Source organism: Amycolatopsis palatopharyngis, assembly GCF_003385185.1.
GTDB lineage: Bacteria > Actinomycetota > Actinomycetes > Mycobacteriales > Pseudonocardiaceae > Amycolatopsis > Amycolatopsis palatopharyngis.
Map to the genome: position 1 here is coordinate 1 of NZ_PQHZ01000047.1, position 47,993 is coordinate 47,993.

Sequence of the window (47,993 nt, forward strand, 5' to 3'; positions counted from 1 at the left end):
CACCGGCACTGTCCACCCAGGACCCTCAACTCGACCCGCCGACTCGCACACCACGAGCAGGAATTCGCCCGATCGGTGGGGCCCGATAGCGGTGCCGAACCGGGGCCAAATCACGATGCCACGGCCACTGCCTGGTACCGGCAAGACGACGGTGCCCGAAAGGTCTCCACAGACCTACGCGCCGCTCCGATTCGGATCGACGGCATCGACACCCGGCCGCTTCGCGCGTGCTGCCGTCGGCAAGTGAATACTGAGCAGGGCGCGGCAACCGAGATTTGCAGCGTGAGTTCGAGGAGATGGAGCAGATCCTGCGCGCCGCACTCACCGACGCGAAAAAACTGTTGTAGAACCTCCCAGACTGGGAACTCCCGCCGGTCGGGAGTGATCTACTGACGGAGGTGATTGTGGACGCCCGGCAGCTCGAATACTTCCTTGCTGTGGTCGACCACTACGGAATGCACAAGGCTGCGAACGCCCTGCACGTCGCCCAGCCTTCGCTTTCGCAGACGATCCGCGTTCTGGAGCGCGACCTCGGCACGGCGTTGTTTCATCGGTTCGGCAGGCGGCTTGTGCTCACCCAGGCGGGGCACGCGTTGATCGAGCCGGCGCGACAGATCGTACGCGGACTCGCCGCGATGCCCTCGCAGGCCATCGAGCCACTCGGCGCTACCGTTCCCGCCCGAACCGCTGCGCTGAATCGGGGTCCAGCTCACCAAAGCCTCGCTCGCCCGCGCGGACCGCCGCGACGGCCGTCGCAACCTCTGGCTCAAGGCCATGGATCGCGTCGGCTTCGGTTTCGACAGCTGATCGCGGTTGCTCGAGGTTCAATGATCGGCTCGCGCTGATTCCGGGAAACTCATCAAGGCGTTCCCACGGGCCAAGCCAGTCCGTCACGCCCCGACCGGCTCACCACCCACCAAGCCCATCTCGGAGTCCGCTACCTCATCTGGCAGGGCCAATACTGGTCAGCCGAGAATCTGGCCTGGACGCCCTACACCTCCAGCGCCTACAACTGCCCCAACCCCGCCAACCTCACCGGCTGCCAGTACGACCACGTGCACATCTCGATTTATTGAAACTGATCGAACGCATCGCAGCGGCTGGTAAATGTCGAGAGTTCGGATGCTGGTTCCTATAGGCTGACCAGATGGCTCTCAGGCTGGACAACGTCGGCATCGTCGTCGAGGACCTCGCGGTGGCTATCGAGTTCTTCCGCGAACTCGGCCTCGAGCTCGAAGGGCAAGCCATGGTGGAAGGGGAATGGGCAGGGCGCGTCACTGGCCTCGGCGATCAACGCGTCGAGATCGCCATGATGTCCACCCCGGACGGACACGGTCGGCTCGAACTCTCGCGTTTTCTCGCGCCCGAGGTGGTCGCCGATCACCGGAACGCCCCCGTGAACGCTCTGGGCTACCTTCGCGTCATGTTTGCGGTGGACGACGTCGACGAGACGCTCGCTCGGCTCCGCAAGCACGGTGCGGAGCTCGTCAGCAGTGAGGTTGTCCAGTACGAAGACGCAAATCGGCTCTGCTATGTCCGCGGGCCTGAAGGCATTCTCATCGGGCTCGCCCAAGAACTCCACTGAGCCTCAAGCCACCGTTCTTGCGGTGAAGGTGAGCCCGGGCAGCATGTCCTGGTAGATGCGTTCCGCTTCGTCTGGTCCAACCCCTTACCCAGGTGTCGGGGGTTCACAACCGTGGCGACCACATCCAACGACCACAACGCTCAGCCTGACTGATCCGGAGTCACCGTTCTGCTTGACAAGCGAACCGGGTAAGTAGAAACTTACCGTTAGTGGAAACTTACGAGCTTGATGGATGGGGAGTGCTCGGCGATCGCACTCGTCGCACGATCTTCGAGCGCATCGCCGAGCGCGCACAGACTGTCGGAGAGCTTGCCGCCACGATGCCGGTAAGCCGACCGGCTGTCTCCCAGCACGTAAAGGTGCTTAAGGATGCTGGACTAGTTGTGGACCAGCCCGTAGGTAACCGCCGTATCTACCGGGTCGACCCCGAGGGGCTGGCCGCATTCCGAGCACAGCTCGACAGCTTCTGGACAAAAACGTTGGCGGTCTACAAGCAGTCCGCCGACCAGGACGACACGGGAGAGACCTGATGACCACACAAACGGAACCGGCAACGGTCAAGACCCAGACCATCGTGGAGGTGTCGACCGAGCGCGCGTTCGCAGTCTTCACCGAGCGGCTTGGGGACTTCAAACCGCCCGAGCACAACATACTTGGCGTCGAACTGGCGGAAACGGTCTTCGAACCTCGTGTGGGCGGCCACATTTATGACCGAGCGATTGACGGCAGTGAGTGCCGCTGGGCGCGGGTGCTGGTCTACGAACCGCCACAGCGGCTCGTCTTCAGTTGGGATATTGGCCCGAACTGGCAGATCGAGTCCGATCCGGACCGAACCAGCGAGGTCGAGGTGCGCTTCATCGCCGAGACTCCGCAGCGCACCCGGGTTGAGCTGGAGCACCGGCACATCGACCGGCACGGAGACGGCTGGCAGAACATCAGTAGCGGCGTCGCTGATGAGGGCGGCTGGCCGCTGTACCTGCGCCGCTTCGCCGGACTATTCGACAAGCAGGCGCGATGATCAGACCGGCCTGGCAACACTAGATCGCCATGGCAGGCGGACGTTTCTCGTGTTTCAACCCCGCATCGTTCATGCCCCACAGTCCAGGTGCGAGGCGCATGTGGTCTGTCGTCTGCCGCGTCTTTCGTCTTTGCGTTTGTCGTTGGGCGATGCAGAGGTGAGTGGATGAGCTATAACAATCTGAAAGCCGCGCCGTATAGGGCATTATACACCTGGATACGCCGCGGCGTGGAGCTCAATCAGGTGTTGCGCGTGATGGGCGTGCGAATCGTCGTCACCGACGCACGTCCCCGCGCCACTGACTGAGCACGTCAGCGGCTCCGCTCCCCCGCACCGGCGATCGGCCGGGCCAGATCGTGCTCCTCCTTGATCGCACGCAGGTGTGCCCACGACTCGACAGTCCGAACGCCGGACAGGCCTCGGAGGTGCTCCAGTGTGGCGAACACGCCTTCCTGCGATCCGGCACGGATGGTGCCGATGCCGTTGCACCATCCGATGCCGGTGGCGAAGCAGTCCACCTCGTCCAGCTCGACCACCTTGCGCGCGACGGGTTCGGTCGCGCCGCTGAGGGTGAGTGCGAAACCGACCGTGTGCGTGCGGCTCAATGGATTGAGCCGCACGAGTGCACCGACATGCACCACCCTGGTCTCCAGCAGACGCAGCACCCGGGCGCGGGTCGCCCCGGGAGACAGGCCGCTCACGCTGGCGAGATCGGCGAACGACGCGCGGCCGTCAACCCGCAGATGCTCAAGCAGTGCGTGGTCGGACGGGTCGAGGTCGGCCTCCGTGAGTGCGTCACCGCTTTCCAGGGGGCCGGGAGGAAAGTACGGGTCCTTCCAGATCTGCAGATAGGTGATGGCCTGAACGGCGCGAACCCCGGCACTGGCCTGCACGCGGGCGAGCCCGTGGGAGAACGCCTCCATGTCCCTGGTCCGAAGCTCCGCGGTCACGGCGAAGCGGCCCGCGGTGGTGGTGACGAACGAGATCTCGTCGAGTTCCGCGACCCGCTCGGCGACCGGCCGTGCCGGACCTTCCGCCTCGATGATGACGTGCCCTAGTTGGTGGAGGCCGAGGGCCGCAGGATGGATGGCGCCGATCAGGCGGAGACCCCCGTCGTCGATCAGCCGTCGCACCCGGGCCTTCGTGGTCGACCGTGCGAGCCCGACCAGCTTGGCCAACGCCTCGTAGGAAGCGCGTCCGTCGCGTTGCAGCGCGCGCACGAGCTGCTCGTCGACGTCGTCCAGATCCACGCGCATCCCCTTCGTCTGAGCCTCCATCGGCGCCAACCTATCGCACACACAGACCGAACCACGGACGCTCGACGGCCAGCTCCCTCGCACGACATCATACGACTGATACGGCCGAGTTTGGGCGATTTCACCGCCGAATCGTCTCTTGTATGCCGCCTTACACAGTTGTATCGTCTGCGCTCATCGATACGGTCGCCCGCGTCATCGCGGGTCGCCGGTCCACAGGTCACCTCGGAGGTGTTGGCATGGGTCTGCGGAGAACGTCACCCGCATTGGGAAGTGCATCGGACCGGGCGTTCTTCGGGCACCCACGTGGTCTGGTGGGTCTGTTCTTCACCGAAGCGTGGGAGCGGTTCTCCTACTACGGCATGCGCGCGTTGTTGCTGTACTACATGTACGACCAGGTGAGCAACGGCGGCCTCGGCATTCCCGCCGACACGGCACGGTCGCTCGTCGCGGTCTACGGTTCGGCCACCTACATGGCTGCGATTCTCGGCGGCTGGGTCAGCGACCGCCTGCTCGGCGACCGGCGGGCGACGCTGCTGGGTGGCGTACTGCTCATGTTCGGGCACGGCTGTCTCGCCCTTCCCGCTGGGGCGGGAGCACTGTTCGCGTCGATGGTGCTCATCGCGACCGGCACCGGCCTGCTGAAGCCGACGATCTCCTCGTCCGTCGGGGACCTGTACGCCAAGAACGATCCGCGGCGGGATTCCGGCTTCAGCATCTACTACATGGGGATCAGCGTCGGCGCCGTGGCAGCACCGCTCGTCGTCGGCACGCTGGGCCAGACCTACGACTACCACCTCGGTTTCGGCCTCGCCGCCGTCGGCATGGGCCTTGGCCTCGTGGTCTATCTGTGGACGCAACGTCATCTCAGCACTGCGAGCAGCAGGCCGAAGAACCCGTTGCGGCTCAGCGAGGTCTCCCGGCCGAAGGCGGCCTGCCTCGCTGGTGCGATCACCTGTCTCATCGGGCTGGTCGCGGTGTTCGCCGCAACCGGAATCCTGACCGTCGGGGCCGTAGTGAACACCATCAGCGTGCTGGCGATCGCTCTACCTGTCGCCTACTTCACCGTCATGCTGCGCAGCCCGCGCACGACCTCCATCGAGCGTGCACGGGTACGGGGGTATATCCCGCTGTTCATCGCCGCGGTCTTCTTCTGGGTCATCCAGGAGCAGGGCGCGACCGTCATCGCGCAGTACGCCGATCAGAGCACCGATCTCGACGCGTTCGGCTTCGCCCTGCCCGCTTCGTGGTTCCAGTCGGTCGGGTCGTTCGTGCTGATCATCCTGACCCCGATGTTCGCCCTGATGTGGCTCAGGATGGACCGCTCGGCCCGGCCGCCTTCGACGGCACACAAGTTCAGTTTCGCGCTGGTGATCGCCGGCATGTCGTACCTCCTGCTCGTACTCCCCGCACTGCAGGGTGGCCTGAGCAGTCCACTGTGGCTGATCGGCAGCCTGGCACTGGTCACGATCGGCGAGATGTGCCTCTCCCCGATCGGGCTGTCCGCGACCGCGAGGCTGGCCCCCGCCGCGTTCGCCACCCAGACGATGGGGCTCTGGCTCGCGTCCGGGGCCGCAGGTCAGGGAATCGCGGCGCAGCTCGTCAAGTTCTACGACGCCGACTCGGCCGGCATCTACTTCGGCGCCATCGGAGCGGGAACGGTGGTCCTCGGCCTTGTCCTGCTCGCCTGCGGTCCGCTCATCCGGCGGCAGACCGCAACCGCGGACCGGGCAGCGGCTCGGCTGGCCGAAGAGGACGAGGCGGGCGGCCAGGTCACGACCGCTGCCGGCGCGCACCTCCGATGAGGACAGTGCCCACCCTGGATCTACCCGGAAAACTCAACCACCGGACGAACACGGAGACATCCTTGAAACGCACCGTATTTCGAAACGGAACGCTCTACGACGCGGTGTCCCGCACTGCCGACTCCGCCGACATCGCGGTGGAGGACGGCTGGATCGTCGACGTGGCAGCCGGTCTGGACGGCGACGAGGAGGTCGACTGCACCGGTTGCGGTGTCCTGCCCGGCCTGTTCGACTGCCACGTACACCTGACGATGAGCGGGACGGACCTCTTCGAAAGCACGCAGCAGCCGTTCTCCCTGCAGTTCTACGAGGGCGCACTGAACATGGCCAGAACACTGGCCTGCGGCATCACGACCGTCCGCGATGCGGCAGGTGCCGATCTCGGGATGCGGGTCGCACAGGAGCGCGGCATGATTCCGGGGCCCCGCATGCAGGTGTCGCTCAACATGCTCAGCCAGACAGGCGGCCACGGCGATCCTTGGTGGCCGTCCACCTGCGTCATGGATCTCCTGCCGGCGCACCCTGGCCGGCCGCCGGTCGTCGTCGACGGCCCGGAAGAGATCCGGCGCAAGATCAGGGAACTGGTCCGTGCGGGCGCCGACGTCATCAAAGTCGCGACCAGTGGTGGTCTCGTATCCAGTGGAGCCGGGCCGAAGATCCCCCACTTCCGTGACGACGAGATCTCGATGATGGTCCGCGAGGCGGAGGCCGCCGGCCTGCACGTAATGGCGCACGCTCACGGCGAGGGCGCGAAGGCGGCGGTGCGCAACGGTGCGCGTTCCATCGAACACGGTAATCACCTCGATGACGAGACATTGGAGCTGATGGCCCAACGTGGCGCGTGGCTCGTCCCGACGCTCAGCGCGGGCGTGGGCCTGCGCGAGTCCATCGAATCGGGAGTTCCGTACCCGAGCCACATCCTGGCGAAGGTCGAGGAGTCCCACGGCGACCAGACCGTCCGGCGGGCGGTTGAGGCAGGCGTACGGATCGCCATGGGCACAGATGCCCCCTTGTATCCCCACGGCCAGAACCTCCTGGAACTCGAACTGCTCGTGGAACGGGGCCTCAGCCCGGCCGATGCACTGCATTCCGCCACCCTGTCGGCGGCCGAACTGATGGGCCTGGACCGCACCCTCGGCTCGCTCCAGCCCGGCAAGCGCGCGGACATCGTCGTGATCGAGGGCAACCCACTGGACGTCAAGAACCTCGGCGAGCGAATCCGTGCCGTGTATCAGGACGGACGCGTCGTGCCCAATGGCGGCTCACCCGGCACGTCCGTCCTATCGGGATCGTCCACGATCCCCGCACGACACTAGTGCCTCGGCAGATAATGCTGGCCGGGCGACCTCCCTTTGGGATGTGGTGAGGTAGCGTCATCGGGCGCGAACCGCTTAGATCCCGCTGGCGGAGGTGCGTTCGGCTGCGCGAGTGCTCTTCGCAAAGCGACGGCGGCCGAGCACAAGGGTTCTCTTACTGTCTACCGTTTGCGGTCTTCGGCCGTTCCTGGGATGACCTCGACGATCTCGTTGATGACGGCGACGTTGTCGCTCACCCGACAGTGCGACTGAGTTGGTGTCGTGAGCGGATCACCTGCTCCGCCAGACATGCGGAGTCGGTCTCCGGGCCTCGCGAAAAGGCGCCGCGATTGGTCCATTAGGCCGAGCGGTTCCCGCTGGACTGTCACACCTGGAATTTGCCAGCGCACCGAGATTCGTTGCACATTGCCTGGCTCTCCGTCTTCTAACCAAAGACAACCGGTCTCGGGATCACCGCCTAAACGCGACACAATAAGCGCCTGCATTCCTACATCCATCGGGGAACTCCTGACTGCGGTCGGTTCTGATCGTGTCGTCGGTTGACGCGAAGTCTCATCGCCCTCGGCCCAGAGTCGCCGGGTCCGCTAGCCCAACCCGCGCATGCGATGGGGAGCAAGCACGGGCCGAGCGTCAACAGAGCGGCGATACGAACCCAGCCCAATCTCCGGCACAGCGTGGCTTGTGCGCGCTGCAGACCGACCAGATTCATTAGCATCCTTCACCACGCGGACAGATGTACAAGCTTGCCCTGGCGTACCTAGGTGATTATTAGTGTCCGACCCTTCGCCGGCAAGGGCTCCGGATCACCGTCGGTATCCGCGAGGAGAACGACCAACTCCGAACATTCGTCGCGCGGCAGTGTGGAAGCGACTGAAGGACGCTCGTGGGGTGGCTGGGCGGTGGCCAGCGGTCGTCGTCAACGCTGGCAGTGCGATCGTGCTGTCCGTCGATTCACCGAATCCCATTTCAGTGGGTACCCATGAATGTGCTAGCGACGATCACAAGATCGTGGTGGGCTACTGCCGCAATCGAGGTCGGGTGGGAACGGCCGCTGCATCAAAGCGGCGTCGCCTCGGGCCTGGCTGTGACGAGTAACCACATTGTCGTTCACGAACGCAACACTAGGCCTGTCAGCCTTGACCCGACCCGCCGCCGGATCAGTGGTGGTAGCTCGGCATGGGCTGGCCGACGCCGGTGGTGATCAGCTGCGGCAGGCTCTTGGCGATATAGAAGGTCCAGCCGGCCGAGCACGCTTCGAAGCAGGCGGATTCTGCCGAGGTGAGACCCTCATGTGTGAAATGCACCGTCGTGCCCTGATCCGTGACCCCGATGTCGAAGACGACGGTGGTGCCAGTCCACTCGTCGGGGTCGTCGACGAAGGTGAGCAGGGAGTCCACGCAGTGCCAGACCATCCGCCTGCCTGGCACGACCTCGGTGAGCTGGAACCGGGCGAACCGAATGCCCTTCTTGGCTCGGGCGGTTTCACCGGCATATTCGCAGTCGTCGGTGAAGACGAACTCATCGTGCAGGGCGGCCGAATGGCCGATGAGGTTCTCGCTCCACCATCCACGCACGTCGGTGACGGCCTCGAAGACCTCCTCCGGCGTCCGGTCAACGGTCATGGTGGCGGTCAGGTACTCGGTGTTCGACATGGGTTCTCACTTCTCTCCGTTCGGCGGATTTTGCCCACCGACGAAGGAGAACGCCCAGGATCGACATCGACCCTGAAGAATTTTGAGAAAGACCTACGACAGACGTGACGACGGTGGTCAGAGGCTGGAAAGACGTGCCTTCAGGTAACGACGCTCGGCGTCGGTCGGCGCCAGCTCCAGCGCCTCCTCGTAAGCCGTGGCTGCCTCGGTGAAGCGGCCATCCCTGCGGAGGAGATCGGCCCTGGTGGCAGGCAGGAGATAGTAGCCGTCGAGTCTGCCGGACTCGGCGAGTTCGTCGACGAGCGCGAGCCCCGTGGAGACGCCCTCGGCCATCGCTATCGCCACGGCGCGATTGAGGTCCACGACGGGAGACGGCGCCAGCCGCGCGAGCTCGGCATAAAGTGCGGCGATCTGGGGCCAGTCGGTGGCATCCGCATCCGCAGTGGTGGTGTGACAGGCGGCTATCGCGGCCTGCACCTGGTACGGCCCGAAGCGCCGCATGGCGAGCGCTTCGTCGAGAGTCGCGACACCCTCGGCGATCAGCGCTTGATCCCACCGGGACCGGTCCTGGTTTTCCAGCGTGACCAGGACGCCGTCGACGGTGCGACTCGCGCGACGGGCCTCCAGCAGCAACATCAACGCCAGCAGGCCGCGCACCTCGGGCTCGCCGGGCATCAGCCGGACGAGCGTCCGCGCCAGGTGGATCCCCTCCGCGGCCAGCGCCCTGCGCCCGTCCTGCTCGTCGTAGCCCTCGTTGAAGATCAGGTACAGCACCGCGAGGACAGCGGTCAGCCGCTGCGGCAGGAGCTCCGTGGGCGGAACCCGATACGGGATCCCTGCCTCGACGATCTTGCGCTTGGCACGCACCAGGCGTTGCGCCATCGTCGGCTCGGCGGTCAGGAACGCCTTGGCGATCTCATCCGTGCTCAATCCCGCCAGCGTGCGCAACGTGAGGGCGACGCGGGCCTGGAACGGCAGCGCGGGATGACAACACGTGAAGATCAGCCGCAGCCGCTCGTCCGGAATCTCCTCCGACGCGGGCTCGATCGGCACCCGCTCCAGCACAGCGAGCTGCCGCACCTTCGCCGCGCCCTTCGTGTCCCGCCGCAGCTGGTCGAGCGCCCGGTGCCGGGCCGCGGTGGTGAGCCACGCACCCGGACGGGACGGAACGCCGTCGCGCGTCCACGTCGCCAACGCGGCGGCGAACGCCTCCTGCGCGCAGTCCTCAGCCAGGTCCCAGTTCCCGGTCAGCCCGATCAGCGTGGCGACCACCTGGCCCCACTCGTCCCGGTAAGCCGCGTCGACCGCGGCAAGAACCGTTTCCGGCGCGGTCACTCCCATACGGGACGGACCTCGATACAACCCCGGCTCGCGTAGGGGTGCAGCGCCGCGAGCGCGAGGGCGTCGTCGAGATCGGCACACTCGACAATGTCGATTCCGCCGACGAAGTCCTTCGTCTCCGCGAACGGGCCATCGGACACCATCGTCTCGCCGTCCCGGACGCGGACCGTCGTCGCGGCCGCCACCGGCCGCAGCCGCGCGCCGCCGAGGCTGCCTCCCCGCCGGTCCACCTCCGCGTCGTACGCCTGGAACGCCGGGTCCGCCCTTATCTCCTCCATGGACGGCGACGTCTGCTCGTCGTCACAGATCAGGAACACGTACTTCATGGCTCACATGATGCCCGAACCAGCAAGTCCCTTTCGGATACAGAAACGCGGCGTGGCTCCGCCCCTGACACACACCGATCCACGATGCATGCAAGGAATCCGCATCCGGACGTGAATCGTTCCGGCGCCGCACTGTCGGTCTCGAGGACGGCGGGAGCGCTGAGGCTAGTTGAGGGTCCGCCGGGCGACTCGGCGGAGTTTCAGCGCAGTATGCAGCTCCAACCGGATCATCCCGTCAGAAAGGTCGGCCTGGAGCAGACGGGAAAGGCGGTCCAGGCGGTAGTAGAGGCTGCTGCGGTGCAGGGACAGCCGAGCTGCGACTTTCTGCACGTCGCCTGCCAGGTCCAAGTACGTTTCCAAGGTCGTCAGCAGCATCGGCGCCGACGGGCCGGCCTCGTCGACCGGTTTGAGTACGTCGCCGATGCGGTCCCGGGTGTCGAACAGCATCCGGTAGATGCCGATCTCGCTCCACCACGCACGCCGGTCCAGCTTGGGGTCCAGCACCGCCAGTTCGGCCGCGGTGAGCGCCTGCGTACGGGCATCGCGGGCCGAGCGCGGACCGAGCGAGATCCCGTCGCTGATCCCGATCGTGAACCGGGTTCCATCGACGAGGCATCGGGACACCACAAGATCGATCTCGTCCAGTGTCTGCCGAAGATTTTCGCCGCAGTCTCCCTGATGTACCGCCAGCAGCGCGTACTTTCGGGACACAAAGGCCCCGACCAAGCCATCAAGGCGTCGGAGGTCTGCGCTCAACGAGCCGTTCAGTGTGCTGAACTCCGTGGGGCGCAACGGCCGGACCGCACCGTCGTTGTCCGAGACGACGATCGCGACTACCCGAACCACCCTGTCCACGATGCCCGGCACCGAGACCACGATCTGGTCGTAGGCCTCGACCTGGCCGTCCTCCAAGAGTCGCCGGACCAGCCGGTCGAGGTCCGGGCCAGGAGGCCTGGGCCGGACCTCGACGTCGGTCGCCCCCCTGAGGAGTCCTGCCAGTGTGTCGGCGCCACGCAGCAGCGCCGCCCGCTCGTCGGATCCGAGTCCATCACGGGTGCCAACCATCCACAGATAGCCGAGCGTGCGACCGTTGCGACGCAGGGGCACGCAGAGGCGTGCGGACATGCCGATCCCGGGATTCGCCGGCAGCGCGAACGGCTCGCTTGCCGCATGCCGCAGCTCCCACTCGCGGACCTCGGGGGCAACGTGTCGCGTCAGGATCGAGGAGATCCGTACCTGGTCGGCGTCGTCACGCTGCGCACTGTAGGCCAGCAGGTCGCCGCTGACGCTATCGATGGTCAACCCGCGCCGCAGCTCCACCGCCAGGGCGTCGAGCTGCTCCTGAAGCTGCTGTTCCGACACGGCCCTCCCCTTCGCGTTCTCCTACAAGTGTAGGAAAGACCGCTCACAAGTCCGGGCGTTCTGCGGGTGTTCCGGCAACCAGCCGATACCTACGGTTAGCGAAAGCACTGGCCAGGAGAGGAGAACCGGACATGACCGCACTCGTCCACCGCCCGTGGGTGCCCGAGCACGCCGAGAACCGGGTCCGCACTGTTGCCGGTGCCGCCGCGGCCATGACACCGGCCAGTCTGCTGGCCGAACTCGACCGGCTGGCCGAGGAGAACAGACGCATCCACGATGTCGAGTCGGTCAACCTCAATCCGGCCACCAATGTCATGAACCCTCGGGCCGAGGCGATGCTGTCGGCGAACCTGAGCTCGCGCCCATCGCTGGGTTACCCCGGAGACAAGTACGAGATGGGCCTCGAAGCGATCGAGCAGATCGAGGTCATCGCCGCCGAACTCGTTGCCGAGGTCTTCGGCGCCCGCTACGCCGAGATCCGCGTGGCTTCCGGTGCACTCGCCAACCTGTACGCATTCATGGCCACCTGCGAACCGGGCGACACGATCATCGCGCCGCCCGCCGCCATCGGTGGCCACGTCACCCACCACGCCGGCGGTTCAGCCGGGATGTACCGGCTGAACACCGTCCCCGCACCGGTCTCGCCCGACGGGTACACCGTCGATATCGGGACGCTACGCACCCTGGCGCACGAGGTGCGGCCGAAGCTCATCACCATCGGCTCCAGCCTGAACCTGTACGCGCATCCGGTCGGATCGATCCGCGAAATCGCCGACGAGGTCGGAGCCCGGGTCCTCTTCGACGCCGCCCACCTGTGCGGACTGATCGCCGGCAAGGCTTGGCAGCAACCCCTGGCCGAGGGTGCCGACCTGATCAGCTTCAGCACCTACAAGAGCCTCGGTGGCCCGGCCGGCGGTGCGATCGTCACCAACGACCCGGAGCTCGCCGAGCGCATCGACAGAATCGCGTTCCCCGGTCTGACCGCGAATTTCGACGCGGCCAAGGCTGCCGCACTCGCCGTCACGATGCTCGATTGGCAGGTCGCGGGTGAGGCGTACGCGGCCGCGATGGTGGAAACCGCCGCCCGGCTCGCCGCCGAACTGGAGGCGGTAGGGCTACCCCTGTTCGCAGGCGCCCACGGCGCGACCCGCTCGCACCAGTTCGCAATCCGCGCGTACCAGTGGGGCGGCGGCCAGGCCGCCGCGAAGCACCTTCGCAAAGCGAACCTGCTCGCCTGTGGGATCGGTTTACCGGAGAGCCCGATCGAGGGTGATGTCAACGGCCTGCGGATGGGGACGCCCGAGCTCGTCCGGCTCGGTATGAAACCCGGTGACATGGCCGACCTGGCCCAACTGATCGCCCGCGGTCTGGACCGCGATGGCGATCCTACGACGGTCGCACCGGACGTCGCTGTCTGGCGCAAACAGTTCTCCGGCGTGCACTACACGGCGGACCAGCCAGACTGACCGGCCGGGCGAGCGGCCCAACCCTCGACCTCCGAAGGTTCGAGCGTCCACCGGGCAGGATGAGTGTTCTTTCTCGTGACCCGTGCGCCTACCGCTCCAGGACCGCGTAGGTCAGGTGGGTCACCCGCTGCGTCGGTTCCGCGCGGACGGGCTCCAGGGCCACGCGGCCCGCGTCCACGCCCTCGAACAGGCGGATTCCCGAACCGAAGAGCACGGGTGAGAGAGCGATCGAGAACTCGTCGATCAGCCCGGCGTTCAAGTACTCCAGGATCGTCGCGCCACCGCCTGCGATGCGGACGTCTCGGTCGCCAGCGGCCTCGCGGGCCTGGTCGAGCGCCGCCTGGATGCCGTCGTTGACGAAGTGGAACGTGGTTCCGCCCGGCCGCTCCCAGGGGTCACGTTTCTCGTGCGTCACGACGAAGACCGGCGTGTGGAACGGCGCCTCCTCGGGCCATGCGTGCTCGCCGGCGTCGAACATTCGCTTGCCCATGACGCTCGCGCCGGTGCGCAGATGCGTCTCCCGCACGATGTCGTTGTCGCGCCCTTCCTCGCCCCCCTCGCCGAGTTTGAGATTCTCCCGCATGAACCGCGTCGGGAAGATCCACTGCTGCAGTTCCATCCACTGCGGCCCCATCAAGTCCTTTGGGGACTCGGGTGCGATGAAACCGTCCAGCGACATCGAAACGCTGAAGAACACCTTCCCGGCCATCAGCCCTCAGCCCCTTTCCCGGCGTTCTCCGTGAGGTAGGTAGCCAGATTGCTCAGGGTCTGCCGGCCACCCTCGATCGCGTGGTACTTCTCGACCGCCTCGTCACGCAGCTCCTTGGAGGGGAACACCGTGCGCATCTCGATCCGGGTCGCCGCTCCGTCGGGCTCGAACGTGAGGACAGACTCGAAGGCGTTCGGGTCGCCCCGGTACTCACCGTGCAGTAGCGCGATCGCCGCCGGCGGTTCGATCTCGGTCCAGGTGATCCATTCCTGGTAGTCCGTCCCGTCCGGACCGTGCATCACGAAGTCCCATTCCCCGCCGACCCGGAACTCGAAAGACCGCGTGGTGGTGGTGAACCCCTCCGGCCCCCACCACCGCGACAGGTGCCGCACCTCGGTGAACGCCTCGAACACCAGCTCCCGTGGGGCGTCGATGACCCGCGAGATCGCAACCTCGCGGTCCGCCGTCGCGGACTGAGCCGGTGCTCCTCGTCCCGTCGCGCTCATCAGCTACTCCTTATGCCTTGCCTGCTTGAGGTCCTGCACGTACTCGTCCAGCCGGTCGAAGCTCTCGTTCCAGAACCGCTCGAACCCGCCGGTCCACTCGTGAATCGGTCGCAACCCGCGGGCGTCCAGGCCGTACAGGCGCAGCTTGCCTGCCTTGCGGTCCCGCACCAGCCCGACCTCCCGGAGCACCCGCAGGTGTTTGGACGCCCCCGGCTGGGACATCCCCAGTTCCCGGGACAACTCGGTCACCGGCCGCTCCCCCGCCCGCAACAGCACCAGGATCTCCCGGCGCTGCGGCTCGGCGATCGCGTTGAAGACGTCCGAGGTCGTCGCTGCTCGTGCCATGGCAGCGATCATATGCCCATATCGGCATGCGTCAAGTCGAGACGATCGGGCGGGCCTTTTCGAATGAGGATCGTGGCCCTTGTCCCTGAAGTGCCGGTAAAGCCACGGCTGCTGCGAGCATTCGTGGTGCGGTGTTGTCATTCAGCGATCCCAGCGCCCGCACCCTCGAGCGCCGATTACCCAGCGAGGACTGGTGCCATGGCCCACCCGCAGCCTCGGAACCCGTTCAGGGCACCGGCGCTGCGCCTCGCCGGGCATTGCGGCGGCTTCCGTTGACGAAATCGTTGAAGCGGTCGACAGCCCAGATTGTGCGAAGCCCCAGCCGGCCCATCATCATCGGGCGTGGGAACTTCGGCTTTTTCATCCACAGTCCCTCCAAGTCCTCGTGTCGTTCACCGTCAACGAGAAGATCGGCGATGAGGGACCCGACGTAGGGCGCCTGGGCCAGGCCGTGGCCGTTGCAGGCGATCGAGTAGAAGAGGTTGTCGTCGATCTGCCCGGCGAGCGGAAGCCAGGACGAGGTGATCGCGATCCATCCGCCCCACGCACGATCGATCGCGACGTCGGACAGGGCCGGAAACCGCGTCGCGAAGGCTGCCGCGAGTTCTTCGACGAGTGCTGGGTCCGGCTCCCTCCGCGGGAGCGGATAGGTCCTGCCGCGCTCGAGCCGCCGGACGCCGAAAACGATGGTGCCACGCGATGTCAGGCGGTAGTTCTCCATGATGTTGTGCTGGGTGACGAGTCCCGACCTACTGGTCCACCCCAGCGCCGCCAGCCGGGCGGGATCGATCGGCTCTGTCTCCACCTCGATGACCCAGATGGGCACGGAGAGCCGCGGCGGAGTGACCTCCCATTCTCCCGCGTACGCGTTCGTCGCCAGAACCACTTTGTTCGCCCGCACCTCCCCCTGAGGAGTTGTGATGGCTACCTGACCCCGGCCATGCCTGATGTCGGTGACCTTCGTCTGCTCGAATACTCGCGCGGGCGTGCAGAGAAGCGCTTGGCGCACTCCCGAGGTGAATCTGCCGGGATTCATGATTCCCCCGACAGTCTCGCGCATTCCGCCGAGGAACCCGCGGGGTATTCCGAGTTCTTCGCTCGTGCCCAGTTCCACGTGGCCGCCCGCGCGCTGAAGGATCTTGACCACCCGGCGCACTCGGCCCATCTGTCCACGAGACACCGCCGCGAAGACGTTGCCCGTCTGTTCGTAGTCGCAGTCGATGTCGTGCTTCTTGATGAGGTCCTCGACGTGGTACGCGGCGTGCTCGGCAAGCCGGATCATGCCCGGCATCTTCTTGCGGAAGAACAGGTTGAGGAGCTGGATGTCCCCGCCCGGAGCACCCGCCAGTTGCCCGGCGTTGCGGGAGCTGGAGCCGTGTCCGCAGAACTCCGCCTCCAGCAGCACCACGTCCTGACCGCGTTCGGCCAGCCGTAGCGCCGTCGACATGCCGCCGAGGCCGCCGCCGACGACCGCGACCTCGCAGGTGAGGTCGCCGGCCAGGGCGGGCAGGACGTCGGGGGGCGGATCGACCCAGCCGCTGAAGGAGGTGTACTCGACGTTGCCGGTCCTCATCTGTTTACTCCTCGCGAACATGCTTGTTCCTTGGTTCGTTGTTCAGGTCCGAGCAACGCTGTGTTCGTCCGAGGCCGATTCCGCACCCCTCGCCACGTTGTGGTTGTGCAGAGCGCGGTAGGCGAGGAAGTACACGAACATCTGGAATCCCCACGTGGCCAGCGCGGCGCTGTAGAAAAGCGTTCGGTGCGCATCGTCGCCGGGAATCGGGAAGAAGTCGTACGTGATCGCGATAACGGATCCCGCGATGGTGACCAGCCCCGCGGCTATGGCCAGACCTGTGGCGCCGATGCGCCAGAGCCGCCACGAGAAGTAGGCGAGGAAGATCGTCGTGAGCACGTTGACCACGACGTAGAACGTCGCCGGACCGAGGTGAAGCTGGTCGGCGCGGAACTGCTGGAGGTACAGCCCGGCGGCGGCAGCCAGCGCGAACACACCGACGTCGACCGCGACGGTCGGCTTGTACCGGTGCGTCACGCGCATCAGGCCCATGACGAGAATGAGCGTGATGCCGACGGATCGCGAGAAGGCGTCGAAGAAGTACGCGACGTTGTAGAGGAAGCCATCCTCGTCTCCGCCCAGAAGGGCCCAGAGGAGGAAGTTCGAACCCGACGTGGCGACGATCATCCATTCCAGACCGAGCAGGTAGTTCTTGTAGCGTCGGATGAACTTCCATCCGAAGTAGAAGCCGGCGAAGATCATCCAGAGATCGGCCAGCATGAAGAGCAGGTCCTTCATGTCCTTGATTCCTTCAGGTCATGCCTTCGTCTCTGCGCTGAAGGCGTCACGGCGGATCCGTTCCTTCGAAACCGGCTGATCAACCCTGGTGGCCACCGCGCCGATTCGTGATCCGGCTCATACCCTAACTCTTACTTAGTCATCCGATCAAGGCGTTTGACTAAGAACATGGAGTGTCGAGCTTCTTGACCGTCGACCTCCGGGTCCACTGCTAAGCTGGGCCTTGACTTAATCAAGCGTCCAACTGCGTATGCATCGGGAGGATCTCGTGCCACGGATCTCCGCCGCCCAGCGGCGTAGTGACTTCATCAAGGCCGCCGTGGAGGTCATCGCGATCTACGGCATCGACGGCGCGACAACCCGACGAATCGCCGAGCAGGCACAGGCGAACCTGGCGATGCTGCACTACTGCTACGACTCCAAAGAGGATCTCTTCGCCGATGTCTACGAGTACGTCGCCAGCAGGTACCGCGACGTCACCGAAGCCAGCGATCCGCACGCCACCCTGGCGGACACAGCACGTCAACTCCTGCGCGCTGCCATGGAGTGCTACCTCGAGTCACCCAGCTTCACCGCCGCAACGCTGGAACTCATGAGCTGGGCACGGCGTCAGCACGGAGACCGCGGGATCGCGGTGTACGACCAAGCCCTCGAGTCGATGCGCGCGGTGCTTCGCGGTGCCGGCTCAGACCACCCGGTCGAACCAGAAACCATCGACCAGATCGCCTATGTCATCGCCACCTTGGCCGACGGTTTCGCCATGAACTGGTTCACCTACGGGGATCGGTCCGCCGCTACGAAGCAGATGGAAACCGTCGTCTCAGTACTCGACAGCTGGCTCGCGGTTCGGATCGGATCCACGCCCGCCACTGTGTGATCGATCCGGTGGGAGGCCCGGGGCCGGCCTCCCACCGATGGTGAGTGCTGTTGTCACAACGGCAGCTCGGGCGAGTCCACACCGACGACCCGGTCACCACAGAAGACGCGCACCGACTCCGCCGACCCGTGGCCGCCGATACCTGCCGGACCCCAGAAGCTCTGCGCCGAGTCGTCACCGAGGTCGGCGATCTTGGCGCCATTGACGCGCACCTCGCCGGACAGGATGCGGGAGCCGATCTCGATGGCGCGATCGGTGTCGGCGCCGAACACATAGGCGTCAAGGCCTGAGGGATCGGCGTTCGCGACGCGCAGCGCCTCTTCGTCGGAGTCCACGGCGTGCAGCGACACCACTGGACCGAACAACTCGGCGGTGGCCGCAGCGGCATCGGCGCCCACGGCGATCGTCGGCGACATGAAGAAACCGTCGAGCTCGGGCAGCTGGGCGGGCTGACGGATGCTCGCCCCGAGTTCACGCAGCCTCTCGATCCTGCGCTGCAGAGTCTGGAAGTGCGGCGCATTGGAGATCGGGCCGATGTCGGCGTCCTCGTCGAGAGAGTGACCGACGACGAGCTTGGAGATCCGCTCGGTCAACGCCTCGAGAAGAGGGTCGACCAGACCCCGGTGCGCGAGGATCTTGCCCGGCCCCTCACACCACTGACCGTTGAGCTTGGTCATGCCGTCGAGGATGCCGTCGGCGGCGACGTCGAGATCGGCATCGTCCAGCACGAGCACCGGATTGTTGCCACCGAGCTCCAACTGCAGGACCTTGAAGTCCTCCGCGCCGGCCCGCGCGATGGCACGGCCAGCACCCGGTCCGCCGGTGAACGAGACGATCTTGATGCGCGAGTCGGCGGTCAGCGTCGCGCCGACGCCGCCGGTGCCGTGCACCAGCTGAAGCGCACCGCTGGGCAGGCCCGCCTGGACGAAGCACTCGACGATGATCTGCGCGCTACTGGGCGCGTGCTCCGAGGGCTTGAGGATCACGGGGCAACCCGCCGCGATCGCACTGGCGATCTTGGCTGCGGGGATGAAGCTCGGACCGTTCCACGGCGTGAGGATCGCCGCGGGCCCCCACGGCACCTTGTAGAGGCGGACGTCGCGGCCGCCTGCTGCCAACTCGGTAACGCGCGGAATGTTCAGCAGGTCCGACGCCGACGCCCGAATCCTCGCGGGCAGGAACGCCGCGACCTTACGTGTGACGCTGATGGGCGTACCACTGGTCAGCGAGTCCGCCCGCGCGATGTCCTCGGCTCGGGTCTCGATGATCTCTGCTGCGCGCTCGAGCATGGCGGCGCGCTCACGCCGGGCGTCCTCGTCCCAGCGGCCGATGTCGTACACGCGCTCCGCGTGCCGCAGCGCACGCTCGAGATCGTCGGGTGCGGTGGTGACGAGGCGGTGGACGGGCTCGCGTGTGTTGGGGTCGACGTTCCACGCGTCCTTGACCGTCTCGCATTCGCTCCAGTCGTCGGCGACGTAGTTCACCGGCTGGCGGATCGTGATCTCGTGGCTCGCCATGGAACTCACCTCTGCGTTCATTGTTCGGTCAGGACTGGAGGTCGACGACGATGCGGGTGACGTCACCGGACTTCATCGCCTCGAAGCCCTCGTTGATCTCGCCGAATCCGATGACGCGCGTGACCATCTCGTCGAGCTGCAGCCGTCCCTGTTGGTACAGGCGCGCGAGCTGAAGGATGTCCTGCCGCGCCTGGCCCGAGCCCATGTATGAGCCGATGAGCCGCTTCTCCTCGAAGAAGAAGTCCGACGCCGGGATACTGAGTTCGGTGCCTCCTGGCGCGATCCCGACCAGGCAGGCCGTGCCCGTCGGGCGCAGGAGGGCCACGGCCGTCGCCGCGGTGCGGGCGGAACCGACCGCCTCGAAGGCGTAGTCCACCCCGTCACCGAGCTGGCGGTGGAGTCCCGAGACCGTGTCGCCGTCCCCGCCGTTGATGACGTGGGTGGCGCCGTAGCCGCGCGCGGCCTTCAACCGATCCTCGTCCAGATCGATGGCGACGATGGCCGAGGCACCGGCGAGCCTGGCACCCTGGATGATGGCGGAGCCGACACCGCCGCAGCCGATGACAGCGACCGTGCTGCCCGGTCGCACCTGAGCGCCGCGGAACACGGCGCCGACACCGGTGATGACGCAGCAGGCCAGGAGGCATCCGACGTGCAGCGGTACGTCGCCGGGGAGCCTCACCAGCGAGTTCTCGCGCATGAGGACGTGCTGTGAGAACGCCCCGATATCGCCGAGCCGCTCGACCGGCCTGCCGTCCGTGGTCTGGAACGCGGGCCGAGGGCGACGGCGGATCTCCGCCACGCGCTGGCACTGGGTCGACCGTCCCGCCTCACAGTTGGTGCAGCGGCCGCAGGAAGGTGTCAGCGCGCCGACCACGCGGTCGCCGGGGTGCAACCCGGCCACCGCCGAACCGACCGCCTCGACCACGCCAGCCACCTCGTGCCCGACCACGACCGGCAGCTCGGTCGGCACCGTTCCGGTCATGTAGTGCAGGTCGCTGTGGCACAGCCCCACGTTCATGACCGCGACCCGCACCTCGTGCGGCTCCGGGTCGTCCACCCGAATTGTGGTCAGCTCGAGCGGCTCGTTGATCGCGGTCAGTACCGCGGCCTTGGTGTCGATCATGTCGGCCTGTCTTCTCTCGTTGGTCTGTTGCGGGTGGTGGGCGATTCCGGTGCGGGGTACGCGCGGGTGCTCCTGGCCGTCAGGTAGCCCTGGATGCCGGTCGTGAGCGCACCGCTGTCCCACGACGCCTTCGCGGCCACGTCCTCGCGGGCGAAGGCCTGCTCGATCTCCTCGAACAGGGGACGCAGGAGCGCGAGATGGAGGGCCGTCGTGTTCCCTTCGGGGGTCCACTCGATGACGGTGTCGACGGCGCGGTCGACCAGGATGTCGGGTTCGACAATCTCGTCGAGGAGCCCGATCCGCAGGGCCTCCTCGGACCGGATTCGCGGGGACCCGAGGACGATGCGCATCGCGTGGTTCCCGACGAGGCGCCTCAGTAGCACGCTGGACGCGTTCGAGATCGTGATGCCCCGGCCGTTCTCCGGCTGGTAGTACTCCGTCGCCGGGGTGCCGATGCGAGCGTCGCAGCACAGGGTGATCTCCGAGGCTCCCCCGACCGCGATGCCGTTGACAGCCGCGATGCAGGGGACCTGGGTCTCCAGGATGGCCCGGGTGATGTCGTGGAAGCTCGCGAACGCCTCATGGAACTCGGCGTCCGTGGAGGGCGCGCTCTGCAGATCCTCCCCCGCGGAGAAGACCCGCCCCTCGCCGGTGAGCACGATCCCGCGCACGCTCTCGCCGGTGCCGAGTTCTCGGATGACGGATGCCAGCCGCAGCCGAGTGGCGACGTCCATGGCGTTGAGCTTCTCGGGACGCCGGAGCGTCAGTACCGCGACGCCCCGGACGACGTCGACGTCGAGAAATCCTCCGCCGGATGCGGCCGCTGTTCTGTTCCGTCGTGCATCGAGGTCGTGGGTCACGCCGGAATCGCCTGCGGCGCGGGCCTTGAGGGCAGGCTTGGAGACGCGTTCGGAGGGCGTCCGGGGGAAGTCGGCAACGAACTCGACGTAGCGCGGCACCTTGAAGCGGGCGAGTTCCTTGGCGGCGCGCTCGACGATCTCCTCCGCGGTCGCACGATCGGCCGGAACGCCGGCGGCCAGCTGGACGAAGGCCTTGACCTCCTCGCCGAGCGTCTCGTCGGGCTCGGCGACGACCGCGGCCGAGACCACCAGGTCGTCTCGTTCCAGGGCTGCCTCGACCTCGGCGCTCGCGACGTTCTCGCCACCGCGACGCACCATGTCCTTGATCCGTCCGACCAGTTGGATGCCGCCGTCGGGGCGACGGACCACGACGTCACCGGTGTGCAGCCAGCAGTCCCGCCGGACCTGGGCAGTGGCCTCGGGCCGGTTCCAGTAGCCGTTCATCATCGGTTTGCCCGCGACGATCAGCTCACCCGGCTCACCGTCGGGCACCTCGGCGCCGTCGGGGTCGACGACGCGGACCTGCTTCGTCCGCACCGGGCGCCCCAGGCTCCCGCTGCCCACGGCGTCGGTGTCACCGAACGCGCTGAACAGGTCGATCCCGGATTCGGTCATCCCGTAGACCTCGCGCCACGGTGCGCCCCAGCGCTCCTCCAGCTGGGCATGAAGACCGACCGGAATGCCGGAGCACAACACCATGCGGAGGTCGTTGTCGCGGTCGTCGGCGGCAGGTGTCTGCTTGAACAGCAGCGTCGGCATCGATCCGAGGACGTAGCAGAAGGTCGCGTGGTGCCTGCGCACGTCCGCCATGAAGTTCGACGCGGAGAATCGGGGCAGCACGACCAGCGGGGCGCCGAGCGTGAGGGCCAGCGCGGTGTTCCACTGTGGATCCATATAGGAGAACGGCTGCGCCGTCAGGAGCACGTCCTCGGTCCCGAGCCCGGTCGCCGCCGCACAGATCCAGCCCAACCGGACCCAGTAGTCGTGGGTGAGCATGCACGCCTTGGGAAAACCGGTCGTGCCCGAGGTGTACTGCAGGTTCGCCAGCGTCCCGCCGTCGACCGGCACAGCTGGAGGCGTCGCCGGAAACGGCTCCGACCCGTCGTCGGCGACATCGACGACCCGGACGCCGGCAAGCCCGTCCTCATCCGAGATGACGTCGGCAACCAGGCCGGAGCGCTCGGAATCGGTGAACACGACGCGTGCCCCCGAGTCCCGGAGGACGAAGGCGAGGTCGGCCCGCTGGTAGGAGCAGTTGATCGGTACGGCGACCGCCCCTATCTTCAGCGCGGCGAGCCACGCCAGCGGCCAATGCACGACGTTCGGGAGCATGATCGCGACACGGTGGCCCGGCTGGACGCCGTCGACCTCGATCAGCCGGTGCGCGAGCCTGGAGGTCCACTCGTCGATGTCGGCGAAACTCCAGGACCATTCGCCGAAACGCAGGAACTCCCGGCCCGGTGAGTCCCGCACACGCTGCGACAGCAGCTCGGTCAGCGTCGGAAGGGCGGGGTCATCGCCCGCCCGATCGGGCTCCACGACCGGGCGGGGACCCGGGCGGTCGCGACCGGCCTGCTCGGCTGCCACGTTCGCGGTCATCGCAAGCTCCTCCGTATCTCTTCACCGTGGCGGTCCGCCAGCAGCGTCACCGCGGCCTGGACGATCCACGTCATCGCCGGGTCGGCACTTTTCATCCACTCCGGATGCCACTGGACTCCGAGCACCGGAGCGCCTGGGAGCTCGACCGACTCGATCACGCCGTCACTCGTCCGCCCGGTCACGACCAGACCGGTGCCGCAGCGGTCGACGGCCTGGTGGTGCCAGGAGTTGGTTGTCGCGTGCTCGCCGAACAGGTCGGCGGCGATCGAGCCCTTCTCGAAGGTCACGAGGTGATCAGCGGTGCCGTCGGTGGGCGCGGCCTCTGCCGACAGGTGACTCACCGAGCCGGGCGGAAGGTCGGGGACGAGCGTCCCGCCGAGGGCGACATTGAGCACCTGCATGCCGCGGCACACACCCAGCACGGGAATGCCCCGCTCCAGAGCGGCTCTGGCGAGCGCGAGCTCGTAGGAGTCCCGAGCCGCGTCGTGCGCCATCGGGTCCATCCGTGGATCGATGTCGCGGACCACTACCGGGTCGCCACCCGAGTACGCCGGATGGACGTCCTGTCCGCCGGTGATCACGACCCCGGACAGCCATTGGCTGACGGCCGTCGCGTCGGTGTCGTAGGACAGGTGCACCGGAAGCCCACCCGATTCCGCGATCCGGCTCGCGAAGTCCGACATGTAGCTGTCGAGGCAACGATCGCCGTACCGCTCGTCGGCTCCCTTGATCAGACTCAGCCGGAATCGTCGACCGGTGATGCCGATCAGCGGCCTCATCACCTTGGCCTCCTCATGTGTGCTCACGGGAACTCGAAGTAGCGTGTGGACTCCCACTGCGAGAGTTCGGCGAACGGATCGCCGCCTTTGGTGTGGAACTCCATCCACTCCCATCGTCGTGACGCGACCCAGAAGTCCACGAACTCGTCACCGAGGTACTCGCGCAGGAGAGGATCAGCGTCCAGGGCCGCACCGGCCTTCGACATCGTGTTGGGAATCCGGGTCACTCCGTCGTCGTCGGGCAGGCACCATGCCATGTCCGTGACCTGCTCCGGTGGCTCGATCTCCCGCTCGATGCCGGCCAGTACTCCGGCCAGCACCCCGGCCAGAGCGAGGTATGGGTTGACGTCGGCACCGGGCAGCCGGTACTCGAGGCGCGAGTACTTGGGGTGACCAGTGATGGCACGCACCGCGGCCGTCTTGTTGTTCACGCCCCAGCTCACGACGGTGGGCGGTCCGGTGAAATCCACCAACCGCCGGTAGGACGTGATCTGCGGTAACGCGATCGACGTGTTGCCCTCCATAGTGGACAGCAGTCCCCCAACCGCATGTCGCATCAGCTGGGACGGGCCGTCCTCGGCGAAGAACTGGTTCACTCCGTCGCTCCGGAGCGACAGGTTGATGTGGGCGCCCTGTCCATAGCCGGCCGTCGGCTTGGCCATGAAGGTCACCGCGTGGCCCTGCTCGAACGCGACCTCGCGCATGACTTGCCGGGCCCTGGCCCAGGAATCGGCCAGCGTGATCGGATCGTTCGGCGCCAGATTCAGCTCCGTCTGCCCGGCGGCGGCCTCGTCGGTCCATGCCTCCCACTCGATGCCGACACGATCGAGGCGGTCGACGACCGCTTCCATGTAGTCGACCCAGTCCTTGGACCTCGCCAGGTGGTACGTGGCTCCCGTGCTGCCGCCCAACGGCGTCAGATCCCGGTACCCGAGCTTTCGCGCCTCGTGGATGGACTCCTCGAACAGGGTTGCTTCGATCTCCACGGCAATGGTCGCGGTGTACCCGAGGGACGCGAGTCGATCCACCAGCTTCCGCACGAGGTTCCGCGGGCAGATCGGCACGGGCGAGCCGTCCTTGAGCCAGTAGTCGCCGATGACCGAGTCCAGACCCGGCTTCCACTCGACGAGGGTGGACATGTCGGGGACCAGCTGAATGTCGTAGAGGTTGCCGCGCCAGTCCGGAAAGGCATCACCGAGGACGATCTCGTTTCCCAGGTCGATCGCGAACAGCAGGTCGGCGAAGGCGAAGCCCGCATCCTTGCCCGAGGTGAATTTCGTGATCGACACGTTCTTGCCCAGAAAGCTTCCGTCGTGGTTCGTCGCTTCGAGGCGAACGGCGCGCGGGGAGCGCGAAGGAGCAGTGCCCTGGGTGGGCTGAGTGAGGTCAGATAGCAAAACGAACCCTCCATGAAGCGGCCGTCATGACCGACATCTGCGACAACGTGCCCTTGACCCGCACACCGGCCGCCAAGGAGGCGACGAAGTCGTCCGCCCCGCTGCAGACACCGGCGAGAAGGTCGGCAGGTCCCGCCATCAGGTACTCGGTCGACCCGTCGCCGAACTGACCCCGCTCCGGGCCATCGCGGCCATCGGCGTCCACGATCAAGACTTCGGGAATGCCCGGGATTCCGCGAGTCACCTCCCAGAAGTGGCGGGCGGCCTCGCGCCAGTGCGGTAGCGGCGGCCTCAGCGCGCGCAAGGTGCCGGCGGCCAGGGCCGCATCACCGGTGGGCGTCTGCGTCGATGCGAAGCGTGCCCGCAGATCGACGACGACCGCCGAGTCGGGCTCGACCAGGACTCCGCTGGTTACCTCGATGGTCTCGCCATCGAAGACGATCGTCGCGGCCTGCGGCGTGTCGTGGGAGCGCACCCCCACGGTGCCGACGGTCTGTCCGAAGAACTCGTGCGCGTGACCGATTCGCGACGAGTCACGCAACGTGCGCCCGATCAGCCGGACAAGCGGACTCGCATCATCCTCGATCGTGATCGGGGAGGTCGAGCCCTCCCTCGCGGGCGCCGCGGGGTACCTCGCAGGCACCTCGGGGAACGTCATGATCTCGGTCATTCCTTCGGCCCTTTCGACCTAGGCGGATAGCGATCATAGTTAGTCATATGACTCGATCGCTTGACGAAGATGATGGGGACCCCCTCGCGCGTTGTCAACAGCCATGCCGGCAGGGCCCTTGCGTCAAGTGCCCGCGCCACTCTTGACGAGGCATGGACGTTGCCACACACTGAATCATCTGACTTAATCAGTTGACCTACTAGCCCGCTGTGTCGCCAGGAGATCTCCCACGATGAGCAACCCCATTGAGGCCGCAGACTGGGCCGCACCCGACGAACATCACGAGGTGGCCGGGCTCGACGATGGGCACCTCAGCCGAAGCCAGCTCGTCGGCTTGGCGCTGGCGTCCTATATCCCACCTGTCGGCCTGGCGTCCGTCCCGGCCCTCATGCTGGCCACCGCAGGCAACGGCAGCTGGCTCGGAGCGCTGATCGCCGCCGTCGCGACCAGCCTGGTCGGGCTCTCGATCATCAGCTTCGCCCGGCGCTTCGTAGTCACGGGCTCGCTCTACTCCTACATCTCCCGCGTGTTCGGTCCCTGGGCCCGGATCCTCACGGGAGCTGCGCTGTTCCTCGGGTACATCGCCCAGGTCGGAGCCATCTCTTTCCTCGTCGGACTCTTCTCCGGAAGCTTCCTGCTCTCCCTGGGCATCGGATCAGGGTTCGACGTGGGGGTTCAGATGATCATCTATAGCGGTGCCGTGCTGATCGCAGCGGCCATCGCCTATCGCGGCCTCGACACGTCCGTACGGTCAGCGGTCACCCTCGCGATCGTCTCGGTCCCGCTGATGGTGGTCATCACTGTGACTGCCGCCGTGAGCTCAGGCCTTGACCTCGGAACGCAGTTGTCCCTCGAGGGAGCCACCACCAGCGGCATCTTCCAGGGTGTCGCCGCCGGTGCGGTGTTCTTGGTCGGCTTCGAGAGCAGCACAGCGCTCGCCTCGGAGACACGCGATGCGAAGCGTGCGGTACCGCTCGCCGTGATGTGTGTCCCGCTCGGCCTCGGCGCCCTGTACGTGGTCGCGACCGTCCTCCAGGTGCCCGCGCTGCTGGCCGCGAGCGACGCGTTGGCGGCCGGAACCTCTCCTGCCGCGGCACTCGCCGTCGAGGGCGGACTTGGCAGCACCGTGGCCACAGCCACCGACCTGGTCCTCGCGGTCGCGACGTTCGCCGCGTTGATCGGATTCGTCAACTACGGTTCCCGGTTCGTGGCGACCCTCGCCACCGACCGGTTGATGCCCGCGCGCACCGGCCGGATCCACCCTCGCTACCAGAGTCCCGCGACGGCCGTCGTCACGATCAGCGCTCTCGGTCTCGGCGCGATCCTCATCTTGGTGGCGCTCAACCCGGACAACATCGTCAACGTCTACAACTCGGTGGCGACGCTGATCGTCTACTTCTGGGTGACCCCCTACCTCTTGATCTGCGCCGGTGCCGTGAAGCTGCTGGCCCGCGAGGGCCGACTCAGCCCGCTGGCGGTCGTCAGTTCCCTTGTCGGTGCGGCAGCCATGGCCTGGATGTATCTGAATGGCCTGATCAATCCGCCTGCCTCACCGCTGGACGCGATGTCGTACGTCGCCCTCGTCGCCCTGGCCGTGGTCTTCGTGGTCTTCCTGGGCATCGACCTGATTGGCCGATCCCGCCGCACCGAACCGGAGCTCTCATGAATGTCATCCATCAGCGCTACGTCGCCTACTCCGCGGCTCACTACGCCGGCAACCTCGTCGACGGGGCGTTCGGTCTGGCGCTGTTCGGCGACGCCGGAACTCATCTCGCGATCGTCACCGACGGCCACGAGAGCCTCTTCGCCGGGTACTCGTCCGTGGAATTCCTGTCGCCGGTGCGCGGCGGCGACGTCATCGAGGTCGAAGCGCGACTCGCGGCGAAGGGCAACCGGAGCCGGACGATCGACTTCGAACTGCGCATTATCGCCCGAGCCATCGATGAGTCGGGCAGGGCGGAAGTCCTTGCCGAGCCCATCATCGCCACCCGCGCCCGCGGAACCGGCGTCGTACCCGCCCCCTGACTGACGACCCACCGGGTCTGACGACCGCACGAATTGAGAAGGAAGTGCACTATGAAGCGCGCAAAAGCGACGGAGTCGGCTGACATCGTCATCATCGGCGCCGGTCTCTCCGGCATCGGTGCAGCGAAGTACCTGACGAGCGACTTCCCCGACAAGAAGATCCTCCTGCTCGAGGGCCGCGACGCGGTCGGCGGCACGTGGGACCTGTTCAGGTACCCGGGCATCCGGTCCGACGATTCCGTGCACACCTACGGCTACGAGTTCAAGCCGTGGCTGCACAAGGAGGCGATCGCCGACGGCCCGTTCATCCGCGACTACATGGCCGAGACCGTCACTGAGTTCGGGCTCGACAAGATCCTGCGGCTGCGCCACCGGGTCACCGCTGCCGATTGGTCCAGCGAGGAGGCGCAGTGGTCGCTCCAGGTCACCGCGACCGACGAAGCAGGCAACGAGACCCGGAACGTCATCAAAGCCGGGTTCGTCTTCAGCGGCACCGGCTACTACAACTACGAGGCCGGCTACGAGCCCGCCTTCGAGGGTCGCGCTGACTTCCAGGGCGACATCCTCCACCCGCAGCACTGGCCGGAGGACTACGACTACAGCGGCAAGCGCGTGGTCATCATCGGCAGCGGCGCGACCGCCGTGACGATGCTCCCCGCGCTGCTGATGGGCGATGGGGCGGCAGCCCACGTCACCATGCTCCAGCGCACCCCGAGCTACGTCGCGTCGGTCCCCCGGGTGGACAAGCTCGCCCAGAGGCTCATGAAGCTCCTCGGCGTCCAGCGCGGGTATGCCGCCACGCGGGTCAAGAACATCTGGTCCGACCACTTCATCGTGACGGTGCTCTGCAGGTTCCCGAAGTTCGGGCGCAACCTCCTGCGTAAGTGGACGGCCAAGGAGTTGCCGGCCGGGTTCGACGTGGACACCCACTTCGCGCCTCCCTACAACCCCTGGGACCAGCGCCTGTGCGTCACCCCGGACGGAGAGTTCTTCACCGCGATCCGTGAGGGGAACGCCGACGTGGTGACCGACCAGATCGAGCGGTTCACCAGCGAGGGCATCCTGCTGAAGTCCGGCCGGACGCTGGAAGCTGACGTCATCGTCACCGCGACCGGCCTCGCCATGCAGATGCTGGGCGGCATCCAGCCCACGATGGACGGCACCCCGGTCAGCATCGGCGACACGGTGCTGTATCGCGGCGCCCTGATCTCCGGCGTGCCCAACTGGGCCATGATGCTCGGCTATACCAAGGCGACCTGGACCCTGCGTATCCGCAATGTGAGCCGCCTCGCGGCAGACGTGATCCGCACGATGGAACAGAAGGGCTGCGACATCGCCGTGCCGGTCCCGCCGGAGGGCATGCCCACCGTCGACCTGCTCGACCTCACCGCAGGCTACATCCAGCGGTCGAAGCACGAGCTGCCCCGCCAGGGCACCGGGCTCCCATGGCAGATGCACACGACGTTCGTGAAGGACAACCGGCTGTTCAAGGGTAAGCAGTTGGTCGACAAGAACATTCGTTTCTCCGTCCGGAAACCCGCGGCCGCTGACCTCACGAGCGTGGGGGCCGACTCATGACCGCAGCGCGCCTCACGTTGAGCCGGCGTCTTCAACGGACGTTCGTCATCGCCCTGAGCCGCATCCCGGCCCCGCTCGTCAGGCTGCTGGTACGCCCACCGGTCAACAGCGCCGGCGATCACATGGCTCCCGACGTCGCCCTCCTGATGAAGCTCACCGAAGCCGGTGACGACTACAGCGACCTGTCGGCGACAGCCGCCCGGGAGGTGACCGAGCGCGACGCAGCCTTGTTCGCCGACCGTATCGACCCTTGTGCGGTCGAGCAGGAAGTGGAGCTCGCCAACGGGCTGTGGGCGACCCGGTACGGCTCCGGCAAGCCCTCCCGAGGTTTGATCCTCTTCTTCCACGGCGGCGGATTCGCTCTGGGAAGCCGCGCCAGCTACGCCGCCCCGGCGCGGATGCTCGCACAGGGAACTGGCGCCGACGTCCTGTCCGTCGAGTACCGGCTCGCACCCGAACACCCCTTCCCTGCGGCGCACGACGATGCACTCACCGCGTGGCAGTACGCCATCGAGCACGCGGCTGACTGGGGTATCGACCCACGCCGGATCGTCGTCGCCGGTGAAAGCGCCGGAGGCAACATGGTCGCGGTGCTCTGCCAGCGGCTTCGTGGCCAAACGGTCCAGCCGATGGTGCAGGTGCTCATCCAGCCGGTGACCGACATCTCGCGGCGGCGGCCCTCCCGGGACGAGTTCGCCGGATCCCCTGCGTTGTCGGCCAAGCAGATCGGGTGGTTCATGGGGCATTACCTACCCGAAGGAACCGACCATCTGGATCCACGGGTCTCTCCCTTACTGGCCAGCGACCTGACAGGTCTCCCCCGCGCCATCGTGACGGTCGCCGGTTTCGACCCGCTCCGCGACGACGGACTCGCTTACGCCGCCGCGCTGACGGCACACGGGGTACCGGCCGAGGTGATCCACGAGCGCGAGCTCGTGCACGGCTACATCTCCTTCACGGCGATCAGCCCGAGCAGCAGGGCGGCCACGAGGCGACTGGTGGGAGCCATCGCCGCGGAGCTGAACGAGCGTCAGCAGCATGTCGGGAGCAGCACATGACCGGAGCCACCCACGAACTCGAGGCAGAAGTCGTCGTGGTCGGTGCCGGCATCGCCGGGTTGATGGCGGCGAGCACACTGTCCAATCGGGACGTCATCGTGCTCGAAGCTGCCGGTCGGGCCGGGGGGCGAGTGGAGTCGGTTCGCCAGGGCGACTACTGGATCAACCTCGGCACCCAGTTCACCGAGGGAACAGGACCGCTGATCGAAGCCCTCGAACGCCACCAGATCACCATGGGAACGCTCGCGGGCAAGAAGGTGGCCCTCTCGCTCCACGGGAAGCAGGTCGACACCTCCAATCCGTTCGGCCTGATGGTCCGCTCCCGGATGAGTTTCATGGACCGGGTCGGGCTGGCGGCTGTCGGCTCCCGCATCCTCGCGGCGGTGCCGTTCCTGGAGCTGAACCCGGACAACCGCCTGGCGAAGCGGATCCGGGCGAAGCTGGACGCCCGATCCGCGTCGTACGTGCTTCGTGGAGTCAGCTCCGAGGTCGCCCGGGACATGGTCCGATCCTGGTCCGGACAGTGGATGGGATGCGAGCCGGAGGAGACGGCGGCGACGCAGTTCGTGATCTCGATGGGGATACTCCTGACGGACCCGGCGAAGGTTCCCAACTTCGCCCTGCCGGAGGGGGGAAACCAGACCCTCACCGACATCCTGGCCGCCGACCTCGGCGATCGGCTGCGACTGAACTCACCGGCGAAGTCCATCGAGTGGACCGAGGACGGCGTCGTCGTGGAGTACGAGGACGAGAACGGACCGGGGCGAATCCGTGCCCGCCGGGCGATCGTGGCCGTACCCAGTGACGTGGTTGTGCAGATCATGCCCGGCCTCCCGCCCGAGTACCGGGCGGCGTTCAACGACATCCACTACGGCCGGTACGTGGTGGTGGGCTTCTTCACCCACGAGGATGGGCCGCAGCGGTGGGACGACTACATCGCCGTGTCGACGCCCCAGCTGTCGTTCCAGGCGATGTTCAACCACGCCGCGGCCCTGCGCGGTCCGGGCCCACGAAAGCCGGGCGGCGCGCTGGCCTGCTTCGCGGGCGGCGCCGTGGCCGACAGGCTGTTCGAGCTCAGCGACTCCGAGATCGTCTCCCGGTTCACCGCAGACCTCGTCGAGCTCTATCCCGAGCTCGAGGGGAAGCTCGGCGAAGGGGTCGTGCGGCGGCACCGTCGGGTCGTCCCGTTCTGGGCGCCCGGTGGACGCGACTCACTGCCGACGCTGCGCCGGAACCTCGGCCCGGTCCACCTGGCCGGCGACTACCAGCTCGACATGCCCTCACTCGCCGACGCAGCCGCATCGGGTGAGCGCGCCGCGCAGCAAGTTCTGGCGAGCCTGTCCCACTCGGGTGCGCTCGCGTCCGACCCCACCATTCCCGGTTGACCCTCGCGAGGAAAGGAAACCATGCCTGCCACATCGAACCCCGCCCGTCAGGCGGATCGGCTCTATCACGACCTCCTCTCCCCCGCCGAGACCCGGGAGCTGCGCGACCGAGTGCGCAAGATCGCCGCCGAGGTCGTCGCCCCCGTCGCGCGCCGGATCGCGAACGGGGATGAGCGCGTCGACGGCTTCCCGCGGGACGTCTTCGACGGCCTTGCCGTCGCTGGACTGTTCCGGGTTCCCTTCGCCGCCGAGGCCGGCGGGGACGGTCTCGCGCACCCGGTCACGGCGACCGCCGTCGCGATCGAGGAGCTGGCCTACTACTCCAGCAGCATCGCGGCCGTCTTCGACGTCCACTGCATCCTCGCCGGCAACGTGCTGACCCACGGCACCGCTGCCCAGCAGCAGAGGTGGCTGCGTCCGGTGGCCGAGGGGACCATGGTGGGCGCCTTCGCCACCACCGAGCCGGAGGCCTCGTCCGACCTGAGCCCTCAAGCCATCCAGACAGTCGCCGTCCAGCACGGCGACACCTGGGTCCTCAATGGCCGCAAGCGCTGGATCTCCAACTCGCCCGTCGCAGGCTTCATCGTCACTCTCGCCCGCACCGGCGACCGGCTCTCGATGTTCATCGTCGACACCTCCCTGCCCGGAGTTCGAGTCGGCGAGTCCGACCAGAAGATGGGCAACCGCGGTCAGCTCACCGCCGACGTGTGGTTCACCGATGTCGCGCTGACAAAGGACTCCCTGCTCGGTGGCGAGCCGGGACACGGGCTCCGCCACGCGCTCGCCACACTCACGCTCGGGCGTATCGGCATCGCAGCCGCCGGTGTCGGCATGGCGCAGGCCGCGTTCGACCACGCCGTCGCGCATCTGTCGACCCGGGAGGCGTTCGGCCGGAAGCTGGCCGCCAACCAGCACTGGCAGTTCCTGATGGCCGAGCGGGCCACCGAGATCGAGAACGCGCGAACCCTTTATCTCAAGGCGGCCCTGCGGCGCGACGCCGGCGAGGTGTTCCCCGAGCCGGAGGCATCGATGGCCAAGTTCTACGGCAGCCGGCTCGCCGTCGACATGGCCCGCGACGCCGTCCAGGCGTTCGGCGGCCTCGGCTTCGCCCGCGAACTCAGCGCCGACGGCACGCCTGGCCCCGTCGAGGCGATCTACCGCGACAGCAAGATCGGTGAGATCTACGAGGGCGCCAACGAGATCCTGAAGTGGGTCATCGCTCGCGGCATCTTCGGCAAGGAGATCACCGGATGAGCCTCTCGGGCCGCGCCCTGCCCATGTCGGGCGGCAGCCGCGGCATCGGCCTGTCGATCGCCGTCGCCGGAAAGATCCTCAGGCGCGAACTGGTCCGCGGAACAACGGAATGACACAGCGACGCCAGCACATCGAACCTCAGACAGGATCAACCTCAGGGAGACGACTCGTGAGCAATACAGAGCATCGCCGTCAGGGTGTGTCGCGACGCGGGGCGCTGGCGGCCGGCGGCGGAATAGCCGCGAGCCTCACCGTGGGACGGATTCCTGTCGCCGAGGCGACGCCTGATAGCGCGAGTGCGGACGTGGTCGTCATCGGGGCCGGGATTTCCGGCCTCACCGCGGCGCGCCGGCTCATCCAGTCCGGAGTTTCGTCGGTACTCGTGCTGGAGGCGAACGATCGGGTCGGCGGCAGGACCCTTGATCTCGAGGTCGGGAACGGCGTGGTCACCGAAGGCGGCGGGGAATGGGTAGGCCCGGGCCAGGACCGCGTCCTCGGCCTCATCGACGAACTCGGCCTCTCGACGTTCAACACCTACGTCGACGGCAAGTCGGTCTACCTGCGAAACGGAAACCGGCAGACCTTCACCGGGATGACCCCGCCGCTCGGACCGGACGCACTGGCCGACTTCGTGCAGCTGCAGACGAGGCTGGAACAGATGGCCTCGACCGTTCCCGCCGAGGCGCCGTGGACCGCCCCCGACGCCCTGACGTGGGACGGCATGACCCTTGGCGGGTGGCTCGACTCGAATTCCCTCAGTGCCGAGGCCGAGTGGCTGTTCACGCTGGGATTCACCATCATCTTCGCCGAGGATCCACACGAGACCTCTTTCCTCCGGGCCCTGCACGCGATCGGATCGTCCGGGGGAATCGGGCACATGTTCAACACGACCGGAGGGTCCCAGGAGTCGCGCATCGCAGGCGGTCCGCAGCTGATCTCGCTGCGGATGGCCGAGCAGCTCGGCAAACGGGTCGTTCTCGGCTCGCCGGTCACCGAGATCGGTCAGCAAAACGAAGGCGTGATCGTGAAGTCAGCGCGCGCCGAGGTGCGCTGCCGGCGGGTGATCGTCGCCATGGCACCGGCTGACGCCGAACGCATCCGCTTCACGCCGGAGCTTCCGGTCCGCCGGGCGGCATTGCAGCGAAAGTGGCGCAACGGCACCGAGAGCAAACTGTTCGCGGTGTACGAAAAGCCGTTCTGGCGTGAAGAAGGGTTCAGCGGCCAGGCGTTCACGGACTTGCCGATCACGCCATACGTCGCCGACAACTCGCCGCCTGACGGCAGCGTCGGGATTCTGGTGACGTTCATGGGCACCGCCGGCTCGGGCGACGGTCTCAAGTGGAGCGACGCGCTCCTCGACGACCCCGCGGCCCGCCGCACCGCGTTCCTCGACGACCTGACGAAACTGTTCGGGCCCAAGGCGGCGCAACCGGTTCGCTACCTCGAGAAGTCCTGGTTGAACGAGCGCTGGATCGAGGGCTGCGTCAGCACGCGGGCCCCCGGCACGCTGACCCGCTACACGGACGCCGCGCGTGCGCCGGTCGGCCGGATCCACTGGGCAGGTACGGAGACCGGGATTCTGTACGAGGGCTACATGGAAGGGGCGGTCAGCGCCGGCGAGCGCGCCGCCGAGGAGGTCCGCGAACTGCTCTGACCGCGCGACCACGGGCGAGGGGGAGGGGGAGGCGAAGTGCCCAGCTGGGCGTGTACGGCCCTGGCTGCGCTACCCCGCGAGATGTGTCCTTCCGAGAACCACATCCTCGTCGAAGCAAAGAGTTCGACGACTTCCACCTCCTGCCCGGGTGGCACGCACGCGAGTCGGTTGCTTGAACCACTGGGGCCAGGGCCGGACGCTTCTCTGGCCCACCTTCGACTATCCGATGGTCAGCGCTTGAGTTCCCGCACCGCCGCTTCGGTAGTCACCACGTCATTGGCCACATAGTTGAAATTCGTGATCGCGGCGGCGAAGCCGTCACCGAGCTCGGGGTGGTTCGCCGCAGCGGTGGCATCCTTGACCACTGTCACCTCAAAACCCTGCTCGAGCAGGTCTCGCAGGTGGCTCTCGACGCACAGATTGGCCGACATTCCGGCCAGCACGACCTTGGAAATGCCTCGCTTTCGCAGTTGCAGGACCAGGTCGTTGTTCTGTGGCCCGTAGACCTTGTGCGGGCTGGTGATGACGGTGTGGCCGTCGTCGATGTAGGGCTTGTAGCGCTCGAGCCAATCGGCGCCGGAACCCGGTAGACCTTCGCCGGTCAGCGGGCTCTTGCGGTCGAACATATGGATCTCGTGCATCATCTTCTCGAGCGTGCCGCCGAACAACCAGGCGTGATCAGTTGGGTAGTAATAGTGCGGGGAGACGAAGACGGGGTACCCGCCCTCCTTGGCCGCGATGAGCAGCTGCTCGATGTGCTCGACCGTCCCGTTGCCCTCAACGCTGGGTCCCACGAGCTCCCAGGTAACACCGTCTGGGCTGAGGAAGTCGTTCTGCGGATCGGTCACGACGATGGCGGTGTCGTTCGGTGTCATGCGGTCTCCCTATCGAGTCCAGTCAAAGCCGTCGTTTTCTACGGCCTCCACATAGGGCTAACCCACGCACCGATTCATCATTCGCCATGTGTCATCCGAATGACAGAACTGTCATATCCATCCGATTGGCACGCCGCACCCCACGCAGTTGCTGGATGAGCGCGCAGTGGCGAGGAGCACTCGCGTTATCCGCCTGATTTTCTCGAGTACTACGGGGATTCCCGCTACAAGGTCGTGGCCGGGGCCCTGAGTCGGTCTGGTTTAGATGCCCTCGGTCCGCACCGGCGTCACGGGCGGCTTCTTCGCACCCACAGGCTTCGGGTCGACGAACCTCGTCTCCACCTTGCCGAATTTCATTCGGTTCCGGCGCGGTGGCCGAGCGGTCGCCGACGCCGAACCGATCGCGGCAGGTAGCGCCTCTCCTGGAGCTACACCGAGCTGACGGCCGTACGCGAGGTCCCGTTCGGTCCGCCTGGTCGGCTGGTCCTCGAGCTCCTGCCGTGCCATCGGCCGGTGCGGCAGTTCGTGCCCGGCCGGTCGAGCGCACGGCTCTCCGGTCGCGCGCAGCAGGTGCCCACAGAAGTCTTCCATCAGTCGAGGCTACGGCACGACTGTCCAGCATCGACATCCCCTGGCCTGCGGTCCGCATCCAGAACGTAGGCGGGTACACCGCGTGCCACCGGCCATGATCGTCGCCGTGTCCTCCGCCGCGACCGCGCGCCTATGTGCTTGGCGAGTTCCATGGGCGATTCTTGCGGTTCACCGCGCTCGCGGTTGCCCTGTCACAGGTCAAGACGATCGCCGTGGCGGGCGATGAACGCGACCACCTCGCCGGCAGGTTTGTCGGGAAGGCCCCACATCACGTCGGTGACCCCCGCGTCCTCCCAGGCCGCGAGGTGCTCGGGAGCCGGTTTCACCGTCGCCAGCAGGTGCACCTGCGGCTCCCCCACGCGTCCCGCATCGGCCCATGCCTTGCGGAGCCGGTGGCACTTGCCCGCGATGTCCCGCTCGGCCGGCGTGGTCATCCACCCGTCGGCGGAGCGCGCGATCCAGGCGAACGTCTTCGGTCCGCCCCCAGCACCGACGACCAGCGGAATGTGCCGCTGAACCGGCTTCGGATACGCCCACGACGGACCGAACGATACGAACTCCCCGTCATAGGCCGCCTCCTCCTGGGTCCACAACTCCCGCATCGCCTCGACGTACTCGCGCAGCACCGTGCGCCGCCGTGTGGCGGGCACATGGTGGTCGGCGAGCTCATCGGTGTTCCAGCCGAACCCGGCGCCGATGGTGACGCGGCCGTTCGAGAGGTGATCCAGGCTCGCCACCGTCTTGGCCAGGGTGATCGGGTCGGACTCGACGGGAAGGGCGACCGCGGTGGCGAGCCGGATGCGCGAGGTGACCTGCGCCGCGGTCGCCAGGGCGACCCACGGGTCGAGGGTGCGCAGGTAACGGTCATCGGGCAGCGTCTCGTCACCCGTGCTCGGATGCGCGGCCTGCCTGCGCATGGGGATGTGCGTGTGCTCGGGAACGTAGAACGAGGTGAAGCCGTGCTCCTCGGCCGCCAGGGCCGCCTCGGCAGGAGTGATCCCGCGATCACTGGTGAACAGGACGATTCCGTGTCGCAACGCACTCTCCTCCGCTAGCTCATGCCCGTCGACACTACTCGTCATGTAGAACGTGTTCTACATGCTTCATCAAACCCCTCCGGCACTCCATGCTTGTCTAGTGCTCGCCACGTCGTCGACCATGTCCGAATGGACATAAGGTGCCTGGCATGACCCTAGACAGGCTGCTCGACGGCCGGCTCAAGATCCGGCACCTCGTCCTCGTGACCGCCATCGCCGAGCACGGCAGCATCGTGCGGGCCGCTGAACACCTGCACATCACCCAGCCCGTCGTGACCCGCGCCCTCCGCGACGTCGAGACGTTGCTCGGGGTCATCCTGTTCACTCGGTCCTCCCGAGGCGTCACCCCCACGATCTACGGCGAGGCGTTCATCGGCGACGCGCGCGCCGTGCTGGCCCGGCTGCGGCACGCTGATCGCCACCTCGCCCTGCTGACGCAGGCCGAACTCGGAACAGTGACCGTAGGCACCCACCTCGCTGGCTCGAACCTGCTGCTCCCGCGCGCGATCGCATCCCTGAAAGCCGAACATCCGAACGTGACCGTGGTCGTCCAGGAAGCCACGCCCGACGTGATGCAGACAGCGCTCCTCGGGGGCGATGTGGACCTCACCGTGGGCCGGCTGACGCCGACCCCGGACGCCGGCCGGCTACACCAGGAACGCCTCTACCTGGAGCCGATTCGCCTCGTCGCCCGGGTGCAGCACCCGGTACACCGGGAACCGTCTCCGACGCTGCCCGAGTTGATGGGCTACCCCTGGATCGTCCCCGTCCACCAGACGGCACTGCGCGCCGAACTGGAGCAACTCTTCTTCACCGAAGGTGTCGAACTGCCCATCAACCGGGTCGAGTGCACCTCCATACTCACCCTGCGCCACCTGCTCGTCTCGACCGACGTCATCGCCGCCCTGCCGATGTTGATCGCGAACGACGACGACAAACTCGCGATCCTGCCGACTCCGCTGCCCACGATCCGCCGCAGCGTCGGAGTGACGCTGCCGGTGGATCAGCCGCCGACACCCGCCGCGGCCGCCCTGCTGGAGCACCTTCGGCTGGAAGCAAAGCGGCTGCAGGCCGTCTTGGACGACGACCACGGAACCGCGCCGGTAACGCCACAACGGCCGGACTGAGGCGCATGTCCATTCGGGCATGACCGCGTGCCAGAAGGGCATTGGACAAACATAACCGGCGATCCGACGATGTGACGGCGACCACGACCGATCACAAGGAGGACATCGTGCCGGAGGCCAGCCCTGCCCGCCCCGCCGATCCGGCCGGGTTCTACACCTACCGCAACCCCGGCGACTACCACGCGGACTGGCGTGGCTTCTACGACGACTCTCTTCTCCGGCGCGAGGAAGTGCGGGGGCTGCTGGCCCACCAGGTGGAACTCAAGTACGGGCCGGACCCGCAGCAGATCGCCAACGTCTACCACCCCGGCACCGGGTCAGGGCGCCCGGTGATCGTGTACTTCCACGGTGGCCGATGGCGAGAGGGCCATCCCGCGTTCTACGACTGGATGGCGCGGCCCTGGGTTGACGAGGGCGCCGTGTTCGTGTCGTGCGGATACCGGCTCGAACCAGAGCACACGATCGCCGACGCCGTCGACGACGCGGTACGCGCCATCGACTGGGTGGCCGCGAATGCCGCTCGCTATGGCGGTGACCCAGACCGGATCGTGGTCACCGGGCACTCCTCGGGCGGGCACCTGGCGGCGATGGCCACGATGACCGGATGGGCGGGGCGGCGCGTGCCCGCATCCGGCACCGTCGTCGGCGCCGTCTGCATGAGCGCGCCGGTGGATCTGCGCGGCGAGGCCAACGGCGCCGGCGAGGCGCTCAGCCCGGCCCTTCGCGTCACCACGGCCCCGCCACGCATCGTCGTCTCGTTCGGCGACCCCGAACCGAACCGCAAAGCCGACAGCGGAGAGTTCTTCGCCCACCACGGGCGACTGTTGGCCGAAGCGTTGTCGGCCGCCGGGGCACATCCCACAACCGTCGTCCTCGACGACACCGACCACGTGGGCACGGCGGCCGCCTTCGCCAATCCCGCGTCCGCCCTGTTCACCGCCGCGCATCCGGTGGTCTTCGGCAACGGAAGTGATTCCCATGAAGCCTGACGGCCTCGCTGCGACGATCCAGGAACCGGCCCGCGTGCGGTGGGCGGTCGTCGTGCTCGCATTCCTGGCGGTGCTGCTCGACGGGTTCGACACAGCCACGCTGGCGGTCGTCGTACCGACGCTCGCGAACGAGTGGGGAGTCGGTGCGAGCGAGTTCACCTATCCGCTGGTACTCACCAACATCGGCGTCGTGGTCGGTTACCTCTGCTGCGGCGCGGCAGGAGCCCGCATCGGCCGGCGCAGGCTGCTGCTGGGCGGCGTCGTCGGCTTCGCGGTGTTCACCCTGCTGACGGCCGTCGTCCTGCCCATGCAGTCCATCGCCGCGCTGAGCGTCACCCGGCTGCTGACCGGAATCGGCCTGGGCGTGGTCCTGCCCGTCGCGGTCTCGCTCACGACCGACCACAGCCCCGCGCGGCGCCGCGAACTGGTCTCGGTCACCGTCACACTCGGCCTCGCGTCCGGCCTTACCTTGGGCGGTTTCGCCGGCGGCCGCCTGATCGAGAACCTCGGCACCGCGGGGGTTTTCTGGCTCGCCGGGCTGTTGCCGCTCGCACTGGTGATCCCGATGGCGCGGGTCATCACCGAGCCGCCGCAGGCCGGTCCGGGATCGGCCGCGCGGCGCGACGCCAGCGTCTCACGGCTGTTCCACCCGGCATTGCGGGGAGACACCGTGCTGCTCTGGACTTTCTCGTTCCTCGTCTTCCTCGCCGCCTACACGTTGACCTCGTGGGTACCGACACTGCTGGTCGGCTACGGGTTCAGCCCGTCCGACGCTCCCCTCGGCCTGGCATTCCTCAGCCTGGGCGGGGTCGTCGGCGGGATCCTGCTGCTGCCGCTGACCGCACGCATCGGCATCGTCCGCGCGCTGATCCTCATGCCGGTGCTCGGGATCGTCTGTATCGCCGCAGCGGCCCGCCTGGAACTCAACGACGTCGCACTACTCCTGGTGCTCGGCGGCGCGGGCGCCGGGATCACGGCGGGACAGATCGGGCAGCTCACGCTGGCGGTCGCCCTCTACCCGGTCCGCACCCGCACGACCGGGGTCGGCTGGGCGGCGGCCCTCGGCAGGGCCGGGTCGATCATCGGGCCCGGCGCCGCGGGCATCCTGATCGGCCTGGCGATCTCCGAGCGCGACATCATCCTGCTCACTACGGCACCGGTCCTGGTGGCCGCGGCGTGCGCGACCGCGCTCTGGCGACGCAGGACAAGGACCCGCGCGCCGGCAGCTCCCTCCGAGGTGGACGAGCATGCGTGACGGCGGGTCGCGGCCCGGCGAGTTCTGGTTCGATCTCGGCGACGTCGCGGTCGTACCGCTGGTAGAGACGGCACAGCTGCTCATCGAGCCGGCGGAGTTCTTCCCTGATATCGGGGACGACCGCTCACCGTGGTGCTTCCAGCAGCCGTGGTTCGACAGCGCGACGGGTCGGCTCGTGTACACGATCCAGTCGTTCCTGGTCAGCACAGGCGAGACGGTGGTGCTCGTCGACGCCTGCGTCGGGGCGGCAAAACCGAGGCTGCGGCCGGAGTTCGATCGGCAAAGTGACGACTGGCTCCGCCGGTTCACGGCCACCGGGATCACGACCGCCGACGTGTCCGCCGTGGTCCTCACCCACCTGCACGTGGACCACGTCGGCTGGGCGACCCGGGCCGACGGCGCTACCTGGACCCCCGTTTTCGACCGCGCCCGCCACTACGTGACCGGCCCGGAGTTCGCCTACTGGACGAGCACCGCGGGCACGGCTGCCATGCTGCGCACAGGCGAATACATGGCCGACAGCGTGCGGCCCCTGTTCGAGCGAGGACTGCTCGAACTCGTCGAGCCCGGCGCCGAGATCCACCCGCGAGTGCGCCTGGTCGCCGCCCCGGGCCACACCCCCGGCAACGTCTGCGTGCAGATCACGGGTTCGAGCGGTGAGCTGCTACTCGCGGGCGACCTGCTGCACCATCCCGTCCAGCTGGTACGACCGGACCTCAGTACCCGGTACTGCGTCGACCCGGAACAGGCCACCCAGACCCGGCTGGATCTGCTCGCCCACCTCGCCGAATCGGGGACACCGCTGCTACCCGCGCACTTTCCGGCCCCGTCCGCGGGCCGTGTGGTCCGCGACGGCGCCGGCTACACGTTCGAAGCCGCCTCGGATCTGGTCCGAGCCGGCCAGTTCACCTGGCGCGGTCGTTGGTGAAGGTTGTTTCGTTGCTGTCCACGGCGAGCGTCAAAGGTGACCGCTTCACCGACTGTCTGAGGTCTACCCGTGAACGACGCGAGCGACCCTTCCCGAGTTCGCCGCCGCGGATCTCCTCACGCCCAGCCCTTCTGGCCCTGCGCGCCCTCGACGTCGATATCGGCGGTCGCCGTATGAGCGATCGCGGCGACGGCGCCCTCCAGTTCCTGTCGCGCTCGATCGCCGTCGCCGAGTTCGATGCGCACCGTGACCGCGACCTCGCACCGGTCCGGGCCCCGGTCGATCACCTTCAGTTCGCCGCGATAGTCCTCGTCCGCGCTCCCCCAGGACAAGGATCGTCCGGACTCGTCGGCACGCAGCCAGCCGTCCTGCGGTGCGGTATCGGGTAGTTCGACCACGACTGCCCGTGGATCGTCTTCTTCCGACTCGGCGATATCGATCCACGGAAGCTCGCGTGCCACGTCAGGGCGCTCGGCAAGGGCCGCGAAGAACTCGTCGGCGGGCAGGTCGGCTTCTGTGGAATACGTGTAGGTGTCCATGCCACCCGGAATTCCCGCTACCCCCGTCCGGCAATCGCGGATGTCGCAGGAGACAACGCCGGGGCACGATCGTCCATACGGGATGACCGCGCCACGTGGTGGCCGTGCACCTGCCGGGTTCGGTTGGTCAGCCGGCTTCGCGCGCGAGCTCGATGGCCCTGCCGAGGGTGGCCAGCCGGGCGTCGAGGGTGTCACCGGCTGGGTAGAAGCGAACCGTGTTCACCCCGGCGTCGCGCCATGTCCTCAGCCGTTCGCGCACCATGTCCTCGGTTCCGAGCAGGGTGGTTCCGAGGACCATCTCGTCGGTGACGAGTTCCACGGCACCCGCGCGGTCGCCGGCCTGCCACCGCTGCTGGACCTCGGCCGCCGTTACGGCCCAGCCCTGTCGGCTGTAGGCGTTGTTGTAGAAATTCGTGGTCCCCGCGCCCATTCCGCCAAGGCTGAACGCCAGCTTCTTCTTGCGCTCTGCCAGCATGTCCCGCAGTTCATCCTCGTCACCGGCGAAGGCGACCTCCGCGCCCTGACAGACGTCGAGATCCGCGCGCGACCGCCCAGTCTCGGCGAGTCCGGCATCCAGGTGGGCGAAATACGCTTCCGCGGCACCCTCTGGCACGAAACTGGTACCCAGCCAGCCATCGGCGATCTTTCCGGTCAGCCGCAGCAAGGCAGGCGACAACGCGGCGAGGTAGATCGGGATGTCGTGCTCGGAACGTGCCGACAGACGCATGGGCTTGCCTTGCCCACCAGGCAAGGGAATGGTGAAGTGCTGTCCTGCGTACGAGATCTTCTCACCGGCGACGGCACTTCGAACGATCTCCACGGTTTCTCGCATCCGCACCACCGGCCGCGCGAAGGGCACCCCATGTAGCCCCTCGATCACCTGCGGACCGGACGGTCCCAAGCCGAGCAGGAAGCGGCCCTGGGACAGCTGCGACAAGGTGATCGCCGCCTGGGCTGTCGCCACCGGAGTCCGAACTCCCAGCTGCATGACCCCCGACCCCAGCAACATCCGGTCGGTGCGGGCCGCCAGGAAAGCCAGCGGTGCGGGCGCATCGGAACCCCAGGCTTCGGCCACCCAGCAGATGTCCAGGCCCAGTTTCTCGGCCTCCACGGCGAACTGGACCGTCTCCATCCAGTCGCCACCCGAGGCCTCGATGGACGTCGCCGTCCGCATTACGTGTCCGCCCTCCAGTTGGCCTCGGCGAGTTTCCTGATCTCTTCGAGAGCCATCGACATGTTGTGCTCGAACTCCCGCAGCCGGACGAAGACGATCTTCTGTTCCTTCTCCGGCATCTTCTCGATCGCCAGCGACAATCCCGAGGGCGCAGGCCCCAGCTGCACCCACTGCCGCAGCACCGTTGCGCCGCGAACCGGCTCGATGGTGAACCGCCAGGTCGCGGTGGGACAGGCCGGGTCCTCCACCGCCCATGCGAACACCTTCGGCGGCTCGAACCGCACGATATGCGAGGTGGTTTCCCACTCCCCCAACGACTCGTGCTTGTTGCGTCCAGCGAACCGCGCCCCCAGCGCCGGGCCGTCCGCTCCGCCCAGCCAGCGCACCGACTGGAGCTCGGGACTGAGCTTCGGCATCAGCTCGATGTCGGATACGAGCTGCCACACCCGCTCTGGCACGGTGGCGATTCGCGTCTCCACCTCCACGGTCGGCGTGTCCGCATACCGTGCCCCCGTCCACTCCATCGCGTTCGACCTCCTCGTCGCTGATCGGTCACCATGAAGAACGCTGCCGTCCGACCAGCAGAGTTGTCTAACGCAACCCACTTGTCAAGTGTGTCCGAGGACGAGGCCAATCGGCAACCCGGCCTCCCGCTGTTCGTTTCGGTCGCGGCCCTGCTCGGACCGCTCAAGTTGCGAAACGACGCTGGACCTCCGGCCTTTGTGCCAGACGAGGGGAATAACCCGGCCCCATTCGCTTGCTGGTCTCCTCCGGCCTCAGCGGCTGTCTGCACATCGAACAGACGATCTCCGGGGAGGTGTCATGCCCGCACCGATCGTGGTGCAACACCACCGGCACACCTTCCTCACCGGACAACCAGCGATCACCCCAACGCGACATCGTCACGAGCACACCGAAGAAGTCCCGCCCCTTTTCGGTAAGCACGTAGTCGAAGCGCTCCGGTTCGCTCTGGTATGCCTGCTTGACCATCAGACCCTCCTGCACCAGGCGCTGCAAGCGGTCCGTCAGGGTGTTTCGAGCGATGCCCAACGACTGCTGGAACCCGTCGAACCGCCGGATCCCGTAGAACGCCTCCCGCAGCACCAGCGGAGTCCACAGATCTCCCAGCAAATCCACGGTGCGCGCGATCGAACACGGCCACTCGGCGAAGGAAGTCCGTTTCATGCCTGCGAGAATAGCGGGTCTTAAAGTAAGACTCACTCCTGGCGCGGAAGTTCGATTCTGCGGGCCGGCCCGCGGGACAGATGACCCTGCCGCCTGCCGACCGATGAGTTCCGGGTCCCGCAGAGGTCACAACCTCCAGGACCGCTGGTGGCTGATGCGGCCGTACCGAAGGAGACGCGATGGCAAAGCTCATCTACTCGATGATCACCTCACTCGACGGTTACGCCGAGGCGACGGAGGGCGACCTCGGCACCGGCGCCGAGGACCAGGAGGTACATACCTTCATCAACGACCTCTTCCGCCCCGTCGGCACGTACCTCTACGGCCGAAAGATCTACGAGACGATGGTCTACTGGGAGACCGCGCACACGGAGCCCGACCAGCCGCCGCACATCCTGCAGTACGCCCGGGACTGGCAGGCCGCGGAGAAGATCGTGTACTCCACCACGCTGGAATCGGCGTCCAGCACGAAGACCAGAATCGAGCGGACGTTCGACCCCGACGCGGTGCGCAAGCTCAAGGCCGAGGCCCATCACGACCTCACCGTCGACGGCCCGAACCTCGCGGCCCAGGCGATCGCGGCCGGCCTGGTGGACGAGTACCACCTGTTCATCACCACGAGCGTGGTCGGCGGCGGCAAGCGGTTCTTCCCCGACGGGGTGCGCCTCGATCTCGAACTGGTCGAGGAGCGTGCCTTTGACAGCGGACTGATCTACGCCCGCTACCGGACCCGCTGAGCAGCGCCGGTTGGCGACACTGCCGGCACCCGCCAAGAGGTAAGCCGATCGACGGACACCAGGCGACCACGAGAGGACCAATCTCCTAAGTAGTATAGTAGAATGATCGACGGGAACCGACTCCCGGCGGATGGAGGAAGCATGGACTCTCTGCTGTACACCGTTGCCATCCTGGCCTGCCCGGTAGGAATGGGCGCGATGATGTGGATGATGATGCGCGGCCAGGGCAAGAACACCGGCAGCGGACAGCCGGAACAGGTGCGGCAGCTACGCGCCGAGATCGACCAACTCAAGGCGGAGCGCGAGTCTCGGAGCACGGAAGGAACCTTCTGACATGCCCACCTGGTTCTCCGCGTTCGTCGCAGCCGCCGCCATTACCGCTGTCTACTTCTTCTGCATCCGTCCCATGCGCAAGCGAAACTGCGCGATGACGCCTGGTTCCAGCCAGGACGCCGACCTCGACCGGCAGATCGCGGACCTGCGAGAAGAGCTTCGGGTCTTGCGTGCGGAGGACTCACTGGAGTCGGGACGGCTCCCCCGGCGACCGGCGCCGCCCTCTTCGGGGTAATACAGCAATGCGTTGGAAGGTAAGGCTATGACGGGCTCGAACGTCCGGGCGTCGGACGCCGACCGAGAGCGGACAGTCGCCCAGCTGCAGCGGGAAGTCGGTACCGGGCGGTTGACCCTGGACGAGTTCTCCGAGCGCTCGGGTGCCGCTTATCAAGCACGTACTGTCGTCGAACTCTCGACCTTGACCAGCGATCTCCCGCGTACCGACCCGGTTCCGCCGCGTACCTTTCATGCCGATTCACCCAGGCTCATGGCGCTCGCGCTACTTCTGGGCATCGCTTTGCTCGCCTTCGCCAGTCCACTCGCGGCGGCCGCCATGGCCGAGCTGAGTTGCCACTGAGAGTGGATCTCGTTGGCATGCATCACCTCGCGGGTGGCTCCGGTCAGAGCGGCGCAGGCAGCGGCTCCGCGTCCCGTACCGTGAGCATCGCGGTCATCGCCTCGATCTCGGCGGTCTGCGCGGTGAGCATCTTCTCGGCAAGGTTCAGTACCTCACCCATCGCGGCTTTGTCCTTGGCCGCACGCATCATGGGACCGCCACCCTGGTGGTGCCGGATCATCAACTGCAGGAAGTAGACGTCCAGCTCAGTCCCGGACAGCGAGCGCAACCGGGACAGCTCCTTTGTCGTGGCCATGCCGGGCATCGGCCTACTCGCATCGTCTGGAGTGCCCTTGGCGTGATTGGCGTGTCCGGCGTCGCTCATCCATCCCATGTGCTCGCCGCTCGGCAGCGACGCCCGGGACCACAGTCCGAGCCATCCTTGCATCCGACCGACCTGCTCGGTCTGACCACTTTCGATATCGAAAGCCAGTTGCCGGATCGCTGGATCCCTGCTGTGATCGCGAACCCAGCTCGCCATCGTGACACCCTGCAGGTGATGCACGGTCATGTCCTGGGCGAACCCGACATCCACGGCGTTCGGCGTTTCCGCCGGGCCATCGTCCTGGGTATCGGCGAGGAGGAGACCGCCGGTGGCGCCCAGCAACGTGGCGGCCAGCAACGCTCCCACCGCCAGGAGAGCCATCAACCATCGTGGATGCCGCGCATCAGCGAGAGGCTCAGCCGGAAGCGTCCCCTCGCTGGAGACGGACTGTTCGTTCGATGTCACTTGTTCCCCTCACTGTTCATCGGCAGTGCGCCAGGTCCTGGCGGCGTGGGGTCGAACGGAGGCGGGTTGTCGCGGTCGAAGCGGCCCGGGCCCAACTCGGAGCAGGTGGCACCCACTTCTGGATGAGTGAATCGGTTGGCGCGCAGTGCCTTGATGAACTGATCGGCACGTGGATCCTGGGCGTTGTCGAGCTTGAGCTGGTGGCCCCAGGACTGCAGCGATATCGGCGAGTCCAGAGTGGGCACCGGTGACATCAGCAGGTAGTTCTCCCCCTCCACTTTGGCGCGCAACGAGTCGAGCGCCGCACCGGTGACCTTGTCGGGGTGGTAGGCGATCCAGACCGCGCCGTGTTCCAGGGAGTGCACGACGTTCTCGACACGGATGGCTTCGTCGTAGACCACTCCGTCGCAGGCCGCCCAGGACTGGTCGTGTGGTCCCCCGAACGCCGGGACCGTGTCATAGGCAACGCGCTGCTGCGCTGACACGTGGTTCGCGCCCTGGTAGTCCCGGACCACGACCCCCGGAATCTGTGTCGACGGATCGTTGTTCGCCGCGGATGGCGCGAACGGCTCCAACGCGGCCTCCAGCTCCCGATTGTCGGCCGCGCGAACGTACATATAGCCGAACACCACACCGGCCAGCACGACCACGGCGGTAACTGCCGCGATCATGCCCCATGGTTTCGGCCGGCTCGCCGCGATCACCGGGCCGCGACCGCGCTTCTTGTCTCCTCGCCCCACACCACACCTCCGAACGTCACCAACTAAGCTACTACGTAGACTAGTTGGTGACCGTCGCAGGAGGCACTGCCGGGTTGTGTGACGGGAGGCGACACCGACCGGCGGCACTTACGATGGGTCTTAGGCCGACTGACGGAAAGGCGGTGATGGCCTTGATGGACGGCATGATGGGCATGGGCTGGTGGATGGTGCTCTGGGGACTGCTCGGACTGGCGGTGCTCGTGCTCGTGGTGCTGACGATCGTTCGGCTGGTCCGCTCGGACTCCAACCGTTCCGGCACCCGAGCAGGCGAGGATCCAGCCCAGCTCGAGCTGCGACGTCGTTACGCCGAGGGGCAGATCGACCAAGAGGAGTACCTGC

50 protein-coding genes are annotated in these 47,993 nt (G+C 66.9%); 25 read left to right on the plus strand and 25 right to left on the minus strand.

Annotation, left to right across the window (positions count from 1 at the left end; all coding sequences use genetic code 11):
• The first annotated feature begins 455 nt into the window (after positions 1 to 455).
• From D0C15_RS35615 to D0C15_RS34300, 5 genes are all read left to right on the plus strand, one after another.
• A complete protein-coding gene (locus D0C15_RS35615; protein ID WP_342768605.1) occupies positions 456 to 845 on the plus strand; it encodes a LysR family transcriptional regulator in 390 nt (129 codons plus the stop codon).
• A 302-nt stretch (positions 846 to 1,147) separates the two neighbouring features.
• A complete protein-coding gene (locus D0C15_RS26820; protein ID WP_116050839.1) occupies positions 1,148 to 1,585 on the plus strand; it encodes a VOC family protein in 438 nt (145 codons plus the stop codon).
• Positions 1,586 to 1,794: 209 nt separating this feature from the next.
• Entirely contained in the window at positions 1,795 to 2,115 is a 321-nt protein-coding gene (locus D0C15_RS26825; RefSeq protein ID WP_116050840.1) for an ArsR/SmtB family transcription factor, read from the plus strand.
• A 50-nt stretch (positions 2,116 to 2,165) separates the two neighbouring features.
• The gene (locus D0C15_RS26830; RefSeq protein ID WP_245976282.1) at positions 2,166 to 2,603 is read left to right on the plus strand and encodes an SRPBCC family protein; all 438 of its coding nucleotides are present in this window, start codon (positions 2,166 to 2,168) and stop codon (positions 2,601 to 2,603) included.
• 165 nt (positions 2,604 to 2,768) lie between these two features.
• A complete protein-coding gene (locus D0C15_RS34300) occupies positions 2,769 to 2,909 on the plus strand; it encodes a hypothetical protein (protein WP_162830267.1) in 141 nt (46 codons plus the stop codon).
• A 5-nt stretch (positions 2,910 to 2,914) separates the two neighbouring features.
• Here the strand turns inward: D0C15_RS34300 and D0C15_RS26835 are convergent, their stop codons facing one another.
• The gene (locus D0C15_RS26835) at positions 2,915 to 3,880 is read right to left on the minus strand and encodes an Lrp/AsnC family transcriptional regulator (RefSeq protein ID WP_245976284.1); all 966 of its coding nucleotides are present in this window, start codon (positions 3,878 to 3,880) and stop codon (positions 2,915 to 2,917) included.
• A gap of 218 nt (positions 3,881 to 4,098) precedes the next feature.
• Between D0C15_RS26835 and D0C15_RS26840 the strand changes: the two genes are divergently transcribed.
• Both D0C15_RS26840 and D0C15_RS26845 read left to right on the plus strand, forming a co-directional pair.
• A complete protein-coding gene (locus D0C15_RS26840) occupies positions 4,099 to 5,664 on the plus strand; it encodes a peptide MFS transporter (RefSeq protein ID WP_116050844.1) in 1,566 nt (521 codons plus the stop codon).
• A gap of 62 nt (positions 5,665 to 5,726) precedes the next feature.
• Positions 5,727 to 6,980, plus strand: a complete 1,254-nt coding sequence (locus D0C15_RS26845) for a metal-dependent hydrolase family protein (RefSeq protein ID WP_116050921.1) — start codon at positions 5,727 to 5,729, stop codon at positions 6,978 to 6,980.
• A 1,157-nt stretch (positions 6,981 to 8,137) separates the two neighbouring features.
• Here the strand turns inward: D0C15_RS26845 and D0C15_RS26850 are convergent.
• The 4 genes from D0C15_RS26850 to D0C15_RS26865 form a co-directional block, all read right to left on the minus strand.
• The gene (locus tag D0C15_RS26850; protein WP_116050846.1) at positions 8,138 to 8,632 is read right to left on the minus strand and encodes an SRPBCC family protein; all 495 of its coding nucleotides are present in this window, start codon (positions 8,630 to 8,632) and stop codon (positions 8,138 to 8,140) included.
• Between the two features lie 117 nt (positions 8,633 to 8,749).
• Positions 8,750 to 9,967, minus strand: a complete 1,218-nt coding sequence (locus tag D0C15_RS26855) for an RNA polymerase sigma factor (RefSeq protein ID WP_116050922.1) — start codon at positions 9,965 to 9,967, stop codon at positions 8,750 to 8,752.
• A complete protein-coding gene (locus tag D0C15_RS26860) occupies positions 9,964 to 10,299 on the minus strand; it encodes a YciI family protein (protein ID WP_116050847.1) in 336 nt (111 codons plus the stop codon). Before D0C15_RS26860 ends, D0C15_RS26855 begins: the two co-directional genes overlap by 4 nt.
• Positions 10,300 to 10,464: 165 nt before the next feature.
• Complete coding sequence (locus tag D0C15_RS26865) at positions 10,465 to 11,661, minus strand: PucR family transcriptional regulator (protein ID WP_116050849.1); 1,197 nt, start codon at positions 11,659 to 11,661, stop codon at positions 10,465 to 10,467.
• Positions 11,662 to 11,792: 131 nt separating this feature from the next.
• Here D0C15_RS26865 and D0C15_RS26870 point away from each other — a divergent pair, with 131 nt between their 5' ends.
• Entirely contained in the window at positions 11,793 to 13,127 is a 1,335-nt protein-coding gene (locus D0C15_RS26870) for a serine hydroxymethyltransferase (RefSeq protein WP_116050851.1), read from the plus strand.
• Between the two features lie 88 nt (positions 13,128 to 13,215).
• Here D0C15_RS26870 and D0C15_RS26875 read toward each other — a convergent pair whose 3' ends face one another.
• The 5 genes from D0C15_RS26875 to D0C15_RS26895 all read right to left on the minus strand — a co-directional run bounded on the left by D0C15_RS26875 (position 13,216) and on the right by D0C15_RS26895 (position 16,998).
• Positions 13,216 to 13,836 carry a dihydrofolate reductase family protein gene (locus tag D0C15_RS26875; RefSeq protein WP_116050853.1) on the minus strand — a complete coding sequence of 207 codons (621 nt, stop codon included), beginning with the start codon at positions 13,834 to 13,836 and terminating at the stop codon, positions 13,216 to 13,218.
• The gene (locus D0C15_RS26880; RefSeq protein ID WP_116050855.1) at positions 13,836 to 14,342 is read right to left on the minus strand and encodes an SRPBCC family protein; all 507 of its coding nucleotides are present in this window, start codon (positions 14,340 to 14,342) and stop codon (positions 13,836 to 13,838) included. Before D0C15_RS26880 ends, D0C15_RS26875 begins: the two co-directional genes overlap by 1 nt.
• A gap of 3 nt (positions 14,343 to 14,345) precedes the next feature.
• The gene (locus tag D0C15_RS26885; protein WP_116050924.1) at positions 14,346 to 14,687 is read right to left on the minus strand and encodes an ArsR/SmtB family transcription factor; all 342 of its coding nucleotides are present in this window, start codon (positions 14,685 to 14,687) and stop codon (positions 14,346 to 14,348) included.
• A 226-nt stretch (positions 14,688 to 14,913) separates the two neighbouring features.
• Positions 14,914 to 16,260, minus strand: coding sequence for an NAD(P)/FAD-dependent oxidoreductase (locus D0C15_RS26890; RefSeq protein WP_116050857.1), 1,347 nt, complete (start codon positions 16,258 to 16,260; stop codon positions 14,914 to 14,916).
• Positions 16,261 to 16,302: 42 nt separating this feature from the next.
• Positions 16,303 to 16,998, minus strand: coding sequence for a transporter (locus D0C15_RS26895; protein WP_116050859.1), 696 nt, complete (start codon positions 16,996 to 16,998; stop codon positions 16,303 to 16,305).
• Between the two features lie 268 nt (positions 16,999 to 17,266).
• Between D0C15_RS26895 and D0C15_RS26900 the strand changes: the two genes are divergently transcribed.
• Positions 17,267 to 17,875 carry a TetR/AcrR family transcriptional regulator gene (locus D0C15_RS26900; protein WP_245976285.1) on the plus strand — a complete coding sequence of 203 codons (609 nt, stop codon included), beginning with the start codon at positions 17,267 to 17,269 and terminating at the stop codon, positions 17,873 to 17,875.
• Positions 17,876 to 17,928: 53 nt separating this feature from the next.
• On the opposite strand, the gene D0C15_RS26905 is transcribed toward D0C15_RS26900, so the two are convergent.
• From D0C15_RS26905 to D0C15_RS26930, 6 genes are all read right to left on the minus strand, one after another.
• Positions 17,929 to 19,392, minus strand: coding sequence for an aldehyde dehydrogenase family protein (locus D0C15_RS26905; protein ID WP_116050863.1), 1,464 nt, complete (start codon positions 19,390 to 19,392; stop codon positions 17,929 to 17,931).
• Positions 19,393 to 19,420: 28 nt separating this feature from the next.
• The gene (locus tag D0C15_RS26910) at positions 19,421 to 20,518 is read right to left on the minus strand and encodes a Zn-dependent alcohol dehydrogenase (protein ID WP_116050865.1); all 1,098 of its coding nucleotides are present in this window, start codon (positions 20,516 to 20,518) and stop codon (positions 19,421 to 19,423) included.
• Positions 20,515 to 22,977, minus strand: a complete 2,463-nt coding sequence (locus D0C15_RS26915) for an AMP-binding protein (protein WP_116050867.1) — start codon at positions 22,975 to 22,977, stop codon at positions 20,515 to 20,517. Before D0C15_RS26915 ends, D0C15_RS26910 begins: the two co-directional genes overlap by 4 nt.
• Positions 22,974 to 23,783: a gamma-glutamyl-gamma-aminobutyrate hydrolase family protein gene (locus D0C15_RS26920; RefSeq protein ID WP_245976286.1), complete on the minus strand. Its 810-nt coding sequence runs from the start codon at positions 23,781 to 23,783 to the stop codon at positions 22,974 to 22,976. Before D0C15_RS26920 ends, D0C15_RS26915 begins: the two co-directional genes overlap by 4 nt.
• The gene (locus D0C15_RS26925) at positions 23,780 to 25,045 is read right to left on the minus strand and encodes a glutamine synthetase family protein (protein WP_245976288.1); all 1,266 of its coding nucleotides are present in this window, start codon (positions 25,043 to 25,045) and stop codon (positions 23,780 to 23,782) included. The genes D0C15_RS26920 and D0C15_RS26925 overlap by 4 nt, the downstream gene beginning before the upstream one ends.
• 97 nt (positions 25,046 to 25,142) lie before the next feature.
• Positions 25,143 to 25,823 (minus strand): hypothetical protein, encoded by a 681-nt coding sequence (locus tag D0C15_RS26930; protein ID WP_116050871.1) that lies wholly within the window; start codon positions 25,821 to 25,823, stop codon positions 25,143 to 25,145.
• A gap of 232 nt (positions 25,824 to 26,055) precedes the next feature.
• Between D0C15_RS26930 and D0C15_RS26935 the strand changes: the two genes are divergently transcribed.
• The 7 genes from D0C15_RS26935 to D0C15_RS26965 all read left to right on the plus strand — a co-directional run bounded on the left by D0C15_RS26935 (position 26,056) and on the right by D0C15_RS26965 (position 34,777).
• Positions 26,056 to 27,489, plus strand: coding sequence for an APC family permease (locus tag D0C15_RS26935; RefSeq protein WP_116050873.1), 1,434 nt, complete (start codon positions 26,056 to 26,058; stop codon positions 27,487 to 27,489).
• Positions 27,486 to 27,848, plus strand: coding sequence for a hotdog domain-containing protein (locus tag D0C15_RS26940; protein WP_116050875.1), 363 nt, complete (start codon positions 27,486 to 27,488; stop codon positions 27,846 to 27,848). The genes D0C15_RS26935 and D0C15_RS26940 overlap by 4 nt, the downstream gene beginning before the upstream one ends.
• 51 nt (positions 27,849 to 27,899) lie before the next feature.
• A complete protein-coding gene (locus D0C15_RS26945) occupies positions 27,900 to 29,426 on the plus strand; it encodes a flavin-containing monooxygenase (protein ID WP_116050877.1) in 1,527 nt (508 codons plus the stop codon).
• Positions 29,423 to 30,484 carry an alpha/beta hydrolase gene (locus tag D0C15_RS26950; protein ID WP_116050878.1) on the plus strand — a complete coding sequence of 354 codons (1,062 nt, stop codon included), beginning with the start codon at positions 29,423 to 29,425 and terminating at the stop codon, positions 30,482 to 30,484. Before D0C15_RS26945 ends, D0C15_RS26950 begins: the two co-directional genes overlap by 4 nt.
• On the plus strand, positions 30,481 to 31,869 hold the full coding sequence (locus D0C15_RS26955; RefSeq protein WP_116050880.1) for a flavin monoamine oxidase family protein: 1,389 nt from the start codon (positions 30,481 to 30,483) through the stop codon (positions 31,867 to 31,869). The genes D0C15_RS26950 and D0C15_RS26955 overlap by 4 nt, the downstream gene beginning before the upstream one ends.
• Before the next feature lie 21 nt (positions 31,870 to 31,890).
• Positions 31,891 to 33,123: an acyl-CoA dehydrogenase family protein gene (locus D0C15_RS26960; protein WP_116050882.1), complete on the plus strand. Its 1,233-nt coding sequence runs from the start codon at positions 31,891 to 31,893 to the stop codon at positions 33,121 to 33,123.
• A 169-nt stretch (positions 33,124 to 33,292) separates the two neighbouring features.
• On the plus strand, positions 33,293 to 34,777 hold the full coding sequence (locus tag D0C15_RS26965) for a flavin monoamine oxidase family protein (RefSeq protein ID WP_211323339.1): 1,485 nt from the start codon (positions 33,293 to 33,295) through the stop codon (positions 34,775 to 34,777).
• A 230-nt stretch (positions 34,778 to 35,007) separates the two neighbouring features.
• Here D0C15_RS26965 and D0C15_RS26970 read toward each other — a convergent pair whose 3' ends face one another.
• The 3 genes from D0C15_RS26970 to D0C15_RS26980 form a co-directional block, all read right to left on the minus strand.
• On the minus strand, positions 35,008 to 35,652 hold the full coding sequence (locus D0C15_RS26970) for a cysteine hydrolase family protein (protein WP_116050886.1): 645 nt from the start codon (positions 35,650 to 35,652) through the stop codon (positions 35,008 to 35,010).
• Between the two features lie 261 nt (positions 35,653 to 35,913).
• Entirely contained in the window at positions 35,914 to 36,243 is a 330-nt protein-coding gene (locus D0C15_RS26975) for a hypothetical protein (protein ID WP_116050888.1), read from the minus strand.
• Positions 36,244 to 36,434: 191 nt separating this feature from the next.
• Entirely contained in the window at positions 36,435 to 37,280 is an 846-nt protein-coding gene (locus D0C15_RS26980; protein WP_116050890.1) for an LLM class F420-dependent oxidoreductase, read from the minus strand.
• 149 nt (positions 37,281 to 37,429) lie between these two features.
• On the opposite strand from D0C15_RS26980, the gene D0C15_RS26985 reads away from it, so the two are divergent.
• The 4 genes from D0C15_RS26985 to D0C15_RS27000 all read left to right on the plus strand — a co-directional run bounded on the left by D0C15_RS26985 (position 37,430) and on the right by D0C15_RS27000 (position 41,579).
• Positions 37,430 to 38,407, plus strand: coding sequence for a LysR substrate-binding domain-containing protein (locus D0C15_RS26985; RefSeq protein WP_116050892.1), 978 nt, complete (start codon positions 37,430 to 37,432; stop codon positions 38,405 to 38,407).
• A 107-nt stretch (positions 38,408 to 38,514) separates the two neighbouring features.
• Positions 38,515 to 39,396, plus strand: a complete 882-nt coding sequence (locus D0C15_RS26990; protein ID WP_162830269.1) for an alpha/beta hydrolase — start codon at positions 38,515 to 38,517, stop codon at positions 39,394 to 39,396.
• Positions 39,386 to 40,651 (plus strand): MFS transporter, encoded by a 1,266-nt coding sequence (locus D0C15_RS26995; RefSeq protein ID WP_116050896.1) that lies wholly within the window; start codon positions 39,386 to 39,388, stop codon positions 40,649 to 40,651. Before D0C15_RS26990 ends, D0C15_RS26995 begins: the two co-directional genes overlap by 11 nt.
• Positions 40,644 to 41,579, plus strand: coding sequence for an MBL fold metallo-hydrolase (locus D0C15_RS27000; protein WP_116050898.1), 936 nt, complete (start codon positions 40,644 to 40,646; stop codon positions 41,577 to 41,579). The genes D0C15_RS26995 and D0C15_RS27000 overlap by 8 nt, the downstream gene beginning before the upstream one ends.
• Positions 41,580 to 41,695: 116 nt before the next feature.
• Here the strand turns inward: D0C15_RS27000 and D0C15_RS27005 are convergent, their stop codons facing one another.
• The 4 genes from D0C15_RS27005 to D0C15_RS27020 all read right to left on the minus strand — a co-directional run bounded on the left by D0C15_RS27005 (position 41,696) and on the right by D0C15_RS27020 (position 44,477).
• Positions 41,696 to 42,118 (minus strand): hypothetical protein, encoded by a 423-nt coding sequence (locus D0C15_RS27005; protein WP_116050900.1) that lies wholly within the window; start codon positions 42,116 to 42,118, stop codon positions 41,696 to 41,698.
• A gap of 127 nt (positions 42,119 to 42,245) precedes the next feature.
• Complete coding sequence (locus D0C15_RS27010; protein ID WP_116050902.1) at positions 42,246 to 43,292, minus strand: LLM class flavin-dependent oxidoreductase; 1,047 nt, start codon at positions 43,290 to 43,292, stop codon at positions 42,246 to 42,248.
• A complete protein-coding gene (locus D0C15_RS27015; protein ID WP_116050904.1) occupies positions 43,292 to 43,816 on the minus strand; it encodes an SRPBCC family protein in 525 nt (174 codons plus the stop codon). Before D0C15_RS27015 ends, D0C15_RS27010 begins: the two co-directional genes overlap by 1 nt.
• A gap of 163 nt (positions 43,817 to 43,979) precedes the next feature.
• On the minus strand, positions 43,980 to 44,477 hold the full coding sequence (locus tag D0C15_RS27020; protein ID WP_116050906.1) for a winged helix-turn-helix transcriptional regulator: 498 nt from the start codon (positions 44,475 to 44,477) through the stop codon (positions 43,980 to 43,982).
• A gap of 179 nt (positions 44,478 to 44,656) precedes the next feature.
• On the opposite strand from D0C15_RS27020, the gene D0C15_RS27025 reads away from it, so the two are divergent.
• From D0C15_RS27025 to D0C15_RS27040, 4 genes are all read left to right on the plus strand, one after another.
• Positions 44,657 to 45,214, plus strand: coding sequence for a dihydrofolate reductase family protein (locus tag D0C15_RS27025; RefSeq protein WP_116050909.1), 558 nt, complete (start codon positions 44,657 to 44,659; stop codon positions 45,212 to 45,214).
• 141 nt (positions 45,215 to 45,355) lie between these two features.
• Complete coding sequence (locus D0C15_RS27030; protein WP_116050928.1) at positions 45,356 to 45,547, plus strand: hypothetical protein; 192 nt, start codon at positions 45,356 to 45,358, stop codon at positions 45,545 to 45,547.
• A 1-nt stretch (position 45,548) separates the two neighbouring features.
• Complete coding sequence (locus D0C15_RS27035) at positions 45,549 to 45,782, plus strand: hypothetical protein (protein WP_116050911.1); 234 nt, start codon at positions 45,549 to 45,551, stop codon at positions 45,780 to 45,782.
• Between the two features lie 27 nt (positions 45,783 to 45,809).
• Positions 45,810 to 46,124: a DUF1707 SHOCT-like domain-containing protein gene (locus D0C15_RS27040; RefSeq protein WP_116050913.1), complete on the plus strand. Its 315-nt coding sequence runs from the start codon at positions 45,810 to 45,812 to the stop codon at positions 46,122 to 46,124.
• A gap of 43 nt (positions 46,125 to 46,167) precedes the next feature.
• On the opposite strand, the gene D0C15_RS27045 is transcribed toward D0C15_RS27040, so the two are convergent.
• Both D0C15_RS27045 and D0C15_RS27050 read right to left on the minus strand, forming a co-directional pair.
• A complete protein-coding gene (locus D0C15_RS27045; RefSeq protein ID WP_116050915.1) occupies positions 46,168 to 46,809 on the minus strand; it encodes a DUF305 domain-containing protein in 642 nt (213 codons plus the stop codon).
• A gap of 80 nt (positions 46,810 to 46,889) precedes the next feature.
• The gene (locus D0C15_RS27050; RefSeq protein ID WP_425455433.1) at positions 46,890 to 47,633 is read right to left on the minus strand and encodes a thioredoxin-like domain-containing protein; all 744 of its coding nucleotides are present in this window, start codon (positions 47,631 to 47,633) and stop codon (positions 46,890 to 46,892) included.
• Between the two features lie 146 nt (positions 47,634 to 47,779).
• On the opposite strand from D0C15_RS27050, the gene D0C15_RS27055 reads away from it, so the two are divergent.
• A partial coding sequence (locus D0C15_RS27055; protein WP_116050917.1) for an SHOCT domain-containing protein occupies positions 47,780 to 47,993 on the plus strand: 214 nt, incomplete at its 3' end.

What these genes read in the sequence shown, in the direction of transcription:
- D0C15_RS35615 (WP_342768605.1), top strand. Translation starts at nt 456, where the DNA reads ATGCACAAGGCTGCGAACGCCCTGCACGTCGCCCAGCCTTCGCTTTCG.
- D0C15_RS26820 (WP_116050839.1), top strand. Translation starts at nt 1,148, where the DNA reads ATGGCTCTCAGGCTGGACAACGTCGGCATCGTCGTCGAGGACCTCGCG.
- D0C15_RS34300 (WP_162830267.1), top strand. Translation starts at nt 2,769, where the DNA reads ATGAGCTATAACAATCTGAAAGCCGCGCCGTATAGGGCATTATACACC.
- D0C15_RS26835 (WP_245976284.1), bottom strand. Translation starts at nt 3,880, where the DNA reads ATGGAGGCTCAGACGAAGGGGATGCGCGTGGATCTGGACGACGTCGAC.
- D0C15_RS26840 (WP_116050844.1), top strand. Translation starts at nt 4,099, where the DNA reads ATGGGTCTGCGGAGAACGTCACCCGCATTGGGAAGTGCATCGGACCGG.
- D0C15_RS26850 (WP_116050846.1), bottom strand. Translation starts at nt 8,632, where the DNA reads ATGTCGAACACCGAGTACCTGACCGCCACCATGACCGTTGACCGGACG.
- D0C15_RS26860 (WP_116050847.1), bottom strand. Translation starts at nt 10,299, where the DNA reads ATGAAGTACGTGTTCCTGATCTGTGACGACGAGCAGACGTCGCCGTCC.
- D0C15_RS26870 (WP_116050851.1), top strand. Translation starts at nt 11,793, where the DNA reads ATGACCGCACTCGTCCACCGCCCGTGGGTGCCCGAGCACGCCGAGAAC.
- D0C15_RS26875 (WP_116050853.1), bottom strand. Translation starts at nt 13,836, where the DNA reads ATGGCCGGGAAGGTGTTCTTCAGCGTTTCGATGTCGCTGGACGGTTTC.
- D0C15_RS26880 (WP_116050855.1), bottom strand. Translation starts at nt 14,342, where the DNA reads ATGAGCGCGACGGGACGAGGAGCACCGGCTCAGTCCGCGACGGCGGAC.
- D0C15_RS26885 (WP_116050924.1), bottom strand. Translation starts at nt 14,687, where the DNA reads ATGGCACGAGCAGCGACGACCTCGGACGTCTTCAACGCGATCGCCGAG.
- D0C15_RS26890 (WP_116050857.1), bottom strand. Translation starts at nt 16,260, where the DNA reads ATGAGGACCGGCAACGTCGAGTACACCTCCTTCAGCGGCTGGGTCGAT.
- D0C15_RS26895 (WP_116050859.1), bottom strand. Translation starts at nt 16,998, where the DNA reads ATGAAGGACCTGCTCTTCATGCTGGCCGATCTCTGGATGATCTTCGCC.
- D0C15_RS26905 (WP_116050863.1), bottom strand. Translation starts at nt 19,392, where the DNA reads ATGGCGAGCCACGAGATCACGATCCGCCAGCCGGTGAACTACGTCGCC.
- D0C15_RS26910 (WP_116050865.1), bottom strand. Translation starts at nt 20,518, where the DNA reads ATGATCGACACCAAGGCCGCGGTACTGACCGCGATCAACGAGCCGCTC.
- D0C15_RS26915 (WP_116050867.1), bottom strand. Translation starts at nt 22,977, where the DNA reads ATGACCGCGAACGTGGCAGCCGAGCAGGCCGGTCGCGACCGCCCGGGT.
- D0C15_RS26930 (WP_116050871.1), bottom strand. Translation starts at nt 25,823, where the DNA reads ATGACCGAGATCATGACGTTCCCCGAGGTGCCTGCGAGGTACCCCGCG.
- D0C15_RS26935 (WP_116050873.1), top strand. Translation starts at nt 26,056, where the DNA reads ATGAGCAACCCCATTGAGGCCGCAGACTGGGCCGCACCCGACGAACAT.
- D0C15_RS26940 (WP_116050875.1), top strand. Translation starts at nt 27,486, where the DNA reads ATGAATGTCATCCATCAGCGCTACGTCGCCTACTCCGCGGCTCACTAC.
- D0C15_RS26945 (WP_116050877.1), top strand. Translation starts at nt 27,900, where the DNA reads ATGAAGCGCGCAAAAGCGACGGAGTCGGCTGACATCGTCATCATCGGC.
- D0C15_RS26950 (WP_116050878.1), top strand. Translation starts at nt 29,423, where the DNA reads ATGACCGCAGCGCGCCTCACGTTGAGCCGGCGTCTTCAACGGACGTTC.
- D0C15_RS26955 (WP_116050880.1), top strand. Translation starts at nt 30,481, where the DNA reads ATGACCGGAGCCACCCACGAACTCGAGGCAGAAGTCGTCGTGGTCGGT.
- D0C15_RS26960 (WP_116050882.1), top strand. Translation starts at nt 31,891, where the DNA reads ATGCCTGCCACATCGAACCCCGCCCGTCAGGCGGATCGGCTCTATCAC.
- D0C15_RS26970 (WP_116050886.1), bottom strand. Translation starts at nt 35,652, where the DNA reads ATGACACCGAACGACACCGCCATCGTCGTGACCGATCCGCAGAACGAC.
- D0C15_RS26975 (WP_116050888.1), bottom strand. Translation starts at nt 36,243, where the DNA reads ATGGAAGACTTCTGTGGGCACCTGCTGCGCGCGACCGGAGAGCCGTGC.
- D0C15_RS26985 (WP_116050892.1), top strand. Translation starts at nt 37,430, where the DNA reads ATGACCCTAGACAGGCTGCTCGACGGCCGGCTCAAGATCCGGCACCTC.
- D0C15_RS26995 (WP_116050896.1), top strand. Translation starts at nt 39,386, where the DNA reads ATGAAGCCTGACGGCCTCGCTGCGACGATCCAGGAACCGGCCCGCGTG.
- D0C15_RS27000 (WP_116050898.1), top strand. Translation starts at nt 40,644, where the DNA reads ATGCGTGACGGCGGGTCGCGGCCCGGCGAGTTCTGGTTCGATCTCGGC.
- D0C15_RS27005 (WP_116050900.1), bottom strand. Translation starts at nt 42,118, where the DNA reads ATGGACACCTACACGTATTCCACAGAAGCCGACCTGCCCGCCGACGAG.
- D0C15_RS27010 (WP_116050902.1), bottom strand. Translation starts at nt 43,292, where the DNA reads ATGCGGACGGCGACGTCCATCGAGGCCTCGGGTGGCGACTGGATGGAG.
- D0C15_RS27015 (WP_116050904.1), bottom strand. Translation starts at nt 43,816, where the DNA reads ATGGAGTGGACGGGGGCACGGTATGCGGACACGCCGACCGTGGAGGTG.
- D0C15_RS27020 (WP_116050906.1), bottom strand. Translation starts at nt 44,477, where the DNA reads ATGAAACGGACTTCCTTCGCCGAGTGGCCGTGTTCGATCGCGCGCACC.
- D0C15_RS27025 (WP_116050909.1), top strand. Translation starts at nt 44,657, where the DNA reads ATGGCAAAGCTCATCTACTCGATGATCACCTCACTCGACGGTTACGCC.
- D0C15_RS27030 (WP_116050928.1), top strand. Translation starts at nt 45,356, where the DNA reads ATGGACTCTCTGCTGTACACCGTTGCCATCCTGGCCTGCCCGGTAGGA.
- D0C15_RS27035 (WP_116050911.1), top strand. Translation starts at nt 45,549, where the DNA reads ATGCCCACCTGGTTCTCCGCGTTCGTCGCAGCCGCCGCCATTACCGCT.
- D0C15_RS27040 (WP_116050913.1), top strand. Translation starts at nt 45,810, where the DNA reads ATGACGGGCTCGAACGTCCGGGCGTCGGACGCCGACCGAGAGCGGACA.
- D0C15_RS27045 (WP_116050915.1), bottom strand. Translation starts at nt 46,809, where the DNA reads ATGGCTCTCCTGGCGGTGGGAGCGTTGCTGGCCGCCACGTTGCTGGGC.